The 57,671-nt window shown below is 62.6% G+C and carries 47 protein-coding genes and 1 pseudogene (2 of these 48 running past the window's edge); 19 read left to right on the plus strand and 29 right to left on the minus strand.

All coding sequences use genetic code 11. The features are described from left to right. The 7 genes from FA94_RS32180 to FA94_RS32210 form a co-directional block, all read right to left on the minus strand. Nucleotides 1-335 carry the beginning of a NupC/NupG family nucleoside CNT transporter gene (locus FA94_RS32180; RefSeq protein WP_035559252.1) on the minus strand. The gene continues 943 nt to the left of window position 1, outside the view, so 335 of the gene's 1,278 nt are visible here — the first part of the coding sequence; it begins with the start codon at nucleotides 333-335; its stop codon lies beyond the left edge, outside the window. 218 nt (nucleotides 336-553) lie between these two features. After that, nucleotides 554-1,741 (minus strand): thiolase family protein, encoded by a 1,188-nt coding sequence (locus tag FA94_RS32185; protein ID WP_035559256.1) that lies wholly within the window; start codon nucleotides 1,739-1,741, stop codon nucleotides 554-556. 52 nt (nucleotides 1,742-1,793) lie between these two features. Then, nucleotides 1,794-3,227 carry an efflux transporter outer membrane subunit gene (locus FA94_RS32190; RefSeq protein ID WP_035563711.1) on the minus strand — a complete coding sequence of 478 codons (1,434 nt, stop codon included), beginning with the start codon at nucleotides 3,225-3,227 and terminating at the stop codon, nucleotides 1,794-1,796. Between the two features lie 10 nt (nucleotides 3,228-3,237). Then, the gene (locus FA94_RS32195) at nucleotides 3,238-4,809 is read right to left on the minus strand and encodes a DHA2 family efflux MFS transporter permease subunit (RefSeq protein ID WP_035559261.1); all 1,572 of its coding nucleotides are present in this window, start codon (nucleotides 4,807-4,809) and stop codon (nucleotides 3,238-3,240) included. Between the two features lie 10 nt (nucleotides 4,810-4,819). Then, nucleotides 4,820-5,920 carry an HlyD family secretion protein gene (locus FA94_RS32200; protein WP_197070265.1) on the minus strand — a complete coding sequence of 367 codons (1,101 nt, stop codon included), beginning with the start codon at nucleotides 5,918-5,920 and terminating at the stop codon, nucleotides 4,820-4,822. Nucleotides 5,921-6,006: 86 nt separating this feature from the next. Beyond that, the gene (locus FA94_RS32205; protein WP_035559267.1) at nucleotides 6,007-6,429 is read right to left on the minus strand and encodes a MarR family winged helix-turn-helix transcriptional regulator; all 423 of its coding nucleotides are present in this window, start codon (nucleotides 6,427-6,429) and stop codon (nucleotides 6,007-6,009) included. Nucleotides 6,430-6,518: 89 nt separating this feature from the next. Further along, on the minus strand, nucleotides 6,519-6,941 hold the full coding sequence (locus FA94_RS32210; protein ID WP_035559271.1) for a MarR family winged helix-turn-helix transcriptional regulator: 423 nt from the start codon (nucleotides 6,939-6,941) through the stop codon (nucleotides 6,519-6,521). A 648-nt stretch (nucleotides 6,942-7,589) separates the two neighbouring features. On the opposite strand from FA94_RS32210, the gene FA94_RS32215 reads away from it, so the two are divergent. Further along, a complete protein-coding gene (locus FA94_RS32215; protein WP_081936268.1) occupies nucleotides 7,590-9,212 on the plus strand; it encodes a DUF2957 domain-containing protein in 1,623 nt (540 codons plus the stop codon). Nucleotides 9,213-9,308: 96 nt separating this feature from the next. Here the strand turns inward: FA94_RS32215 and hutG are convergent, their stop codons facing one another. From hutG to FA94_RS32255, 8 genes are all read right to left on the minus strand, one after another. Further along, nucleotides 9,309-10,277 carry a formimidoylglutamase gene (gene hutG / locus FA94_RS32220; RefSeq protein ID WP_035559274.1) on the minus strand — a complete coding sequence of 323 codons (969 nt, stop codon included), beginning with the start codon at nucleotides 10,275-10,277 and terminating at the stop codon, nucleotides 9,309-9,311. Further along, entirely contained in the window at nucleotides 10,274-11,059 is a 786-nt protein-coding gene (locus tag FA94_RS32225) for an amino acid ABC transporter ATP-binding protein (RefSeq protein ID WP_051980993.1), read from the minus strand. The genes hutG and FA94_RS32225 overlap by 4 nt, the downstream gene beginning before the upstream one ends. Beyond that, complete coding sequence (locus FA94_RS32230; RefSeq protein WP_035559277.1) at nucleotides 11,056-11,724, minus strand: amino acid ABC transporter permease; 669 nt, start codon at nucleotides 11,722-11,724, stop codon at nucleotides 11,056-11,058. Before FA94_RS32230 ends, FA94_RS32225 begins: the two co-directional genes overlap by 4 nt. Before the next feature lie 17 nt (nucleotides 11,725-11,741). Next, nucleotides 11,742-12,497, minus strand: a complete 756-nt coding sequence (locus FA94_RS32235; RefSeq protein WP_035559280.1) for a transporter substrate-binding domain-containing protein — start codon at nucleotides 12,495-12,497, stop codon at nucleotides 11,742-11,744. 82 nt (nucleotides 12,498-12,579) lie between these two features. Then, nucleotides 12,580-13,329: an IclR family transcriptional regulator gene (locus tag FA94_RS32240; protein ID WP_035563721.1), complete on the minus strand. Its 750-nt coding sequence runs from the start codon at nucleotides 13,327-13,329 to the stop codon at nucleotides 12,580-12,582. A 231-nt stretch (nucleotides 13,330-13,560) separates the two neighbouring features. Continuing rightward, complete coding sequence (locus FA94_RS32245; protein ID WP_035559283.1) at nucleotides 13,561-14,451, minus strand: transglutaminase family protein; 891 nt, start codon at nucleotides 14,449-14,451, stop codon at nucleotides 13,561-13,563. Then, a complete protein-coding gene (locus FA94_RS32250; protein ID WP_035559286.1) occupies nucleotides 14,448-17,147 on the minus strand; it encodes a circularly permuted type 2 ATP-grasp protein in 2,700 nt (899 codons plus the stop codon). Before FA94_RS32250 ends, FA94_RS32245 begins: the two co-directional genes overlap by 4 nt. A gap of 31 nt (nucleotides 17,148-17,178) precedes the next feature. Then, nucleotides 17,179-20,652 carry a transglutaminase family protein gene (locus FA94_RS32255; protein ID WP_035559289.1) on the minus strand — a complete coding sequence of 1,158 codons (3,474 nt, stop codon included), beginning with the start codon at nucleotides 20,650-20,652 and terminating at the stop codon, nucleotides 17,179-17,181. A 334-nt stretch (nucleotides 20,653-20,986) separates the two neighbouring features. Here FA94_RS32255 and FA94_RS32260 point away from each other — a divergent pair, with 334 nt between their 5' ends. Next, complete coding sequence (locus FA94_RS32260; protein WP_035559292.1) at nucleotides 20,987-22,252, plus strand: zinc-binding metallopeptidase family protein; 1,266 nt, start codon at nucleotides 20,987-20,989, stop codon at nucleotides 22,250-22,252. A gap of 8 nt (nucleotides 22,253-22,260) precedes the next feature. Here the strand turns inward: FA94_RS32260 and FA94_RS32265 are convergent, their stop codons facing one another. From FA94_RS32265 to FA94_RS32275, 3 genes are all read right to left on the minus strand, one after another. Then, complete coding sequence (locus tag FA94_RS32265; RefSeq protein ID WP_051980995.1) at nucleotides 22,261-23,547, minus strand: DUF3443 domain-containing protein; 1,287 nt, start codon at nucleotides 23,545-23,547, stop codon at nucleotides 22,261-22,263. An 11-nt stretch (nucleotides 23,548-23,558) separates the two neighbouring features. Beyond that, nucleotides 23,559-24,008 (minus strand): DUF2844 domain-containing protein, encoded by a 450-nt coding sequence (locus FA94_RS32270; protein WP_081936388.1) that lies wholly within the window; start codon nucleotides 24,006-24,008, stop codon nucleotides 23,559-23,561. 564 nt (nucleotides 24,009-24,572) lie between these two features. Beyond that, entirely contained in the window at nucleotides 24,573-24,998 is a 426-nt protein-coding gene (locus FA94_RS32275) for a phasin family protein (RefSeq protein ID WP_035559298.1), read from the minus strand. A 352-nt stretch (nucleotides 24,999-25,350) separates the two neighbouring features. Here FA94_RS32275 and FA94_RS32280 point away from each other — a divergent pair, with 352 nt between their 5' ends. Together FA94_RS32280 and FA94_RS32285 are read left to right on the plus strand one after the other, a co-directional pair. Further along, a complete protein-coding gene (locus tag FA94_RS32280) occupies nucleotides 25,351-25,779 on the plus strand; it encodes a hypothetical protein (protein ID WP_035559302.1) in 429 nt (142 codons plus the stop codon). A 503-nt stretch (nucleotides 25,780-26,282) separates the two neighbouring features. Continuing rightward, the gene (locus tag FA94_RS32285) at nucleotides 26,283-27,050 is read left to right on the plus strand and encodes a DUF4410 domain-containing protein (RefSeq protein ID WP_035559305.1); all 768 of its coding nucleotides are present in this window, start codon (nucleotides 26,283-26,285) and stop codon (nucleotides 27,048-27,050) included. 64 nt (nucleotides 27,051-27,114) lie between these two features. Here the strand turns inward: FA94_RS32285 and FA94_RS32290 are convergent, their stop codons facing one another. Next, on the minus strand, nucleotides 27,115-27,801 hold the full coding sequence (locus tag FA94_RS32290) for a dihydrofolate reductase family protein (RefSeq protein ID WP_035559308.1): 687 nt from the start codon (nucleotides 27,799-27,801) through the stop codon (nucleotides 27,115-27,117). Between the two features lie 80 nt (nucleotides 27,802-27,881). Then, nucleotides 27,882-28,493, minus strand: coding sequence for a DUF2878 domain-containing protein (locus FA94_RS32295; protein WP_231585080.1), 612 nt, complete (start codon nucleotides 28,491-28,493; stop codon nucleotides 27,882-27,884). A gap of 504 nt (nucleotides 28,494-28,997) precedes the next feature. On the opposite strand from FA94_RS32295, the pseudogene FA94_RS32305 reads away from it, so the two are divergent. The 4 genes and pseudogenes from FA94_RS32305 to FA94_RS32320 form a co-directional block, all read left to right on the plus strand. After that, a pseudogene (locus FA94_RS32305) lies at nucleotides 28,998-29,462 on the plus strand (GNAT family N-acetyltransferase); the annotation flags it as partial. A 413-nt stretch (nucleotides 29,463-29,875) separates the two neighbouring features. Continuing rightward, nucleotides 29,876-33,259: a hypothetical protein gene (locus FA94_RS38920; protein WP_156126751.1), complete on the plus strand. Its 3,384-nt coding sequence runs from the start codon at nucleotides 29,876-29,878 to the stop codon at nucleotides 33,257-33,259. Next, on the plus strand, nucleotides 33,240-33,698 hold the full coding sequence (locus tag FA94_RS32315) for a response regulator (protein ID WP_081936270.1): 459 nt from the start codon (nucleotides 33,240-33,242) through the stop codon (nucleotides 33,696-33,698). Before FA94_RS38920 ends, FA94_RS32315 begins: the two co-directional genes overlap by 20 nt. Next, nucleotides 33,695-34,903 (plus strand): phosphorylase family protein, encoded by a 1,209-nt coding sequence (locus tag FA94_RS32320; RefSeq protein WP_035559321.1) that lies wholly within the window; start codon nucleotides 33,695-33,697, stop codon nucleotides 34,901-34,903. The genes FA94_RS32315 and FA94_RS32320 overlap by 4 nt, the downstream gene beginning before the upstream one ends. Nucleotides 34,904-35,280: 377 nt before the next feature. Here the strand turns inward: FA94_RS32320 and FA94_RS32325 are convergent, their stop codons facing one another. Beyond that, nucleotides 35,281-36,531, minus strand: coding sequence for an arsenic transporter (locus FA94_RS32325; RefSeq protein ID WP_035559324.1), 1,251 nt, complete (start codon nucleotides 36,529-36,531; stop codon nucleotides 35,281-35,283). A gap of 34 nt (nucleotides 36,532-36,565) precedes the next feature. Next, entirely contained in the window at nucleotides 36,566-37,828 is a 1,263-nt protein-coding gene (locus FA94_RS32330) for an MFS transporter (RefSeq protein WP_035559327.1), read from the minus strand. A 343-nt stretch (nucleotides 37,829-38,171) separates the two neighbouring features. On the opposite strand from FA94_RS32330, the gene FA94_RS32335 reads away from it, so the two are divergent. The 5 genes from FA94_RS32335 to FA94_RS32355 all read left to right on the plus strand — a co-directional run bounded on the left by FA94_RS32335 (nucleotide 38,172) and on the right by FA94_RS32355 (nucleotide 44,139). Next, complete coding sequence (locus tag FA94_RS32335; protein ID WP_408303813.1) at nucleotides 38,172-39,596, plus strand: sensor histidine kinase; 1,425 nt, start codon at nucleotides 38,172-38,174, stop codon at nucleotides 39,594-39,596. Continuing rightward, on the plus strand, nucleotides 39,581-40,948 hold the full coding sequence (locus FA94_RS32340; protein WP_035559332.1) for a sigma-54-dependent transcriptional regulator: 1,368 nt from the start codon (nucleotides 39,581-39,583) through the stop codon (nucleotides 40,946-40,948). The genes FA94_RS32335 and FA94_RS32340 overlap by 16 nt, the downstream gene beginning before the upstream one ends. Nucleotides 40,949-41,114: 166 nt before the next feature. Continuing rightward, nucleotides 41,115-41,924 (plus strand): hypothetical protein, encoded by an 810-nt coding sequence (locus FA94_RS32345; RefSeq protein ID WP_035559336.1) that lies wholly within the window; start codon nucleotides 41,115-41,117, stop codon nucleotides 41,922-41,924. A gap of 22 nt (nucleotides 41,925-41,946) precedes the next feature. Beyond that, the gene (locus FA94_RS32350; protein WP_035559338.1) at nucleotides 41,947-42,528 is read left to right on the plus strand and encodes a hypothetical protein; all 582 of its coding nucleotides are present in this window, start codon (nucleotides 41,947-41,949) and stop codon (nucleotides 42,526-42,528) included. Between the two features lie 162 nt (nucleotides 42,529-42,690). Then, nucleotides 42,691-44,139: a sensor domain-containing diguanylate cyclase gene (locus FA94_RS32355; protein WP_051980999.1), complete on the plus strand. Its 1,449-nt coding sequence runs from the start codon at nucleotides 42,691-42,693 to the stop codon at nucleotides 44,137-44,139. 126 nt (nucleotides 44,140-44,265) lie between these two features. On the opposite strand, the gene FA94_RS32360 is transcribed toward FA94_RS32355, so the two are convergent. Further along, nucleotides 44,266-44,883 (minus strand): RNA polymerase sigma factor, encoded by a 618-nt coding sequence (locus tag FA94_RS32360; protein WP_081936271.1) that lies wholly within the window; start codon nucleotides 44,881-44,883, stop codon nucleotides 44,266-44,268. Between the two features lie 30 nt (nucleotides 44,884-44,913). Next, on the minus strand, nucleotides 44,914-45,978 hold the full coding sequence (locus FA94_RS32365; RefSeq protein WP_051981001.1) for a MerR family transcriptional regulator: 1,065 nt from the start codon (nucleotides 45,976-45,978) through the stop codon (nucleotides 44,914-44,916). Nucleotides 45,979-46,212: 234 nt separating this feature from the next. Between FA94_RS32365 and FA94_RS32370 the strand changes: the two genes are divergently transcribed. Beyond that, entirely contained in the window at nucleotides 46,213-47,220 is a 1,008-nt protein-coding gene (locus FA94_RS32370; protein WP_081936272.1) for an NAD(P)/FAD-dependent oxidoreductase, read from the plus strand. 266 nt (nucleotides 47,221-47,486) lie between these two features. On the opposite strand, the gene FA94_RS32375 is transcribed toward FA94_RS32370, so the two are convergent. Next, entirely contained in the window at nucleotides 47,487-48,584 is a 1,098-nt protein-coding gene (locus FA94_RS32375; RefSeq protein ID WP_035559341.1) for an NADH:flavin oxidoreductase/NADH oxidase, read from the minus strand. A gap of 89 nt (nucleotides 48,585-48,673) precedes the next feature. Here FA94_RS32375 and FA94_RS32380 point away from each other — a divergent pair, with 89 nt between their 5' ends. Further along, on the plus strand, nucleotides 48,674-49,021 hold the full coding sequence (locus tag FA94_RS32380; RefSeq protein ID WP_035559344.1) for an ArsR/SmtB family transcription factor: 348 nt from the start codon (nucleotides 48,674-48,676) through the stop codon (nucleotides 49,019-49,021). Between the two features lie 48 nt (nucleotides 49,022-49,069). Here the strand turns inward: FA94_RS32380 and FA94_RS32385 are convergent, their stop codons facing one another. Continuing rightward, the gene (locus tag FA94_RS32385) at nucleotides 49,070-49,501 is read right to left on the minus strand and encodes a response regulator (protein ID WP_197070266.1); all 432 of its coding nucleotides are present in this window, start codon (nucleotides 49,499-49,501) and stop codon (nucleotides 49,070-49,072) included. A 111-nt stretch (nucleotides 49,502-49,612) separates the two neighbouring features. On the opposite strand from FA94_RS32385, the gene FA94_RS32390 reads away from it, so the two are divergent. The 4 genes from FA94_RS32390 (at nucleotide 49,613) to FA94_RS32405 (ending at nucleotide 55,221) form a co-directional block, all read left to right on the plus strand. After that, on the plus strand, nucleotides 49,613-50,512 hold the full coding sequence (locus FA94_RS32390; RefSeq protein WP_035559347.1) for a LysR family transcriptional regulator: 900 nt from the start codon (nucleotides 49,613-49,615) through the stop codon (nucleotides 50,510-50,512). A gap of 115 nt (nucleotides 50,513-50,627) precedes the next feature. Next, complete coding sequence (locus FA94_RS32395; protein WP_231585081.1) at nucleotides 50,628-51,998, plus strand: MFS transporter; 1,371 nt, start codon at nucleotides 50,628-50,630, stop codon at nucleotides 51,996-51,998. A gap of 4 nt (nucleotides 51,999-52,002) precedes the next feature. Next, a complete protein-coding gene (locus FA94_RS32400; RefSeq protein ID WP_035559350.1) occupies nucleotides 52,003-52,725 on the plus strand; it encodes an aldolase in 723 nt (240 codons plus the stop codon). Between the two features lie 246 nt (nucleotides 52,726-52,971). Next, entirely contained in the window at nucleotides 52,972-55,221 is a 2,250-nt protein-coding gene (locus FA94_RS32405; protein WP_035559353.1) for a TonB-dependent receptor, read from the plus strand. 213 nt (nucleotides 55,222-55,434) lie between these two features. Here the strand turns inward: FA94_RS32405 and FA94_RS32410 are convergent, their stop codons facing one another. The 3 genes in view from FA94_RS32410 to FA94_RS32420 are tightly spaced (at most 57 nt apart) and all read right to left on the minus strand, a layout consistent with a single transcriptional unit that may run on beyond the window. Continuing rightward, nucleotides 55,435-57,096 (minus strand): PepSY-associated TM helix domain-containing protein, encoded by a 1,662-nt coding sequence (locus tag FA94_RS32410; protein WP_035559356.1) that lies wholly within the window; start codon nucleotides 57,094-57,096, stop codon nucleotides 55,435-55,437. Between the two features lie 57 nt (nucleotides 57,097-57,153). Continuing rightward, nucleotides 57,154-57,468, minus strand: a complete 315-nt coding sequence (locus FA94_RS32415; protein ID WP_051981003.1) for a hypothetical protein — start codon at nucleotides 57,466-57,468, stop codon at nucleotides 57,154-57,156. After that, on the minus strand, nucleotides 57,465-57,671 hold the 3' portion of the coding sequence (locus FA94_RS32420) for a hypothetical protein (RefSeq protein WP_035559359.1). The gene runs 72 nt beyond the window's last position; 207 of the gene's 279 nt are visible here — the last part of the coding sequence; its start codon lies off the right edge, out of view — the gene reads right to left on this strand; the stop codon is at nucleotides 57,465-57,467. The genes FA94_RS32415 and FA94_RS32420 overlap by 4 nt, the downstream gene beginning before the upstream one ends.

The following is a 57,671-nucleotide window of genomic DNA, read 5'->3' on the forward strand; positions in this document are numbered from 1 at the left end:
AATGCCGTGACGAAGATGATGGCCGGCAGCACGCGCACGGCGAACACGAAACCGCCGTCGCCGAAGACCTGGAACATCTTGGGCTGCACGAGGCCGCCGAACAGGAACTCGATGCCCGCGTTGCCGTAGGCCAGTACGTGATTGACACCGGTTGCGGCTGCGTCGAGGATCGATTTGCCGAATGGCACGAACAGAATGAAAGCGCCGATACCGATTTGCGTGAGCAGGGCGGCGACAACAGTGCGTAAGCGAATGGCGCGCCGGTTGGCGGAGAAGATATAGGCGATCAACAACAGGACGGCAATACCGAGGAGGTTTCGGACGATCAGGGCCATGTCTCGTGACGTTCTTGTGAAAGTGGCACAGATGCTAAACGAAACTGACGCTGGAGGAAAAAGATTCGGTTAGGGGTGGCGTTCGGGTACTGAAGGATTCAGCGCGGGGCATGCGCGGTGCATTTTTTGTGTGGAAGTGTGGGGTTGCTGCGGTGCGTTAACGTGCGATTGCCGTTAACGCGCCGCAACGATTTCTACTGCGGTTGTCGACCCACCGCTCAGAGCATTTCCAACGCCAACGCAATCCCCTGCCCGCCGCCGATACACAGCGTCACGATTCCGCGCTTGAGACCGTCGCGTCGCATCGAATGGATCAGTCGTGTCGTCAGCACCGCGCCGGTCGCGCCAATCGGATGACCGTGCGCGATCGCGCCGCCCTGCACGTTGATCAACTCATCCGCAATGCCGAGCCGGCGCGCGACCGCGATCGGCACGGCCGCGAATGCTTCGTTGATTTCAAAGCGCTCGACCTCATGCAGTTGCCAACCGGCGCGCGCCAGAGCCATCTGCACCGCCGGCACGGGACCGAGCCCGAACATGCCAGGCTCCACCGCCGCGACGCCGAACGCCACCAGACGCGCGGCCGGTTCGATCCCGCGCGCTTCGGCGAAACCGCGCTCGGCTACCAGCATCGCGGCCGCGCCGCTGTTCAGGCCAGGCGCGTTGCCTGCGGTGATCGTGCCGTCGGGACGAAAAGCGGGCCGCAGTTTGGCCAGCGTGTCCAGCGTGGTATCGGGGCGCGGTTGTTCGTCGCGCGTGAAGGGTTGCGGGCCTTTGCGGCCCGGCACTGGTACGGCGATCAGTTCGGCGTCGAAGTCGCCGCTCTCTTGCGCCTCGACGAATCGCTGTTGCGAACGTGCGGCCCAGCGGTCCTGGCTTTCACGTGTCATGTCGAATTGCGCGACGAGGTCTTCCGTATGCCAGCCCGAATGCTCGCCGGAGAACGCGTCGTTCAGGCCGTCGCGCAGCAGACTGTCGTGAACCTGCGCGTTGCCCATGCGGCTGCCCCAGCGCCCGCTGTCGAGCAGATACGGCGCGCGGTCCATGTTCTCCATGCCGCCCGCCACGGCGGCATCGCCGAAACCGAGCCAGATTTCCTGCGCCGCCGACACGATCGCCTGCGCGCCCGACCCGCATACGCGATTCACCGTCAGCGCCGGCACGGCCACCGGCACACCGCCGCCAATCGACGCCTGGCGCGCGGGATTCATCTTGTTGCCCGCCTGAATCACATTGCCCATCACCACCGACGCCAACGCCGCCGCATCGAGACCGCTGCGACGCAGCGTTTCGCGCACGGCTAGCGCGCCGAGTTCGGTGGCGGGCACTTCTTTCAGCGATCCGCCGAAGGCGCCTATTGGCGTTCTTACCGGATTGCAGATCACGACTTCTCGTGGGTTCGTCATTGCTTCTCTCCAGTTGGCTTACGTTTGCAGTTTGATTTGCCGTGGCTGCACATCAGTTATTCGCCGATACCGCCGTGACGGTTCCAGGCAGATCCCAGCCGCCACCCAGCGACCGGTACAACGCGACCGCTGCGAGCGCATGCTCGCGTTTGGCCTGATTCAACGATTCGTCGTCGCGCAGATACGCTTCCTGCGCGTCCAGCACGTCGAGGAAACTCGAGGCGCCGTTCTTGTACAACTCGGTCGACAAACGCAGCGCGTGGCCCGACGCATCGAGCGCGCCGCCAAGTCGTTGCACCTGCACCGATCCGCTCACCAGGTCGCTGCGGTTGTCCTCGATTTCCTTCAGCGCCTGCAGCATGGTCTGCTGCAAACCGAGCTGCGATTCGCGCATGCGGCTTTCGCTCGCGTCGATATTCGCGGTGATACGGCCCGCGTTGAAGATCGGACTGGTGGCGTTCAACGCCGCGCTGAACAGGTTGTCGGTCAGCGTCGGCAGGCCGAGATACGACGAGGCCAGCAAGCCGTCCGCGAGATTCAGCCGGAACTGCGGATAACGCTGCGCTCTCGACACGCCCACTTCCGCCGCGCGTTGTTCGACCGTCGCATACGCGGTGCGGACATCGGGCCGCTTCAACAACGCTTCCGACGGCAACGTCTGCGGCACGCTTTGCGCGGGCAACGGAATCTCGCGGGCGTTGGCGAGCAGCAAACCGTCGACACTTTCCGGCGTGCGCCCCGAATACACCGCGATCAGACTCAATTGATGCTGTACCGCCGACTGAATGCGCGGAATCTGCGCCTGCAGATCCTGCAATTGATTCTGCGCACGCGCGACGTCGAGTTGCGTCGAGAGTCCGAAATGCAAGCGCTCCTGCGTGAGCTTCAGCGCACGCGCACGAATCTGTTCGTTGTCGCTGAGAATCTGCAATTGCGATTGCGCCCAGCGCAGGTCGATATACGCGGCCGCCGTGTTCGCCGCGAGCGCGAGCCGCAGCTGGTTCAACGACGCCTCACGGCCCGACACTTGCGCCTGCGCCGCCAGCACGGCGAGCCGTTCGCCGCCGAACACGTCCGGCGTCCAGCTCGCCGACAAACCGAAACCGGCCTGACGCACGTAGCCGAGCGGCGGCGGCGTGTTCTGGCGTGAGTCGGAAGCGCCGGCATTGGCGTTCAACTCGGGCAGCAGCGCCGCGCGATCCTGCGTCGCCAGATCCTGTGCCTGCTTGACGCGTTCCACCGCGGCCTGCACGTCGAGATTGCCGGTCAACACCGACTCGACCAGTTGATGCATCACCGGGTCGCCGAATTGCGCCCACCACGTATCGGCGCTGACGCTGTCTTGCGGCGCGTCGACGTTCCATGCGGCCGGCGCCACGGTCTTGACCGTTTGCGGCAAATCCGCGTGTTCGGCCGGTGGGACCGCGCAGGCCGCGAGCGTCAACAACGCGGCGCTCGCGAGAACTTTGAGTACGATCGGTTTCATGTTGAGTTCCTCAATGAGCATCGGGCGGCGGCGCGGTGTTGCCGAACGGGCGCGAGAACAGCACGCTCAGCAAACCGACCACGAAACACAGCGACAACGCGAAAAACGTGTCGGAGAAAGTGAGTACCAGCGCTTCGCGCATCAGCAGTCCATGCAATGCGCCGAGCCCTGCGTTGGCGGCGTTCAGCGCGTCGCCGCCAACCGCCGCGAAATGCGCGGTCTGCTGCTGCAGAAGCGATTCGAGCACCGGGCGTCCGGCGTTCAGATGTTCGTCGAGCCGCTCGTAGTGCAGGTTCAAACGGTCGTTGAGCATCGTGCTGCTCACGGCAATGCCGATCGCGCCGCCGAGATTGCGCATCAGGTTGAACAGGCCGCTCGCGGAACGCAGCCTCGACATCGGCAACGAGCCCAGCGCCATCGTCACGATGGGTGGAATACAGAACTGCTGCCCGATGCCGCGCAACGCCTGCGGAATCAGCAACTCCTGCCAACCCCATTGATTGGTCAACGGCACATACAGATAACAGCCGAGGCCGAACAGCACGAGCCCCACCACCAGCAGGATTCGCATGTCGACAATGCGGGCGAGGATCGAATACGCGACCATCGCGACCAATTGAAAACAGCCGACCGACAGCAAGGCCACGCCGATCTGCAACGAGTCGAAACCGCGCACACGCGAGAGGAACACCGGCGTCAGAAAGACCGCGCAAAAAATCCCGATTCCGGTAATGAACGACAGCAAACTGCCTATGCCGAAGTTGCGGACCGCCAGCGCGCGCAAGTCGACAATCGGCTCTTTCGCGGTGAATGCATGCACGAGGAAAAGAAAGCCGCAGATCGCCGAGATCCACGCACAAAACACGATCACGTCGTCGCCGAACCAGTTCTTGCGCGGGCCTTCTTCCAGCACGTATTCGAGGCAGCCGAGAAAGCCGGACATCAGCAGAATGCCGAGGTAATCGCCCTTCTTCAGCAACGACAGATCGACGTTATCGAAGTGCACGTACTTCGGCACCATCACCGTGACGAGAACGCCGGGCACGAGGTTCAGATAGAACAGCCAGTGCCATGACCACTGCGAGGTGATCCAGCCGCCGATCACCGGACCGATGGTCGGCGCGAGCGTGGCGAGCGCGCTGATGGTGGTGGACGCAATCAACCGCTGCTTGCCGGGGAACAGCACGAACGCGGTGGTGAACACGGTCGGGATCATCGCGGCGCCGAGCGCGCCCTGCAAACCGCGGAACAGGATCATCGAGTTGATGTCCCATGCGAGACCGCACAGCATGCTGGTGATCGTGAAGCCGAGCGCGGAAAAGGCGAACACCCAGCGCGTGGAGAACACGCGGGTGAGCCAGCCGGACATCGGAATCACCAGAATTTCAGCGATCAGATACGAGGTCTGCACCCAGGAGAGTTCATCCTGGCTCGCGGACAAACCGCCGCCGATATCTTTGAGGGACGACGCCACGATCTGGATATCGAGCGTCGCCATGAAAAAGCCGATGCACATCAGCGTGAACGCGACGACTTTGGTGCGCGTCGGCAGATCGGCGGGGTTGGCGAGGACTTGGGTCATGATCGGTCTCTTAGCCGCGCGCCGGCGTGTCGCCAGCGTCGACGTGGACCTTCACCGTGGCCGAGAGGCCCGGGCGCAACACGCCTTGCATGTCTTTCGGCACCTCGAGACGCACCCGCACCGGCACACGCTGCACGATCTTCGTGAAGTTGCCAGTGGCGTTTTCGGCGGGCAGCACGCTGAAGGTCGCGCCGGTGGCGGGCGCCAGACTTTCCACCACGCCGTGAATCTGCCGGCTCGACGCGTCGAGATTCACGTCGACGCGGTCGCCGACCTGCATCTTCTTCAACTGATCTTCCTTGAAGTTGGCGTCGATCCACAGGCCGCTCGCGGGCACCACGGTCAGCAGCGAGCCGCCCGTGTTCGCCAGCAGTCCCACTCGCGCGGTGCGATTGCCGATATAACCGTCGATCGGCGAGCGAATCGTTGTGTACTCCACGTTCAGCGCCGCGACCCGCTGCGCCGCTTGCGCGGTGGCGATGCGCGCGTCGGCGTCGCCGATCTGCGCGTCGAGCACCGCAATCTGGCGCTGCGCCGCGATCAGCGCCGCGCCGCTGCGATCGACGGCAGCGTGCGCCTTGCTCAGATCGGCGTCCGCCCGCTCGACCACCTGGCTCGACACCGCGTCGTCCTTCACCAGTTCGCGATAACGCGTCTGGTCGGCGGCGCTGCGCGTCAGTTCGGCGCCGGAGGCGCGCACCTCGGCCGCCTGCTCGTTGATGGTGGCGAGTTGCAAGGATTTCTTCGCCTGCAACTCGGTCACCGCGGCCTGGGCGCTCTGCACTTCCGCGCTGGCCTGCGCGAGGCGGGCGTCGTAATCGCGTGCATCGAGCCGGATCAGCACCTGGTCCGCGTGCACGAACTGGTTGTCGCGCACCAGCACATCCGTGACGAAGCCGTTCACTTTCGGCGCCATCACGGTGACATCGCCGCCCACGTAGGCATCGTCAGTCGTTTCAACAAAGCGGCCGACGAAGAACCAGTACGACACCGCCAACGCGAGCACGACAAGCACCGTGATCACCGCGAGCAGCATCCAGGGAATACGCCGCGCCGGTGTGGCGGATTGAGCCGCGCTGGGTGGCGCGATAGTGGAAGGGGTTGTGGACATGATGTCAATATGTGCGTATGCACTCCTTGAGTTAAAAAAAACGGCGCTGTGCGTTGCGCCGACCTTGCGGTACTGCCCGTCCGACTTCAGAGCGGATCCTGCGTGATGGCGAACAACTCGCCGCGCAATGCGGCGGCCCGTTCTTCGCCGAATCGGTGTTCGAATTCGGCTTGCGCCGCGTACCAATGTTCGCGGCCTGCCTTCAGACGTTCTTCGCCGGCCGGCGTGAGCGCAATCGACAGCGCCCGGACGTCCGCGCCGAGCACGTCGCTCGATATCAGGCCGTTGCGGCGCAGCGGCTGGATCGTGCGAACCAGCGTCGTGCGCTGCATCCGCATGGCTTCGGCCAGTTGCTTCATCGACATCGGGCCGACGCGTTTCAACCGACCCATCAGCGAAAACTGCGTGATGGTCAGCCCCACGTTCGCCAGATGCCGGTCGTAAAGCTGCGAGACGTAACGGGCGGCCTGGCGGATCGCAAAGCAGTCGTCGTCGAGGAGGCCTTCCATCACTACGTTTCCTGAATCGTGAGTGCGTATGCACATTAATGGACGCATCAAATCTGCTGAAGCGAGTTCATGCGGCCTATCGGGTTACGTTAGCCGGTGATGCTGAACAACTCGGCGCGCAGCACTCTTGCGCGCGCATGCCCGAAGCGCTCTTCAAACTCGTCCTGCGCTGCGCGCCACGCCACCGACGCCTGGTCGAAGGTCGTTTCGCCCTTTGCCGTGAGACTGAACAGAAACGTGCGGCCGTCGTGCTCCGCCGCTTCCGCCACCACCAGGCCATCGCGCTGCAACGGCTTCATGGCGCGAACCAGCGTGGTGCGCTCCATCACCATGGCATCCGCCAGATCCGCCATGGGCAGATTCGGCTTGCGTGCGAGCTTGGCGAGGATCGTGAACTGCGCGGCCGTCAGCCCTACGCCGCCCAGATGGCGCTCGTAGATTTGCGTGACGTGCCGCGCCGCCTGGCGCAGCGCGAAGCAGTTGCATTCGTCGTAAGAGAGAGGGCGGTTCATGTCGATGAGTGTATGTGTGCATACGCACAGAGTCAAGATGAATTTTGTTTCGGGGCGCGGCGATGGGTGTCGGCAATCCGCATCAATGGGCAAAACCTCCATACATACGTCTGTTTGAATTGCCGCCGCAAGGCCCCACCGCACGGCGCGACGGTGAATCTTACGGGTTTGGATTAATGCCACTATATACAAGTCCGTAGCAGCGGCTTAATGTTCAGCCGCAACCAATTAAATCTAATAACAGGCCACGGAGACATTAATGCCATTCCACCCAGTCAGCGCGATTCCCACTATGCGACTTGCATGCGCCACTTCGATATACGGCATTAAATACGTTAGCGTCGCACTGAAATTCCCCTGTTTTACCTAGCCTACGGCGATCTGCCCTGCATGGCCGGATTCGCCTGTCTCGTGGCCTTCCGCGTCATTCGACGCGCTCCGCCCGTATGGCGAATAAGGCTCGCGCGATGCTCTCGATTTGCCGCGGCTATCCCGCCGCGCATTCGGGGCCATTTTATCGAGCGCATCCGGAACCATCGCCGGGCATGGCATTTCAGTTCGTGGACGGATAAAAACCCAGCGGCATCCGCGCGACTCATTTAATCGCGCGCATTAATAACGAACGACGCTTGACGAGGAGACAAAACAATGGCGTTCAAACTGTGGGCAGGCTCATCTGCTTCAATACCGACAGGCGCACTGACGGGCGCGTTCGCGCTATCCGTGCTGCTGGCCGCTTGCGGCGGGTCCGGCAAAACGGATGCGCCGGGCGCCGTCTCCGTGCCGCAATGTTCGGGCGCCTCCTGCGGGGCGCAAGGCCAGCCGCCCGGCACGCCGGTCGTCGCGGCCAAGCTGTGCCCCGATGCGCTCGACTATTCGACCACCTACACAGGTGGCTCGGGCAGCGGCGAGTACATCAAGATGCAATTCAATTCGGCGACGAAGAAGTATCAGATGACCTTCGTCGAATCCGCCGTGCCGATCTCGGTCGGCCAGGTCAACGTCACGCGCGCGGGCCTAACGATCACCGGCGACTACGACAATCCGACCGGCTCGTTCGCCCTGCCGACCGCCGAACAGAACCGCTGCGCGATCGTGCTGAAGAACGGCACGACCGCAGACGGCACCTACAGCGTCACCATCAATCCGCAGGATCCGCCGATGCTGTTCGTCGGCGAGGGCATTATCGGCGGCGGGATTCCGGGCGCGACGATCCAGTTCTCCGGCGTCACGTCGCTCGGTTTCCCGATCGGCGTCGTGCCGCAGCGCACGTTCGACTCGTATCCGTTCCTCGGTTTCAGCCAGACGATCACCGACTTCACCCAGGTGGCCGGTGCCTATAACGAAGTCGGGTTCCGCATGAGCCCCGAGGGCAACCCGGCCCAGGGCACGGACGGTCTGACAACGACCGGCTGGGCGCCGCAAGCCGTTCAGGCCAGCGAGACGCTCAACGCCGACGGCACCTGTACACCCGACTCATCGCCGAATTCGTGCGTCCTGACCGGCACGCCATGGACGGTGCGCACCAATGCCGACGGCTCGCCGGACAACGTTTTCGTCAGCCGCGCCAACGGTCTGGCTTATCCGGCGGCCGGCGTGGGCGTGCTGCAACTGCTGTTCGCGCCGAGTCTGGCGCACGGCATCATGATCGTCGGCAAGGTGAACAACCAGCTCGTGCCGGTGATGATTCGCGTCGGCTACGCCCATACGGATAACGACCCGCTCGGCATTCTGAACAACGCGCTCGACGATCAGCTCGGCATCTCGCTGCTGGCGCCCGCCACGAAGATTGCCCAAACGGCGTTGAAGGGCGGCTATATCGGCGCGAATAGCGCGTCGGCATGCGGTCTGGTGACCACCATCGGTCAAAGTCCGAACCCGATCTACGTCAACGGACAGCCGGTCTATGCCGCGTCGGGAACCTGCACCGACGGCAGCGCGTCGTTCAACCCGGGCGTGAATTACGGCGCGACCCTGTTCCAGAGTCCGTCGGCGGCGTTGTTGAATCCGTTCACGTCCGCGGCATCGAGCAACTTCTCGCTCGATTTCACGCAGACGCAACCGGGTATCGTCAACGTGACCGCGACCAAGCCGTTGATGTCCGGCAGCACCGCGCTCTACCAGGCGGGCGACACCGGCGTGATGGTCCAGGTCGGGCCGGTGTACGGTCTGCTGATGAACGGGATCAACCCGACGTTCACCACCAACGATCCCGCGAACAACATCGGCAAGGTGAATCCGTTCCTGTCGATCGGGGCGTTCGTGGAATAAGCGTGCGGTGAGTGGAATGTAAAAACGGCTCGCTGGATTACGCCAGCGAGCCGTTTTTTATGTGTGCCACGTCTGCGGCGTGGCGCCACGCTCAAACTACAGCAAGCGATACGCCAGGCGTGCGGCAACCCTCGCCGTCCGCTTGTCCTGATCGAGCGACGGGTTGTACTCCGCGATATCCGCCGCGCGCAGCTTGCCGGACGCCCGCACGCGCTGCACCATCGCTTCGACCACGGACAACGGCACACCCAGCGCGGCCGGCGCCGACACGCCGGGCGCGATACCCGCCGGCAACACGTCGAGGTCGATGGTCAGATAAACGTCGTCCGCCGCGTCGAGCAAGGTTTGGAGATCCTGCAGGCGCTGCGGCAGATGCACGTCCTGCATGTCGACGTCGAGCACGTAGCGCACGCCGAGTTGCTCCGCATGCGCGAACAGCGACGCGGTATTGCCCAGATCGCTAATGCCGAAGCAGACGTAGTTAAACGGCACGCCACGTTCGGCGCAGTCGTCGGCGATCTGGTCGAACGGCGTGCCGGAATTCGCCGGACGCTTCTGGCGCAGATCGAAATGCGCGTCGAAGTTGACGATCAGCAGCTTGCGCGACGCGTGAGAGGTAGCGCTTTCGACAGCCTCGCGCGCCTGATGCAAGCGCAATCCGCTATACGTGCCCCACGCGACTTCATGTCCACCGCCAAACACCAGCGGCCGGCCACCACGCGCCAGCACATCGCTGACCACCTGCGCCAATTCAACCTGCGCGCCTTCCAGGTCACCGTCGTCGCACACCACGTCACCCGCATCGGCGAGCGATGCCAGCGCCACCTTCGCCGGCAAACCCGCCAGCGCACGCCGTAATTCCTTCGGCGCGTGCGCTGCGCCCGTGCGGCCCTGATTGCGGCGCACGCCTTCGTCGGAACCGAAGCCGACAATCACCGGCATCTCGCGATCAACCTGCCGAGCGTCGCCGAACGGCACCACCTGGTTGAAAACGCGCCGCGTGTCGCCGGGCTCGCCGTCGTCGGAACGGCCGGCCCACACCTTGTCGTCGAATGGAACTCTCATGCGCGCGACAACACCGCCTGCAGGAAGGCCCGCGTACGCGGCTGCGAAGGCGCCGAGAAAATTTCCGCGGGCGGTCCCGCTTCGACGATCACGCCGCCGTCCATCACGACCACCACGTCGGCCACTTCCTTGGCAAAACCCATTTCATGCGTGACGACGACCATCGTCATGCCTTCGCTCGCGAGCAGTTTCATCACTTGCAGCACTTCGCCGACCAGTTCCGGATCGAGTGCCGAAGTCGGCTCGTCGAACAGCATCACACGCGGCTGCATGGCCAGCGCACGCGCAATCGCCACCCGTTGCTTCTGACCGCCCGACAGACTCGCCGGCATCACGTTCGCCTTCTGCGCGAGCCCGACTTTCTCCAGCAAAGCCATGGCGGCCGCTTCGGCTTCGGCCTTGCTCGCGCCGCGCAACATACGCGGCCCCACGGTAATGTTGTGCAGCACCGACAGATGCGGAAACAGATTGAACGACTGAAACACCATGCCGACTTCAGTGCGCAGCGCGTTCAGCGAGCGCTCCTTGAGCATCGCGCCCTGCTCGACCAGCCGATGCCCGCAGATATCGATCGTGCCGCCTTCGGCCTGTTCGAGGCCGTTGCAGCAGCGCAAGAATGTGCTCTTGCCCGAACCGCTCGGCCCGATCACCACGACAACCTGTTGCGGCTGAATATCGAAGTCGATGCCGTTGAGCACCGTATGCGAGCCGAACGATTTGGTCAGCCCACGAATGCTGACGATAGGCCCCGTCTCCTGAGCCACGGTATTCACGGTATTCATTGCACCATCCCTCCTGCGCGCAGACGGCGCTCGACGCGATGCAGCGCGTAGTTGGTCGCTTGCGTCAACACCAGATAAACCAGCGCGATCGCCAGATACACCTCGAGCGAGCGGTACGACACGCTGATGATCTTCTGGCCTTCATGCATCAGATCGTCGATCGTCAACAGCGACACCAGCGCCGAGTTCTTGATCAGCGCGATGAACTCGTTGCCGAGCGGCGGGATCATCCGCACGATGGCCTGCGGCAAAATGATCGCGCGCATGGCCTGTCCCGACGACATGCCGATCGAGCGCGCGGCTTCCATCTGCCCGCGATCCACCGACTGAATCGCGCCGCGCACGATCTCCGACACATAGGCCGCCGAATACAAGCCGAGGCCGAGCATGCCGCACACAAACGCCGGCAGCAGAATGCCGAATTGCGGCAAGCCGAAGAACAGCAGAAACAGTTGCACGAGCAACGGCGTGCCGCGGAAGAACGTCAGATACGCGGTGCAAAGCCCGTACACCACGCGCCGCTGCGGCGTGAGCCGGCCGATACCGATCAACAGGCCCAGCACGCAGCTCAACGCGAGCGAGGCGGCGGTGACTTCCACCGTCACCAGCGCGCCATGCATGATGTCCGGCAAGCCGGCAATCACCGGCGAAAAATCGAGTGCCATGTTATTTACTCAGCCGTTTATTGCGCGCTCGCGCCGAACCACTTCTTGACGATCGCCGCATAAGTGCCATCGGCCTTGATCTTCGCGAGCGCGGTGTTGAACGCGGTCTTCAGTTCCGGCTCGTCCTTGCGCACGGCAATGCCGTAGGCTTCGGTGGTCAGTTGCTTGTCGAGCACGCGGAAACCGCCGCGCGTCTTCGCGAACTGATACGCGGCCGGCTTGCCGGTCACGGCGGCGTCGGCACGGCCAATGCCCACGAGGTCGAACATTTCCTGATTCTTTTCGACTTCGACGCGATTGATCTGCGGATAGTTGTCGCGCAGGAAGTTCACCGACTTTGTGCCCACCTGAACCGACACTTTCTTGCCGTTCAGATCGGCCACGGATTTGACCGGCGAATCGTTTTTCACCAGCGCGACGAGGCCGCCCGCGTAGTACGAATCGGTGAAGTCGACCACTTTCGCGCGTTCGTCGGTGATATAGATGCCGGAAATCGCCGCGTCGAAGCGATGCGCGATCAGGCCGGGAATCAGCCCTTTAAAGTCGATGTCGGTCCATTGCACGCGCTTGCCCATGGCCTTGGCGAGCGCGTTCATGATGTCGACGTCGAAGCCGGTTCGCGCACCGTTCTCGGTGAATTCCATCGGCGGGAAGGTGGCGTCGGTGGCGACGTTCAGCACGTCCGCCGATTGTGCCGACGCGGCGCCGGAGAAGCCCGCAAAAGTCACGGCAACCGTGACACAGGCGAGGGACAGCAGTCGTTGCAGTTTCATGGGTAGGCTCCTTGTGGTCCATCAAGTTCTTCAGTTCGTTCGGAATCCGGATCGAGATGCAGCCGCGAACGGCATGAAGCGATCAATCGGTTTGCATGTGCTCGGAAATGGCGCGGGCCGTACGTAGCGTCCCGTCGATGAATTGGCTTTCGCGACCCGTGGCGCGCGTGGACGGCGCCATCAAGGTGATCGACGCGCTGCTACCGACGCCGCGTCCGCTGCGATGAAAGATCGGGGCGCTCACGCCCCACACGCCCGGATCGACTTCGCTGTCGCTGACGGCGTAGCCCTGGGCGCGAATCTGTTCGAGTTCGGCTTCGATCGCGGCGCGGCCGGCGGGGTCGTTGTCGAACGCGCTATCGAGTATTTCGTTGCGCGCTTTGTCGGCCATGAAGGCCAGCAGCGATTTCGCCGACGCGCCCGCTTTGAGCGGCACGGCGCGGCCTTTTTCGAACGAGCAGCGCAGCGAATGCTGACTGTCGACCATTTCGAGGCACATCACCTGATGTTTGACAGCGACCACCAGCCCGATGCTTTCCTGCGACGCGCGCGCCAGTTGCTGCATCTCGCTACGGCTCGCTTCCACGAGCAGCGAATTGACGTCGAAGCCAAGCGCGAGTTGCAGGCTGATCGGACCGGGCGCGTAATGCCCCGCGTTTTCCGCGACGAAACCCCAGCGCTTGAGCAGCGCGATTTGCCGATACAAGGTGCTTTGCGCAAGGCCGGTCACGGCCAGCAAATCTTTGACCGACATGGCTTTGCCATGACTGGCGAGCGCCGCCAGCACCAGCAAAACCCGTTCTGCACCTGTCACATTCTGTTCCGCGTTCACGTCGACACCACCCGCAATCAATCACGGAACCAGAATGCCAGAACGTTCTCGGATTTCAAAAATGGGATTCCCATTGAATGGGAATGAGGGGCAAGGGATTTCCCCGAGTGGGCGAAATTGAGCGTGCCGCGGCGAAATGCGCGGCACGTGGAGACGATTCGTCTGACAGAAAACGGCTTAAATGCAGTGGTAAAACGGGAAGCGCTCAAGCGAAAGCACTACAGCGGCACACTACAGTGCGAGCACCGTCACCCCCACTTCCACGCGATGCGCGCCGCCGCCGAGAATCATGCCGCGCAGCAATGACACGTCGCTGTAATCGCGGCCAATGGCGAGCGTCACGTGATCCATATCGGCCAGCACGTCGTTGGTCGGATCGAGGTCGATCCAGCCGCTGCCGGGACAATGCACCGACACCCACGCATGCGACGCATCCGCGCCGATCAAACGCGGCTGCCCCGGCGGCGGGTCGTTACGCAGATAGCCGCTCACGTAACGCGCCGGCAGACCCAGCGAACGCAAACAGCCGATCATCACCTGCGCGAAGTCCTGACACACGCCGCTCTTCAATTCGAACGCACGTTCGGCGGGCGTATCGAACATCGTCGCCGAGGGCTTGTAATCGAAGTCGTCGTGAATGCGATGCATCAGGTCGATCGCGCCTTCGGCGAGCGGCATACCGGGCGGAAAACTCGGCAACGCATACGCGCGCAACGACGGCCGCGGCACGATATTCGGCGACGCGAAACAGAACTCCACTTCAGGCCGGAACTGGCCGCCGACGCTAAACCGCAGCGCCCTCGCCACCTCGTCCCAGGCGGGCGTGGTGTCCGGGTCGAGATCGGTCCAGCGCGGTGTCAGCGCCACCGTGGTTTCGCTGACGAGTTGCAGGCGTTCGTGCGGCGCGTCGAGCGCGAAATACAGCACGTCGTTGCCGAACGCGTCGAGACGGCTGTTCAGATACGACGGTTCCGGTTCGATCTTTTCGCTGTGCGACACCACGCGCTGCCACGCGCACGCGATCGGCCGGATCGTCGCGAGATGCTGGGCGGTCTCCACGTACGTGGAATAGTGGTACGTGGTGCGATGCGAGACGGACAGCACGGTCGGTGCGCTCTTCATGACCACACCTGTGAGGCGACAGTGCTCGCGTGACTGAAGTAACGCGCGCTGATTTCATGGGCAGCGGCGCCGACAAAGCCGCCGATCTGATCGCACACCGCAATGAGGTCGCTATGCACGCCGTTTTCGTCGACGGTGCACAGCGCTTCGAGCGACGGCAACGACACGGCGGGCGGCATCAATTCCGCAAACGGACGATGCCGCACGCTGCCCGCCGCGACGGCGATCTCATCGAGCTTTTTACGCAGACGCGCGTAGACGCCGTAGATGCCGCGCGGATTGGTCGGCTCGCTGACCAGCAGATCGAGCAAGGCCGGCACTTCGAAACGGCCGGGATACAGCGAGCGATACGTCAGCGTGCTGTCGAACAGTTGCAGCAGCAGATCGAAGCCGGCGGGCGTGGCGAGCTGGCCTTTATCGGCGACCACGCGCAGGAACGAGGTCATTGCCGAGACACGTTCGATATGGCGGCCGACGAACAGCAAACGCCAGGCTTCGTCGCGCGTCATGCGGTCGCCTTGCGCGCCGCTGATGGCCGACAACTGCACCGACAGACGTTCGAGCGCGGTCATCAACGTGACGCGGTCGTAGCGATCGAGGCGTTCGGCGCGGCCGTTCGCGCTCATCGCGCCGCCGTTGCGACTGCCGTTGCTCTGGGTTTGCGATTCACCCGCGCTCTGCGACTGCGACTGCGATTGCATCGAGGTCTGCGCCTGCGCCGCCCCCGGCATCAACGTCTGCAAGGCATCGCGGAAGTCATTGCGCGCGGCGAGAATCGTGCGCCAGTGATCGTTGGACAGCCGCCCCCGCACTTCGCCATTCGAGCGCGCCTGGCGAGCCAGATTCTGGCCGATGCTCGCCACCCCGGTGCTCTCGCTCAGATTCGCGACCAGCGCGCGTTCGAACGCTTGCGGCGAATGCGGCGAAGCCATGTCGCCGGCCTGCACGAGCCCACAGTGCAGCGCGAGTTCGACCAGAGTCGGAAACATCGCGTCGGCGTCGTTGCCTTCCAGCGAGCCGAGAATCAGCCGCAACAGCCGCACGTTGTTTTCAACGCGCTCGCCATAGCGTCCGGCCCAGAACAGATTTTCCGCCGCGCGGCTCGACACGGTGCGATGCTTGCGCGCGAGATCGGCGGGTTGCATCGGCGAAGGCAACAGCGTGAAGGTCGAGGTCGGCTGGCTCGACAGCACCCACGTGTCGACGCTGCTGCCGCCGTACTGCATCGACACGGTCGTCTGGCGTTCGGCGGCCATGCGCGTGAAGCCGCCCGGCATCACATGCCAGCCGCCGTTGACGTCGGCGATCGCATAGACGCGCAGCACCGACGGACGGCGACCGATCGTGCCGTCCTCGTAACGCGGCGTGCTGGAAAACCGCTGCGCCTGCTGGATCGTGTAGGTGTCGGGCATCGCTTCGATACGCGCGCGCCACGAGGACAGTTTCTGCCTGCCCTGCTCGATGCCCGGCGGCGCATCGCGCGCGCCGACCGGCCACGTCGGCACGATAAACGCCTCGTCGAGCCGCGAGAAGGCGTGCTCGCGCGCCGCCTTCTCGCCGCACCACCAGGTCGGCACGCTCGGCAGCAGGAGGTCTTCGTCGAGCAGCACTTCGGCGATACCCGGCAGAAAACCGTGCAACGCCGGCGACTCGACAAAGCCCGAGCCCGGCACGTTCGAGACGATCACATTGCCCGCGCGCATCACCTGCAACAGACCCGGCACACCGATGCTCGAATCGGCGCGCAGTTCGACCGGATCGCAGAACGCGTCGTCGAGACGGCGCAGCACCACGTGCACCCGTTCGAGACCGCCGAGGGTTTTCAGATACAGCTTGTCGTCGCGCACGGTCAGGTCTTTACCCTCGACCAGCGTGACGCCGAGATATCGCGCCAGAAACACGTGCTCGAAATAGGTTTCGCTGAACGGTCCCGGCGTGAGCAACGCGATATGCGCCGACGTTTCGGCGCCTTCGCCGTCGTGCAGCATGGTCGCCTGTGCGGCCTGAACGAGCGTCGCGATCAGTTGCGAATAGGTCGGCGCGAGGCGGCTCACGCGCATCGTGCGGAACGGGTCAGCGAACAGCGTCGACACGATCAGCCGGTTTTCGAGCGCATAGCCGAGGCCGGACGGCGCCTCGGTGCGATGCGCCATCACGGTCCAGTCGCCGCCAGGCGTGCGCGCCAGATCGACCGCGACGACCTGCAGATATTGGCCGCCAGGCGGCGTATAGCCCTTCACCGAACGCAGATAACCCGGATGCCCGAACACCAGCGCGGGCGGCAATTGGCCACGCTCCAGCAGGGTCTGCGGCCCATAAATATCCGCGACGATCGCATTGAGCAGATGCGCGCGCTGCGTCACGCCCTGCTCGATATGCGTCCACTCTTCTTCGCTGATCAGGAACGGCAGCAGGTCGAGCGCCCAGGGCCGGGACTCGCCGTTATCCGCGTAGACGTTGTAGCTGATGTCGTTGTCGCGGATCTGCTGCGCGATCGACGCGCGATGATCGTCCAGCCGCGCGATGCCGTCTTCGCCGAGCCGCTGGAAGAACTGCCGCCACGGTTCGCGCAGGGCGCCCGAGGCGTCGCGTAACTCGTCCCAATGTCCCTCGTAAGCCGGCAGCAGGCGCAACAAGGACGAAGCGTCCGCGCGCGCCGCGGACGTCTCGAAGGGAAAAGTCGATTGAAAGGCCAAAGTCGTATCGTTTTAAGAGTGTGCTGCGTGGTTACCAGTAGCGCAGGTCCAGCGTGAACGGAAACTCCAGGCTGCGCTGCGGCATGTCGACCGTGAGCGGCCCCGGCGTGTGGCCCGACGCCAGATAGCGCGAGCGCCGCCGGCTTTCCGCCTCGTAAGCATTGACCGGGAAGGTCTCGTAGCTGCGCCCGCCCGGATGGGCCACATGATACTGGCAACCGCCCACCGAACGGCCGGTCCATGTGTCGACCAGATCGAAAGTAAGCGGCGCATCCACGCCGATGGTGGGATGCAGCGCCGACGGTTGCGACCACGCGCGAAAGCGCACGCCGGCCACATACTCGCTGACGCGGCCGGTTGGCTGCAACGGCACCGGCACGCCGTTCACGGTCAGCACATGACGGTTGTCGTTCAGCCCCAGCGCGCGCACTTCGAGCCGCTCCACCGACGAATCCACATAGCGTACCGTGCCGCCCGGCGAGCCTTCTTCGCCCATCACGTGCCACGGTTCGAGCGCATTGCGAATGGTCAGCGAGACGCCATTCACCGTGGTCGCGCCGACCAGCGGGAAGCGAAATTCGAAGTGCGGGTCGAACCAGCTACTGTCGAACGCGAAGCCCGCCTCGTTCAGTTCGCCGATCACGTCGTCGAAATCCATCTTGGCGAAGGTGCCGAGCAGGAAGCGATCGTGCAGTTCGGTCCCCCACCGCGTGAGCCGCTGCGTGTACGGCGTGTGCCAGAAACGCGCCACCAGCGCGCGCAGCAACAACTGCTGCACCAGGCTCATGCGCGCGTGCGGCGGCATTTCGAAACCCCGCAATTCGAGCAGACCGAGGCGGCCGGTCGGGCCGTCCGGCGAATACAGCTTGTCGATGCAGAACTCGGCGCGGTGCGTGTTGCCGGTCACGTCGATCAGGATATTGCGCAGCGAACGGTCGATCATCCACGCCGGCAGATTGGCGCTCTCGCGCCCGCCGAGCAGATCGATCTGCCGTTGCAATTCGCGGAACGCGACTTCGAGTTCATAGACCTGATCGTTGCGCGCTTCGTCGATCCGCGGCGCCTGGCTGGTCGGTCCGATGAACAGCCCGGAGAACAGATACGACAGCGACGGATGGTTGTGCCAGTACGCAATCAGACTCGCGAGCAGATCGGGACGCCGCAGGAACGGACTGTCGGCGGGCGTCGCGCCGCCGAGGACGAAGTGATTGCCGCCGCCGGTGCCGGTGTGGCGGCCGTCGGTCATGAACTTCTCGCTGCTGAGATAGCTCTCGGCGGCGGACTGATACAGATACTCGGTGTGGTCGACCAGTTGATCCCAGTTCGACGCCGGATGAATGTTCACCTCGATCACGCCGGGGTCCGGCGTGACCTGCAGGACCTTCAGACGCGCGTCGCGCGGCGGCGGATAGCCTTCGAGCACGACCTTCATTTGCAGCTCGGCGGCGGTCGCTTCGATCGCGGCCAGCAGGTCGAGATAATCGTCGAGCTCGGTGAGCGGCGGCATGAACACATGCAGCAAGGTGCGGCCGCTGCCGAACGCGTCGGTCTCGGCTTTCGGACCTGCGGCCCGTTTCGGGTCACGCGCTTCGACGCAAATCGCCGTGCGCAACGTTTCTTTCGACGACACGCCGCGCGCCGGCGGCTGTTCGCCACCGGTCTGCGGCGCGAACGCCAGCACGCCGCTGCCTGGCATGCCGCTCAGCAAATCCGCTGCCGACGACGACAACGCCGCCACCCGCCGCGCTTCAGCAGGGCTCAGGGTGCGCTGCTCGCCGTCGTACTGCATCCGCAACTGCGTGGCCGAACGCAACGGCACGGGCGGTGCGAACGGATCGTGCGCGTGCTGGTACGGGTAGTCGGTCTTCGACACCCACGGCAAGGCGTCGAGCGGCAGGCGGTAGCCCATCGGCGAATCGCCGGGAATCAGGAACATGCGCTCGTCGCGGAAGAACCAGCGGCCGCTGACCCACTTCGGCGCTTCATGCGGCACGTCGCGTTCGCGGCCGAGCGGCAACACGAAGCCGGTCGCGCCGCTCAGACCCGCGTCAAACACGCGGCGCAGGCGCACGCGCTCGAGTTCGTCGTCGAGGCGCGCATCGAGTGGATCGACGTTGACCGGCAGACGGCGTTCGCGCCACAGGTAGTACCAGACGTCTTCGAAACCGGGTTGGATGCAATCCGTGTCGAGGTCGAGCCGGGTCGCGAGATGCGCGAGGAAGCGTTGCGCGTCGGCGGCGGTGTAGTTGCCGGGCTCGCGTTCGTCGCCGAACAGCGACGGATCCTGCCAGCACGGCTCGCCATCGGCGCGCCAGTAAAGCGACATGGCCCAGCGCGGCAGTTGTTCGCCCGGATACCACTTGCCCTGGCCGATATGCAGGAAGCCGTTCGCGCCGTAACGCGCGCGCAGCTTCTCCATCAGCGCGACGGCGTAGCCACGTTTGGTGGGTCCGAGCGCGTCGGTGTTCCATTCGTCGGCGTCGCGGTCGCGCACCGACACGAAGGTCGGCTCGCCGCCCATGGTCAGGCGTACGTCCATCTCCTCGAGTTGACGGTCGACCTCGGCGCCCATGGTCAGCACGTCGGCCCACACCTCTTCGCTGTACGGCTTGGTGACGCGCGGCGTTTCCAGCACCCGCTCGATCGACATGGTGTGCTCGAACTCGACCTCGGACTCGTCGACCGCGCCGGAGATCGGCGCCGCGCTGCCCGGTTCCGGCGTGCAGGCGACCGGAATGTGCCCTTCGCCGGCCAGCAGGCCGGAGGTCGGGTCGAGGCCGATCCAGCCCGCGCCGGGCAGGTACACCTCGCACCATGCGTGCAGGTCGGTGAAGTCGACCTCGGCGCCGCTTGGGCCGTCGATCGATTTAATGTCCGGCGCGAGTTGCAGCAGATAGCCGGACACGAAACGCGCCGCCAGCCCCAGTTGCCGCAAGGTCTCGACCAGCAGCCAGCCCGAATCGCGGCACGAGCCCGCGGCGCTCGTGAGCGTCTCCTCGGGCGTTTGCACGCCGGGCTCCATCCGGATCAGGTAGCGGATTTCGTGTTGCAACCGTTGATTCAGCGCGACGAGGAAGTCGGCGGTGACGGCCGGCGTGCGGTCGATACTCGCGACGAACTCGGCGAAACGCGGCGTCATCGGCCGTTTGACGCGATAGGGCGCGAGTTCCAGCGCGAGGCCGGGGTCGTAGTCGAACGGGAATTGCTCGGCCGACGGTTCGAGAAAGAAGTCGAACGGGTTGTAGACGGCCATTTCGGCGATCAGATCCACGGTCACCTTGAACTCGCGGGTCTTCTCCGGAAAGACGAGGCGCGCCTGATAGTTGGCGAACGCGTCCTGCTGCCAGTTGATGAAGTGGTCGGCCGGCTCGATCCGCATGGAATACGCGAGGATCGGGGTACGGCAATGCGGCGCAGGCCTGAGACGCACGACCTGGGGCGACAGCGCAACCAGCCTGTCGTAGCGGTAATGTGTGACATGATGCAACGCGACGCGTATGGACACACCGGACTCCTGGACGAAGGATGGCAGCCCGCCAAAAAGCAAGCTTCATGCCGTTTATGGAACAAGCGCGAAAATCCGCGTAAATAGCCTGCAACCCCCGGAACACCGCCTGCTGCGAAGTGTGCCGCGTCTGTCGAGCGTCCGGTCGCTCGATTAGCGCGCCTTTCTACCGCCTTCTGCAACGCCGCGCACCAAAGCGGCGCAACGCCGATGCACGATCATGCACGTAATGTGCGTTAAACCAGTGACGTCTGGCAATTGCGGCATAAAGATTGCGGCGAGTCGTCGCTCGTGATCCGCCCGTGATCCGCTCTCCACTTCTCAGGCTCCATCGATGAAAACGTTCCACTGCAATCACTGCTCGCATCTCGTCTTTTATGAAAACGTGCGTTGCGAACGGTGCGAGTCGTTGCTCGGCTATGTACCCGAGGTCGCGGAAATCAGCGCCTTCGAAGACGCCGGCGAAGGACGCTGGCGCAGTCTGCATCCGGATCTGCAAGGCGCGCTGTTCCGCCAGTGCCACAACTACGCAGTCGAAAACGTCTGCAACTGGATGATTCCCGCCGACTCGCCCGACACGCTGTGCCGCGCCTGCCAGTTGACGCGGACCATTCCGAACCTGAGCGCGCCGGACAACCGGCTCTACTGGTATCGGCTGGAAATGGCCAAGCGGCGCCTGCTGTACACGCTGGCGGCGCTCGGTCTGGATGTGAAGTCGCGGCAGATGGACCCGGAGCATGGCCTCGCGTTCGAATTCCTCGAAGACGGCGGCGACGGCGAGCAGGTCATGACCGGCCACGACAACGGACTGATCACGCTGAATATCGCCGAAGCGGACGACGCGTATCGCGAGAAAGTGCGCAGCGCGATGGGCGAGCCGTACCGGACGCTGCTCGGGCACTTCCGCCATGAGACCGGTCATTACTATTTCAGCCAGCTGGTGCAGAACAACCCGCGCTGGCTCGAACCGTTCCGCAAGCTGTTCGGCGACGAGAGCGTCGACTATGGCGAAGCGCTGACGGCCTACTATCGCGACGGCGCGCCGGCCGACTGGCAGGCGTCGCATATCAGCGCGTACGCGACGATGCATCCGTGGGAAGACTGGGCGGAAACGTGGGCGCATTACATGCTGATCGTCGACGTGCTGGATACGTCGACGTCATACGGCGTCGCGCTGCTGCCCGACGATCCGAGCGAGCCGACGCTGACCGACCGCACGCCGGTGGAGGACACGAGTTTCGAGAATCTGATGAAGCGCTGGTTTCCGCTCACCTACGCGCTGAACAGCCTGAACCGCAGTCTGGGGATGGCGGACGGCTATCCGTTCACGCTCGCCGCGCCCGTGGTGGACAAGCTGCGCTTCGTGCATCGCGTGATCGCGGAGGCGGGCGATAAGTCGCGGCCGAGGGAAGCGGCGGCGCCGGCGGGTCAGGGGCAAGGAGCGGTGGCGGTGGGCGCTACGGCTGCGATAGCGCCTGTCATAGCGCCTGCGGCGGCTCCCGTCCCCGTAGCGCCGCAGCCGCCGCCCGTTCCGCCATCGCAGCCTGCGGGTGTCGCCCCCGCGCCCACAGCAACGGGCCAAAACGCCAAGCCCCGGTAACTTAATACTCAATACGCGACGTAAGGCCCCGTCCCGCCGGGCGTCGCCTGTTGCTCGACGGCCGCGTACACATTGCGGCCGTAGAAGAACGGCAGACCCCAATCGAAAATCGTCGACGTGACGAACGCCGGACCCGCCAGCAAAGGCAGCGCCAAACTGCCGCTATAGGTCTGCGCGATCGCCGTCGCATTGCCGACGCTGAAGTTCACCGCGCTCGTCACGCCGTTCACGCCTTCGATCATCGCGCTCAGTTGCTCCGTCGACGCCGGACAGTAATACGAGCTGTTCGGGCTCGCGCACACCGGCATCGCGCTGCTCGCGAAGAACAGGCCGGTCGAGCCGCTGTCCAGAATACTTTGCGAATACGTGGCGCCGCCCTGCACCGTCGTGAACGTGCCGTTCGACGGACTGACGCCGATCACCTGCGCGCCGCCCAACGTGTTGTTGGTCTGCGTGCCGATGCCGAACACCAGTTGCCCCGTCACCGACGCCGCGCCGCCGGAGACCGTCGGCAGGCTCAGCATCGAACCGTTGTTGTCGGTGGCGAAATAGGGAATCGGGTTGGCCACCTGATACTGCTCGGCCAGCGGAATCGACGTGCACGATGCGCCGCTGCACCCGTAGTACGTACCGTCCACGGCCTGCTGCACGCAGTTCGCGCCGCAGTCGTGCTTGAACACGCCGATGCCGAGAATCCCGTTGGCCTGCAGCGTGGCCGGCGTGTTGCGCGACGAGCCGAAGTTCGCGCAAGCGGCCGGCAGCGACGCGTAGTTCGGATCGATCACCTGGATCGGCAGCGACGCGGCTTTCTCGCCGGCAATCTGCAGATCGGCGAGCCGCACCGAGCCCCACGTGTAGCCGTCGAAGAACTGCATGCATTCGGCGATCTGGTGACCCGCGCTGTCCTGTTGCTGCGGCAGCGGCACCGAAGCCGGCAATTGCGACGCGAAGATGCGCACGCCCCACGAGCCGGTGTCGACCAGCACGTGATCGATGGTCTGGCATTGAGTGGTGCCGGGCGTGCAGATCGTGAGGCTGACGAACGGCATGTTCGGCACGCTGCTCACGCCGGAGTCGACCGTCACGCGCACCGCGTTCGCGGCCACCGCCTGCGACGGAGGCGCCGATAACGCCGTGGTCGAACTGCTTGAACCGGCCGAAGCGCTGGAACCGCCGCCGCCACCGCCGCCGCACGCGGCGACGAGCAGCGCGAGCAACGTCGCGCCCAACAGGGTGATCGCCGTCGAGGAACGCGACGAAGAACGTGAAGCAAACAACGAAGACAGATGACGCATGATTCGCTCCGTCATTGAATGACGCCGACATCGACGCCCGCGGGCACCGCTTGCGGCAAGTACGCATGGCCGGCGAATGCGCGCAGATGGCCGCCGGAGTAGACCACCAGATCGCTGTTGGACACCGCCAGCGGCGTGCCGCGACGCGTTGCGGTCGCGGCGACGTAGGTGTCGAACGACGTGCCGAGCATCGACTTCAGATCCGGCAGCGTGGGGCCTTGCCACGCGACGCCGAACACGACGCCGTTGGAGGCCACGTATTCGCGAACCTGGGTGCCGGACGGCATCGTGATCAGGTGTACCGAATACGCGCTTTGCGTAGTGGCCGACCGGGCGACGGCATGCAGACGCATCTGATCGTTGTCGATCGTGCTGACGTTCTGGCCTAGCGTGGCGTGTGCGGCGAACGACAGCGCGCAGCTTGCCCCGAGCATTGCGCGAGCAATGCGGGTAGAGAGCATCGGTTTCAAGAGAATGTCCTTCGAGGTGAAACGCTCATGACGACCTTGGCCGGGTCAGTCAGGAACGGGAATCCAGGGGCGCACTCCTGATCGGCGGTGCCGGTTTTGCATTCACACCGGTTGGCTTGCGTGAATGCGTCAACGGAGTGGCGGCGCGAAACTTTAGCGAGCGCGGCATGACGTTGCAATCGTTTGCGAAGCGATTTAAACCGGCGCGCGGCGCGCTGCCGTTCAGGCCTGTTTGATCGTCGGGAAGGGTGTCCCCCACGGACGGTGCTTACGCGTAAGTTTTCACGTCATAACGCGTTTAAAGCGAACACGCGCATGAAATAACGGGGACGTAGCAAAAAAACATCCATGCGCGTTGCATCGCCTGCGCGATGTAAGCGCATGCTGAATAAACCGCCCCGAAAAACCGTTTTCCTCTGACGATAAGCGCCGCTTCAAACGCTTTCGTGTGACGAGATCGAACCGCGACGAAGGGAGTTGCCGAGGCGAAAAAAAACCGCAAATGACACGGAGGTCATTTGCGGTATCGGCCGGGATTCGAAATCCCGGCGCCGGTTATTTCTTCTGCTGCTGAAGGAGCGACTTCAGCTCCTGCACATTTTCTTCGACGCGTTTTGCGATCACCGCATACGACTCGGCTTGCGTCTGATACGCGGCTTGCGCGAGTTGCTGCATGTCGGCGAGCGACTTGTGCAGACTTTGCTGGATCAGCTCGGCGGCCTTCGACGAAGGCGCGGCGCCGCCGCTCGACAACTGCCCCGTCAGCGACTGCATTTCGCTCAACGTGGTGCGCAACATATCCGCCTGTTTCTGCGCGAGCGACTGCATGCCCTGGAAGGCCGTCTGATTTGCCTGAACGAGCGCTTCCATGTCCTTGCGTCGCGCTTCCATGATGGCGGGTACGTCGAAGCCGGGGAGCTTGAACTGCTCCAGCATTTTGGTGAAATCGCCAAACGGATTGGCGGCGTCAGGTCGGTCCATGCGAAATCCTCCTTAACGGTTGAGTACGCGCCGGCGGTGCGTCGCCGTGTTATGTGCCATGACGCATGCACCAGCGGCGTGGCGTGCGCCGCGCGTCCCGCAAAGGCTTACTGCTTCTGGGGTCGGACGGCACATCGGGTCAATCATGCGCCATCCGGCCATATTGCGCCAGCAGGCCGAGCCCTGGAGTGCGTGCCGGCGCTTCAGGGCGCCGACCGTTCCCCTCGTTTCGCAGGCAAGGTTCAGTAAGTTACAGCGCGGCTTCAGTAACCCTACGAAACGGCGTGTCGACTATCGTTGCTCATGGGTCGGCGCACGGTTGCGTCGACCCTCATTCAATGGGAGCGATACCATGAAAAAAAGCCTTATCGGCGCGGCGCTGGCCGCCATCCTGAGCCTGACCGCGACGGCCGCATTCACGCAGGAAGCGCCGCCTGCATCGATGCACGACCACGACCATGGCGGCGGCCCGCAACGCGGCGACGGACCGCCGCCGCATGGTCCGATGGGACCGCGCGGCGCGGGCTTCGCGGTGATCAACGATCTGGAACAACTGCGCCGTCTCTATGCGATGAACGGTCACGAAGGTGAGATCGTCGCGGTGTATCACGACGTGTTGAGCAAGACGCAGGACCCGATGCTGCGTCACTACGTGTACGACTCGCTGGCGCGCGAGCAGTTGAAGCCCGCCAATCCGGATCAGGCCATTGCTACCTTGCGCACCAGTCTGTCGGAAGATCTTGCCGCCGCGAGCAAGGCGCCGGCCGGTCCGGAAAGATGACAATGCAACGACTTTTCCGTGACCTCGAACTGGAAGCGTTACCGCCAACGCACAACGCGAAGCTGTTCGACCGGATGCGTTAGCTGCCCCACATTGCCGCTTCACTGCCTACTTTTCATCTTCCGTCAGGTGATTAGGATGGAGGCTCCGAAACGCTAGAGCCTGGTGAAGAATGCGCTACCCGCTCAACATGGCCGTTGCCGCCGCCCTACTCGTCTTCGTTCTTTGCTGCATCGTCAGGCTCGCGTTGAACTGACGTCCGAATCACGCGGAACTCCCTACGTTTCGCGCCATGACATGGCGCGAAATAATTGTCGAATGGAGTTGCAACAGCGCCTCGCCCATACTTCGTTTCGCTGCCGGTGCGTAAGAAACGAACGCATGAGATCAAGGTGCTTAACGTGCGAGTGCGTCTCGCCGGTGATCAACGATCCTACGGTTGCCCGATCGCCGAACGAGACGCCCGAACATAGCGGCACCCGCGTGCCGACGACAGGACGACCATGTTGCTTTCACTGAATTTCCTCAAGAACCAGACCACCCGTCTGGCCTGCATCGCGATGGTGTGCGGCAGCGCGCTGCTGAGCGGTTGCGCCAGCGGCCACATCGACAATGCAAGCGCGGCCACCGCGCAACCGCAAGTGCGGCCGGACAACATTTATGTCTACACGTTCGACACCGATTCCGATCAGGTGAAACTCGACGGCGGCATGCTGCAGAAATTGAAGACGCAGATGGACGGATCATCGGCGGCGGAAAAACAGGCTGCCGATGCGCTCGCCGTCCGTGAACAGGTGGCCGACGAAATCGTGCATCAACTGCAATCGATGGGCTTGCGTGCGATCCGCTCGGACATTCCCGCGCCCGCCGATCAGAACGTGCTGCTCGTGCAAGGCAGCTTCGATACGATCGACTCGGGCAATCGCCGTCGCCGCATTCTGATCGGCCTCGGCGCGGGCAAAAGCCAGGTGAGCAGTTCGGTGCAGATTCTGTATAAACCGGCGGGCGGCGAAGCCCGTCTCGTGCAAAGCTTCAGCGCTTCGGGCGACAGCGGCAAAGCGCCCGGCATGGTAGCAACTGGTGGTGTAGGCGCGGCGGCCGGCAGCATCGCGACGTCGGCGGCGGTGGGCGGCGGCTTGCACGCGGTGTCGGAAACGAAGAAGACCGGTGTGTCGGCGGATGCGAAACGCCTCGGCGACGCGGTCGCGAAACAGATCGCGCAGATCGGGGTGAGCGGCGGCTGGTTGTCGACGCAACAGGCGAAGGGCTAAGCGGTCTGGAAGGTGGCGAAGCGCGGCGCAGGGAGCGGAACAACGCTCACTGCGCCGCGCTTTTTTATACCTTCACCGACTTCGTGTAGCGCAGCCAGACCGCATCGTGCTGCGTTTTCTCGACTGATGTCAGTGTCAGATACGCGGGCGCTTGCCACTTGTCCATGGCCACTTCGAATGACGACGGATGCTCGCTGCGGCCATCCACCAACGGCAGGATCAGCACGCTCACTTCGTCCACGAGGCCCGCGTTCACGAACGCGCCGCTCACATGCGAGCCGCCCTCCACGATCAGCTTCTTCACGCCGAGTTCGTGCGCGAGCGTCTGCACCACTTTGCCGAGATCGAGCTCATGCTCGCCGCCGAATACGTACGACACACCGATCGATTGCAGGTACGCGAGATAGTCGTCGCTCGCCTGGCTGGTCAACACTTCGACCACGTGCGATTTCAACGCCGTATTGCTCTTCCAGGCCACACGTCCTTGCGGGTCGATGGAGATCGCGTACTGAGCGGCATTGCGCTCGACGATATGATCCGTGCGCGGCACCGTGCCTTTCGCAAGACCCTTCGGATAATCGTCGCCGTGCGAAATTTCTTGCATGGTCACGCGGCCGCAGATCCAGCCGTCGGCTTCGAAGGTGGCCGCCGTGTCTTCGTACAGATCCGACGCGAAGTCGAGATGCCAGCCGTCGGTGAGACTGCGGCCATCGAGCGAGGACATCATGTGAGCGACGATATAAGGTTTCATGCGCAAAGCCTCCGTGTAAGGTCGATTCAATCGATAGACCTTTAGCAAGGGGCGTTCCGCGATGGCGTGTTTTTGCTGACTTAGCTGGAGTGCTGCGGATGCGTTTTCGCTTTCGTTTTCGCTTCGCGGTGCACGCCGTCCCAGCGTTTCGCGAGTTGCAGCAGTGCGGGCAGCAAGACGGCCCAGCCGAGCGCGAGTGCGATCCATGCTGCGAGCGGCCGATTGAAATGCACCGCGCCCAACGCGGCGCCGGCACGAAACGACAGCGGTCCGGCGAGCGCGCCGAGCACAGCGGCCAGCACCGGCCGCGCGCGCAACCACGCGAACACCACATTGAACTGAATCGCGAACAGCGCCCACAGCGCGCTCATCCAGTACGGCGCGCAACCGGTTATCACCGTGCCGCTCGGATAGACCAGCAGGCCTGCGTAGACCAGCACGCTCTCCCAGATCATGCCGACGCACACTGTTGCCGCGAGCAAGCGGGCTTCGCGCCGGGGCTCGAATACACGCGTCAGATGCCAGACGACAGCGCACGCCGCGAAGAACATGCCGAGCCAGCCAGCGCCACGCGCGGCGCTCAGCACGCAGACGAACCAGCCGGCCTGGCAGACTACGAAGTAGAGTCCGGCTGCCGTGCCGCTGCTGCCGCGCGCGAGGAGGCTGGCGAGGGATGTTTTCATCGATTGCATGCGATGGGTCCGTTGAGGGTGATGGTCTCGCCGTGCCGGCGCTGCGAGAGGGCACGCGTGGATGCCGTTGTGCGGCTCTCTTGTGATTACGCGTGAAACGCCACGATGGATGCGCGGCGCTGGGACATCGACTCAGGACGTGGGATGACTGGTGCAAGCTCTGTCAGACGAGGATTGCCACCTCCACCATTGCCGTAGTGAATCTGTCGCAGACCAAGTCTCCCCTCCAAATGCATCAGCAGACCGCCGCACAGTCCGAGCTAGCTGCGCACATCCGGCAACAATCGGCCATTTTCGGCCGTTCGACGCAGACCTTGAAATCCGCGACAATCACGGCGACGTTCCCGCTCCGCATCTTGGCGCTCGCCTGTCGCGGCACGCCGGATAGAAATGACTGCGACGAATGCCTAGCGAATGCAGGTTCATCGCTGATCGACTCGCGTCGGGACTTCGCAACCTTTTTCGAATAGAACGCCCTATGATTATCCGGCCTGCAGATGCGCGGACCTTGATTCGCTTCTCAGACTTCGCAACCACTACATTTCTAACTCGTACGCGACCTTTGACGAGGAGCTGATGCCGAAGGAAGCGGTGAGCGCGTGGATGGGCTCGTTTAACCGCTCAGGCCCGCACAGGCTATTCGTAGCTACCGAATCGGGGCGATTGCTTGGATTCGCAGGAAGCCAGCAATATCGTAATCACCCAGCCTTCAAAAAAACGATCGAAACGAGCATCTATGTTGACCCCAAAGCGGTAGGTCGTGGCGTGGGGTCGGTGTTGTATGAAAGTCTTTTTGAAGAAATCTCGGCAGAGGACCTGCATTGCGCCGTCGTTGGCATCGCCCTACCAAACGAAGCCTCAGTGCGGCTTCATCGGAAAGCAGGGTTCACCGAAGTTGGGACGTTTGCTGAGTACGCTTTCAAGAACGGACGCTACGTGAGTTCGGTCTGGATGCAGCGCGCGCTCTGAAGAGTTCTCACGGCCGCTCAACGTGGTACGCATCGCCGATATGTCCGAGCAAGCAGACCGGCATAGCTATCTCAGCGTCCGCTATCGAGAAAGCTGGAGGTCCGTTGAGGGCCGGTGACTGTCCGCCGCGTCGGGCAAGAGTCGGCCATGAGCGGCCAATCGACTATCACGCCTAGATCGCCGACAATGCTGCGCAGAGGGGCAACCGGAACGTCACTTTCGGCAGTCGAGTAGGCCGACCCACTCCGGCTCGCCGTGACTAGCTAGACATACAGAAAGCATCACGCACTTGAGTGTCGGGGGAGCAATTGAGTAGAGCACCAGTAATTCGCCAAAGCCGTAAGAACCCTATTCAGAAGCTATACGCGTATGCGTCTGACGGAAACAACGGACCCAAACGAGCCTATGCAGCATTGTCATCACTACCTTTCGAGGCGATGTGCAGTGCGGCGCGTGATTTGCGCCGAACACTGCCCGTAAACAACCCCGTATTCGGCAAGATTCACGCAGAAGATTATGCCGATCTGTGCGATTGGTCGAACATCTATTATTCCGAAAGCCCTCGCGAGGATATCTATTTAGCAGCGGCAGAAGTTCGTGCGTTTTCTGATATATTAAATGAATTTATTCCGCTTGAAGAGGAGTTTGACGGGCTAGTCTTGAGTGGCGAATTTGATGCCGCACTCTCTTTGTTAAAAAGGATTGAGTTGCGGTTTGGGTTTTCGTTATGGTCGCTCTCCAATCGATTTTCTTTACTCGAACTCGTATCAGGCGTGGATGCACAAAAGGCATTCGCCAGTGAAATAAGAAAGCGCGAGGATGTAGCGAGCGCATTGCGCACATTTGCATATTTTTTCAGTCTCAAAGCCGAACGCGCTGTCTCCCCGGCCCGCTACCATGCTGCAGTCAGCAAGTCCTTTACCGCGGAGGGGCAGGACAGCTACTCAAGCGTATCATATTTTAATTTTCACACTGGATTCTACTTGGGTAGTGAGATAACCAATCTCGTCGCCGTATTGGTTTACGAGAGAGGATCTCCACTAATCGATAGATATCTGACCTTCGTTCGCGCAGCACAGCTCGCGGCCGCAAGCTCAACCCATCAAAAGCTAACCCCTCACTTCGAACAAGCCACAAGAGCGCTCTGCGAGAGAATCCGAGACGATCGCTTAGAAGCTTTATTAATGAAGCTGAATCGGGCAAAGAGTTTAGGGAAAAATTTTTTAGGAGAAAAGAGCGAATCAATTCGGCGCTATTTGTCCATAATGGATGATTACACCAAAGGTCATTATGAGTCTGTCCGAAATAGGATCGATGCACTACCCTATTGCGAGAAGACGTCATTTACGGAGCTATATTGCAGGTGCGCGGCGCGATTCGGCGGATCCACCGATGCGACACGTGGCTTTAGTTTAATTCGACAACATCTAATCGAGCTGTTGATCAAAGGCCCGCGGACCTACCGCGCATTTGATCAGCTAATTAAATCGGTACATATGTTCGGATACAGTAGATGGGCGATTGAAATATTTGCACTCGCCTGCCATGAAACTACAGCGACCGGCAGAAAATATCGCGAAGGAACATTCGACCTCGGGCTTCTTAATGGCCCGGCCGCTAGCCCGCGTCTTCATCTTGCCCTCTTTGGAGCACGAGCATCGGATCGTCTCGTTGCAAGATGTTTGACATATAAATTCCTAGCTTTTAAACCCAATGGCCATCCCTCCCTTACGGCCGATGAGGAAATTTTGATTCCTCGTGTGCGCGCTATTCGCTACCAAGCCAGTGCGATAAAGCAGAGCGGTGATCTCGATGGAGCGATTCGAGAGCTTAATGCTTTGACGCACTCTGCCGAAAAGATAGATCTGATCGATGCTCTCTCAATCACCACTTCGCTTTTGACGTTTAATCTAGAGAAAGGGGATGTGACGGAGGCGGCACGTGTTGCGGCGGAAGCTCTTTGCACCCGGCCTCAACTATCGGCTCGGATCCAGCTTGGAGAGGTGATCTATCTACACAATGAGTTATTATCTGAAGGAAGTCTGGTTGGCTGCGATATTTATACGACGACATGTTTCGGGTTATTTAACGAATATTACAGCACCGCTGCAGAAAGTGATATTCCGATTCGGTGCGAACAATTCTTGATGAGCATGGGTGTAGATCGTCCAAGTGCCATGCGATCGCGGTTGCCGGGTGTGTCTCCGGAAGTCATCGCCTTTTTCCTATACGCGATGTGTAAGCCAGAGATAATTGATTCGCACGTTGCATATGAAACACCATCTGAAGTTCTCGATGAACGAGTGGCAATTTTGCAGTGGTTGATTGAGCTAGATGAAGCGCGACGATCCGTTTACGCCGATGAAATCGCTCAAATAACACAAAAGCAGCTTATCCGGAAAGGGGTGCAGGCGATCGAAAAAAGCCGGATTCAAGTCGACGTAGAAGGTATTCGTAATTCTGTCGACAAGGATTTTAGCGAGCTTTACACACGCTTTATGACATTGCCCAAAGACATAACACCTTATTCCGACGTCGTTATCCGGTTAGCCAGGGATCTCGAGCATGGGGGCGTCGTTCTTGTCTTGCCGCGCAATGAGAGATACAGTGCGTTACTTCAACTTGTGCATCTAGTGCGCGAGCGCTTCGTCTCAAGCAATGAGCACGGCCTAGATGTTTACCTGAGTGTCGGGATTCGCCACGGTACGCTTTCCGGACAATTACGTAGTGTGCTGGAGAAGTGGCACTTAACATCGCAAAAGGGGAAATCCGGTGACTATGATTCCAACGAATATTGGACGAAGTCCTTCGCCGACGACAGGGTAAATTCGAACGATATAGAACGCATGGATGAAGCTCTTCGGACGTTGTCCAAATCAGGTGATGACCTGATTGCAAAGTTGCGCGACAAATGGGTGCAGATTCGTACCGAAGATAAAAATCACGAGGGCTTCTTTAATTTTACTGTTACAAATCAAGAGGTTCTCGACATAGGGCGCGCCATTGATGCGTCGAAGAGTTCTGGGAACGCGCTTGACGTACTGTTCGAGTTTTTGTGGAAGAAAACCGATTCGAGTCTATCTAATCTTCGGAGCATTCTTAAATCTGAGTTTAAATATGAATTTTCAAGCGTAATTGACACATGCCTGAACGAGATTGGATCTGTTCATGAAGCGCCGAGCTCGCAGCGTCTTAGAACTGCGCTATTGCGCGCTCGCACCGACGTACAAAGTGAAATCGATGACATTGCGGAGTGGTTCACACGAAATTCAGAAGTCGATGTTTCTGATTATCAGTTTGATTTCGCAGTCGACGTCGCTCAAGAGATGGTCCGTCGCTGCTATCCGCAGCACACATTGCAACTGTCGCGTACCTCTGAGACGCCAATGACACTCCCCGGTTCCACACTCAAGGGTGTCGTGGAAATTTTCTTCATAGCTCTTGATAACATGCTAAAGCACTGTGGAAAATCGGAGGGAGAAGTGTTCGCAAAAATCGGTCGACGGCAGACGAAAAATTCAATGGATATCGAATTGAGCAGCACTGTAACAGACCCAGTAAATGTCATCGAAGAAAATCAAAAATTGCAACATCGCCTTCAATTAGTGTTAGCAGACGAAACCACCGATACGGTCCGCAGAGAGGGTGGGTCAGGATTCTTTAAGATCGCAAAAATAGTTAGAATTGATTTTGGTAGCACTTTGAGATTGTGGTTTGGATACAATGATCCAGCGGAATTCTCTTTAAAAATCGGCGTCACAGGTGGGAGCCCATTCGATGAACATTTTAGTGGTTGAGGATGACGATAATAAGCGGCATCAATTGGTAACGTTTCTGATCGAAACCTACCGCGACTCAAAATGTGTCGAGGCAAAATCGTATCAGAGCGGACTCAAAGCGATTATTCAGCAGCGTTACGATGTTGTATTTTTAGATATGACGATGCCTACATTCGATCGCGCTCCCGCAGATGGCGGCGGCAGAATTCGCCCGTTTGCAGGCAGAGACATATTCGCGCAAATCGCAAGCCGTCGAATTTCGCAGCGTATTATTGTGTTCACAATGTTTGAAGTGCTCGGAGAGCGTGAAAATCAAGTGACTGCACTTGAACTTGACAGACAATTGCGAAGCACTTACGACAAAAACTACATTGGCCTAGTCTACTATAATGCGGCATCGAGCGAGTGGAAGGGGCGGGTAAAAGAACTGATTAGTGGAATGAGGGGAATAGAATGAAACTAAATGTCCTACTGGTTGAAGACGACGACGATAAAGCTAAGGCCGTCGAAAGCATAGTAATGAGTGCAGGTCATACGGTTAATCGAGCTGAGGATCTTGTTTCCGCGAAGCGTCTACTTGTTCAAACCCATTTCGACGCTGCTATCTTGGACATCCAGATACCTATCAGAAAGGGTGAAGAGCCCGATGCCGCGGGTGGTGGAAGACTCATTCGCGAAATCGAATTGAATGGCCTGTTGCATCGCCCTCGATACATTGTTGGGTTGTCTCAATATCTGGACGCTGATGAAAAATGCGGGCAAGCGTTATCTGAGAACGCCTTTGGTTTCATCCACTATGACGGAGCGTCAAATGTTTGGAAGGAACGGCTGCGTCGATTCCTCGAACACGTAGCTTCTGCAACCACGGTACAGCACGTGACAGGTCAGGAAAGAATTGACCTGGCTGTTGTATGCGCCCTTTACGAGCCCGAGTTGGAAGCGATTTTGGATCTTCCTTGGAACTTGAGCGAGATAGACTCGACGGACGATTGCATCGTTTTTTTTCGCGGAGTGGTGCATGCGAAAAGCGGTCAAAGATCTGTGGTGGCCGCAGCCTGCATGGAGCCGGGAATGTCAGCGGCAGCTGCACTAACTGCCGCGACAGTCGCCCGGTTTAAACCACGTTACGTCGCAATGACCGGAATTACGGGGGGTATTCGGGGTAGCTGTAATCTTGGTGATGTGGTTGCCGCCGAGTCGGTCTGGGACTATACGAACGGAAAGCATGCAGTGGTCGATGGCAAACCAGCCTTTCGTCCGGCACCGCGAGTGATCGACACAGATCCAATTTTAATATCTCAATTAGGAAGACTCTCTCGCACTACCGGCCTCGCGGAAAGTATCAAAGCTGGTTTTCGAGGCACTCAACCTGAGCATCCGTTAGCTCTAAAAGTGGGGCCCATGTTCACCGGCACTGCTGTAGTCGCTGATAAGGACGTTTCCCAGTCGTTAGAAGCGATCAATCGAAAGGTGGTAGCCGTTGAAATGGAGGGCTATGGTGTAGCCTGCGCTGCCAAGTACATCGGCCAGAATCGGCCAGATGTTTTCATCTTAAAAGCTGTATCGGACTTTGCAGATGAGCACAAAGACGATGATTGGCACAATTACGCCTCATACACGTCAGCCAGGATGTTGCACGAATGGGCGGTGAGATTTTTGTGATCTGAGTTACACCGATATCGTTTGGACATACCGCTAACGCGTTATCGGCACAGCTGGGGTCAACTGTTGCGACGGTCACCATGTTCAGGCCTGTTGAGATACGTTGGCGGCCCTGTATTCTTATACGAACATCACTTCGTTGAAATCGCACCGGAGGCTACAGTTAGTCGAAGCCCCCGCTCGGCGAGCGCGAACGTCGGTTTAGAGAAATCCTGAACGTCTGTTACGGGTCGTGAGTTGCCGCTCGCGGCCTTGTGAGGTTTAGGCGATGTGTCCCGATGGCATGAGGCCCTTTGCGGCGATGAGTCGTCGTTCGCAGTCTTGAGCCGAACGGCCGCTGTCCATTGATTAAGTGGTGTTTGCTGGTGATGCACGATCTAACCCACGACTATCCGCGTGAACAAGGTCAAGGCAAGCGTCGGTAGCATCACCACTGCGCCGACCTTCAGAAACGTCATAAAACCCACGTCTTCTCCCTCGCGGCGAATTGCGTTCAGCCAAAGGATTGTCGCGAGCGAACCGGTGATCGACAGATTTGGACCCAGGTCGACACCGATAAGCAGTGCGTCAGTGACGAGCCTCGAACCATGAGCCTGCATGACAGTTGAGCTTGCGATCAAACCTGCTGGCAAGTTGTTCATCAGGTTGCTCGCGATAGCAATGATGCCTCCCGCGGACGCCGCAGTCGCCAGTTCGCTATGTAGCGCCGCGTGTTGCAGCAATGCTGCCAGCGCGGCAATTACGCCGGTGTGATCCAGCATCTCGACCAGCACGAACAAAGCTGCCACTAGCGGCAACACGCTCCACGATATTTCGAAGATCATCGGCAGCGGGGACTTGCGTTCCCGAATCAGCACGATCATGGCGGTCAGTGCGCCGAGCGTCGCGGTCGGCCACCCGAGCGGAATATCGAACGCGGAAACGGTCAGTAAAACCGCAGCGGTTACCGCAATACCAGCAAGCGCAACGCGCCCGCTCGCTGACAACTTCGACGATTCCAGATCAGCCTCACATTGGCCTGAAAGCGCTTCTCGTTGAGTCCAGCGTAACAGCGCATAGGTGAGGCCGATCGACAGCAGCGAAGGCACGGCGAAGCGCGTCAACCAGGCACCCAGGGCCGGCGTGTGATTGCCGTACAGCACGAGATTGGCCGGGTTCGAGATTGGCAACACAAAACTGGCCGCATTCGCGACGAACGCACAGATGAACAGCAACGGCAGCGGAGGCGTCCTGGCCTTCTTTGCGGCGGCAAACACGGCGGGTGTCAACACCACGGCGGTGGCATCGTTGGAGAGGAACGCGGTGATCACCACGCCGACCAGGTACACCAGCAGGAAGAGCCTGCGAGGCGAGCCTTTGGCATGATTGACCGCTAACACTGCGACCCAGTCGAACAGGCCCTCGCGGCGCGCAACTTCCGAGAGCAGCATCATGCCGATCAGGAAGAGGTAGACGTCGCTCCCCCTGTTGACCGCCCGAATCGCGAGATCCACGGGTAACAGGTGGAGAGACACCAACAGCCCGGCACCGGCGACCGCCCATACGGCCTCCGGCCATTTGAAGGGGCGTACGATCACGCCGGTGGTGGCCGCCGCCGCAATACCCCACGAAAGAAAGAGTGAATTCACCGATAAGATTTCCGTAGATCAATAAGCGCCGTCGTTAGGAGGCAGACGGCGTCGAGTCCATTCCATGGCCATCCAGGCCCCCACGCGTGCTGCATGCGCGTCGGAGCCCTGCGCCGCAACAAAGCCACAGCGCCAGCGAGGCAGTCGAAATCGCACCGAGCGCGATGAAGGCCGCGGGATAACCAAAGTGATGAGCAAGCAGACCGCCGAGCATCGGACTCAACGCGGCGCCCGCTGCCTGCACCGTCATCACGACGCCTTGTCCGGCGTTGACGCGGCCGGTGCCGCTCAGCAGGCGCACGACCAACGCCGGCACCGCGACGCTTTGCAGGCCGGCGCCTATACCGTCGAGCGCCTGCACAGGCCACACCCCCCACGCGTGGATTACCGAGGCGGCGATCAGTCCGCGCACCGGCAGCGCCAGGAACGTGAGCAGAATGACCCACCAGTAGCCATGCCACCGGATCAGCCGGCTAGCGAGCATCGCCGCAATCAACATCACCGCCTGGGCGATCACGACGGTCTCAGCGGTGAACGCGCTCGGGTCGGCCTGGTGCGCTGCGACGATCGCGAGGCCATAGAGCGGCAGCATCGCGGCGTTGCCCAGGTGAAACATCGCGAGCGCCGCCGCGAGTACTAGCAGTGGACGGCACTGCACCAGAATCCGGAAGCCGCTGACTTCGCCATCGGTCGAAGCGCCGTGCGATTCGTGCGATTCGTGCGGCGCCAGGCCTCTGGCCACCTGATGGTCGATGCTGTCGCTGCGAATCATCATGACCGCCGCGATCGACAGCAGGCCGAACACCGCGCTCAACGCGAACACCGCGCCGAAACCGTAGCGCCACCCCAACCAGCCTGATAGCGCCGCGGCCACGACATTGCCCGCATGATTCGCCACCTGGTTACGCCCGAACTGCCGGTCGAAGCCGCTTTGCCGCGCGACGCCCAGCGTGATGCCGGCCATCGCCGGCCCGATAGCGGCGCCCGTGATCGCGGTGGCGACCTGTGAGGCCGCGACCATCCAGTAGCCGTGAGAGACCAGCAACAATCCTGACGCCAGCACAGTCATCACGCCCGCGACCACGATCAAGGCACGCTTGTGACGGGTGCCATCGACCAGCGCGCCGGCCGGCGATGTCGCCAGCATTCCTGCGACGCCGCCGATACTCATCACCGTGCCGATCGTGTCCGTGCCCCATCCGCGCGCTTGCAAAAACACACCGAGAAACGGACCGATGCCGGCCTGAACGTCGGCCATGAAGAAGTTCAGTGCTTCGAGTGCGCGACGGGTTTTCACGGTGCCTCACGATCACGACGGTTGAGCCAGGAGCAGGAGCCTTATGCAACCCCTATGCCATCCGCGCGTGCCGCATCGGACGGAGCCGGCACGCACCCGCGCATTCGCAGGTGTCGGTTTGCTGGACACTCGCTGTCCAGCAAACCGACAGCAGTCAATGACGCCAGGTGCACGAGCATCCGCGATCGCGACACCTGCAGGGATCGCCCATTACCTGGCCCGTGGCGGGCCGGGTTTTTGCTATGCTTAAAGCCCCCTCGTTCCTTGCACATCCATGCCCGCAACCCGATTGCGCCTCTCGTTCGCTAACCAGCTCGTGGTTTTCTGGCTATTGGTAGCGGTCATGTGTGCACTCCTGATCGGGCTCGTCTGGTTTATGGCCCAAGGCAATCTGGAGCGGCAAATCAGCGTCGCACGTGAACAGACGCTGACCGGTTGCAAGGCGGTCGCGTCGCGCTACGACCTCTCGGTCGAACGGATCGCCGATGCGCAGAGCGCGCCGAACACGGATCTGATGCACGCGATTCTCGACGTCGTGCTCGCACAGATGCCGGGCGTCGAAGGCGGTTTCTGGCGTTCGACGGACAGCACGCGTGGCGTTTTCGACGCGTACGCGTTTCCGACCTACGAGGGCAGTGGCATCAAGCGGGATATTCCCGAGGCCGAGACGCCGTTGATTCTGCGCACCCTTCGCGCGGCGGCCGGCGGTCACGCGGCGTCTGACTTTGTCGAAGGACAGCAGGACGCCGTGATCGTCTCGGCCTGTCCGGTGCCCAGGCGTGCCGGGTTGCTTGCCTGGACGCTTACGCGCGTGCGGCCAGCGCTCGGTCAATACGGCAAGACACTCGTCACCGGGCTTGCGGTGCTGCTCGCCGTGATCGTCGCGATCGCGATTGCTTTGGGAACACGGCTGCGCCGCTGGCGCGCCAATCTTGCCTGGGTCGAGAAAAGCCTGAGCAAATCAACGGACCCGAATGCGCCTTTCACGCCGATCGAGCCCACCGGCGAGCCTGACCTTGACAAGATCGTCGTCGCATTCAACACGTACGGTGCACGCACCACGGCACTGCAGCAGCAAGCGGGCGAACTCGATAAAAAGCTCGCGGGCGCCGAGCGGTTTGCCGCACTCGGCCGGCTGGCAGCGCAAATCGCTCACGAAATCCGCAATCCGATCGGCGCGATGCGGCTCAAAGCGGAAAACGCGCTGGCCGGCGACGCACAGCGCAAGCACCGCGCGCTGGCGTCGATCCTCGAACAGATTCAGAGGGTGGAGGTGCAGTTGTCCGGTTTGCTTGCACTCACGCAGCCCATCCGTATTGACAGGCAACCGGTCGCCCTGCATGAATGGCTGATGGCGCGCGTCGAATTGCATCTCGACGCGGCATCGCGGGCCGGCGTCATGCTCGGCCTTGCGCAGGACGCCGACATGCCCGACGAGGCGTGTTTCGATGCCGCCCAGCTGGCCCGAGCTATCGACAATCTGATACTCAACGCGCTGCGGCATACACCCACCGGTGGCCACGTCACGTTGCGTGCGACGCAGCGTGCGGCTACCTTAAGCATCGAAGTTGCCGACGATGGGCCGGGCGTGCCGCCCGCCGAGCGCGAGCGCATTTTCGAGCCATTCGTAACCAGCGACGCCGCCGGCTCGGGGCTCGGTCTCGCCGTCGTGCGCGAGATCGCGGTGGCGCATGGCGGTCACGCCTTCTATGCCGGGCGCGAGCACGGCGCCTGTTTCGTGATCGAGATGCCATGCCACACATCCTGATCGTCGACGACGACGACGCCTTCCGCGAAAGCCTGGCTGAAACGCTCGGCGATCTCGGCCACGACACGACGCAGGCGGGTTGTGGTCACGACGCGCTCAGCCTGCTCGAGAGCGGCACGCGGATCGATTGCATGTTTCTCGACTTCAGGATGCCGGACCTGAGCGGCATCGAGGTGCTCGAACGGGTGCGCGCGATGCCCGCGCGTGCGGCGCTGCCCGTGGTCGTGCTGACCGCATTCGCCACCAGCGACAACACCATCCACGCCATGCGCCTGGGCGCCTTCGAGCATCTGACGAAGCCGGTCGGGCGCGATACGATCGCGACGCTGCTCGCGAAGATCGTCGCGTCGAACGGTGACCTGTCGGGCGCGGCACCCGCAGCGTCTGGTGAAGAGCCCGGCGACGCGAACACGCCGCGGCTGCTCGGCAACAGCGAAGCCTTACGCGATGCGCAGAAGCAGATCGGTCGCGCAGCGGCCACCGATTCGACCGTGTTGATCACCGGCGAAACCGGCACCGGCAAGGAAGTCGCCGCCCGCGTACTGCACGACGCCTCGCGACGCAGGCACGGACCCTTCGTCGCAATCAACTGCGCCGCGATCCCAGCCGAACTGCTGGAAAGCGAACTATTCGGCCACGTGAAAGGCGCGTACACCGGCGCGGCGACGCAGAGGACCGGACGGATCGCCGAGGCGGACGGCGGCACGCTATTTCTCGACGAGATCGGCGATCTGCCGCTGCCCATGCAGGCCAAATTGCTACGCGTGATTCAGGAACGCACGCTCACGCCGGTCGGCAGCAATGCGAACGTACCGATCGACGTGCGGATCGTGGCCGCGACGCACCGCGACCTCGTGGCGGAGGTCACCGCTCGCACGTTCCGGGAAGACCTGTTCTATCGCCTCAACGTGATTCCGATTCATTTGCCGCCACTGCGCGAGCGACCCGCCGACATACTGCCGCTCGCCACCCATTTTCTCGCGACTGCGGCGAGCCTCGGCGGCCCGGCGCGAAGCTTGAGCGGTGACGCGGAGCGCCGTCTTCTCGTCCACGCATGGCCGGGCAACGTGCGCGAGTTGAAGAACGCGATTGAACGCGTCGCGGCGCTCGCACGCGGCCCGCTCGTCACGGACGACGATCTTGCCTTTCTGAGCGCGCCGCGCGCGTCGGCCAGCGAGATTCCCTCCGCGCTGCTCGATCTGCCTTTGCCGCAGGCCATGGAATGGCTGGAGCGTGCAGCGATAGAGCGCGCATTGCAGCAGACGGCCGGCAATCGCGCGGAAGCTGCGCGCCGGCTCGGCATCAGTCGCCAGTCGCTTTATACGAAAATGGCGGCGTATAAGCTCGATTAGCTTTGCTCAGATGGTCCGCGTGGATGTCCAGCTATCGGACACCCCATGTCCAGCAGACGGACATCCTCCCGCGGCGCAGCGGGCGAAAGGCCTGCTGTAGCAGGCATCGCACAATGGCATAGGGCTTGCAAAGACTCCCGTACGACATTCCAGTCGAAGGAGTCCGATGATGAACCGGTTCAATCTGATTGCGCAGGCGACGCTTGCGCTCGCCGTGATGGCGACTGCGGCTTGCGCCGCGCAAACAGCGCCGTTACCGCAAAACAGCGCAATAACGCCGCCGATGGCGCCAATGCCGCCTGGCGCCGGCGGGTCTATTCCAGACCTGTCGAACGGTGCGCCGCCGATGCCTGCTCCGCCAGGTGCCGGCGCGCCGACGCCACCGCCGCAAGCGCGTGATAACGGACCGCTCGACGGCGCGCCCGCCAACGCGAGCGGCGTCGTCCGGCGTTTTCTGATCAATCCCGATGGCGAGGTCGACGGCATGCTGCTCGCCGACAATACCCTGGTGCGTTTCCCGCCGCACGTGGGTAGCCAGGTGGCCAGCACGATGTCGCCGGGGGACACCGTCAACGTGAGCGGCTTCGCGCAACAGCCGGACGGCACATTGCGCGCGAGCCTGATCTCCGATACGAAAAGCGGTCGCAGTGTTGCCGATCAGCCGCCGCCGGCCAATGCGCAGCGTCTGCCAGGTTCGCTGGCCGGTATCGGGCTGGTCAAGCTCAGCGCAGTGGGGCGCGTGCTGCGCGTGACGACGGCTCCTCGTGGCGAATCCGACGGCGTGCTGCTTGCCGACGGCACGGTGATCAAACTGACTCCGCCCGCTGCCCTGCAGTTTGCCAATCTGCTGCGTCCAGGAACGACCATCGCCGCACAAGGCTACGGCACCCGCAACCGGTATGGCGAGGCGCTGCAGGCCACCGCATTCGGTACACCGGGCAACCTGACCACCCTTTACGGCAACTTGCCCCAGTAACTCATTCAAAGGAGTGCACCCCATGCATTGGATCGATCCCGCTTGCCTGCCCGAAACCCTCGGCAAGGTCTCGCAATTCCTGCTCAATCCGCACGGCGAACTCGACGGCCTCATCCTCGAACGCAGCGGCCGCCCGCCGCAGCAAGTGCATTTTCCGCCGCATCTGTCGAAACGTGTCGCGAGACATGTCGCGATCGGCGACAGCGTGCGGGTCCGCGGCGTCAAACCTCGCTCAGCCGACCTCGTCGTGGCGATTTCACTGACCATGAAGAACGCGGTCGAGATCGTCGACGACGGTCCGCCGCATCATCATGACGCGAAGGAACATACGCCTCAGATGAAGACGCGACCGGCAGACGTGCAAGGCGAAGTCGTATTGCCGCTGTTCGGTCCGAAGGGAGAATTACGCGGCGCGTTGCTGGATGACGGCACGTCGCTCCGGATGCCGCCGCATGCCGCCGCTGAACTTGCGGCCTATCTCGCGCCGGGGGTTCATGTGCAGGCGTGGGGTGACGGCATCAAAAATCGGCTCGGTCGCACGGTGAACGTTCATGAAATCGCTGAACTCGTCGACGACGTGTCCGGACCGGGCATTGAGAAATGACAGTTCGCCGGTCGTAAAAGACCGGCTCGCCCGTTATCGGTCGGGCAAAGCCCTACATTTATTTCCGGCGATGCCGTTATCGGAGCTAGTGGCAATTTTCCAGCTTCGACCGGCTCGCCGCAATCGCCTGATCATCGTGGATGCCTTCGTCGAAAGGCTCCGATGATCGTCGGCGTCCTGGGCACTTTGATGGCACTGGCGGTCACAGCGATCAGCCTCGCCACGCTTCAGGCCGCGAGGAACGAGGCACTGGAACATGCACACGACACGTCTGGAAACGTTACCTCCGTTCTCGTCAGCAACATCGAGCGGACCTTTGAAACGTTCAACAATGCCCTTCTGACATTAATTGCAGCCTGGCAGAATCCTGCTGTGCAAAGCATGAACTCCGCAGTACGACATAAAATTTTCTTTAACAGCACCCCAGCCGAGTACTTGACGGGTGCTGGCGTTACAGACAGCAAAGGACGGCTAATCGACGGCTGCTGCGGTACGTCCCATCGATGGAATTTTAGCGACCGGGACTATTTTGTGGTTCAGCGCGAGTCGGCACACGCGGGGCTCTATCTGTCATCGCCTTACCGTGCACGGTCGAGAAGCGGAGTCGAAGCCATTGCGTTGTCCAGACGGATCAACCAGCCGGACGGCTCATTCGGCGGTGTTGTCATGGTCGCGATCGATCTTGCCTATTTCCGCCAGCTCCTTTCAACGCTTGATGTAGGCCCTCACGGTATCACTGCGGTTGTCCGTACCGATGGCACGGTAATCGCAAGAAATCCCCCGCTCAGCACGGCTCAGACCATCACATCGGCGACTTTTTTCTCGCGTATGGCGAACCATGATTCCGGTTTCTATGCCGCGCGATCCTCTCTCGACGGAACAGTTCGTTTATATACATTTCAGCGCATTCCCGGCACGCCCCTTATTGCCGTTGTCGCACCTGCGGAAACAGATATATTGGCCGGTTCCAGACGCATGACCTGGATGGTCGGCGTATCCACGGCAAGCATAGGCATTGCGTTCTGCGTCGTGGTATGGCTGCTTGCGTTCGCGCTTGGGGAGCATGTGAAAACACAGGTCCTGCTGACTGAGCTTACCCAGACAGACCCGCTGACGGGTATCAACAATCGCCGTGCCCTGGATGAGTTTCTCGAAAACGAGTGGGAAAGGCTTCGTCGCAACGATAGCTGTCTGTCGGTGCTTTTCATCGATGCCGATCATTTCAAGCAATACAACGATAGTTACGGCCACGCACAAGGCGACCTCGCATTAAAGCATCTCGCTGCGTGTATGAGACAGCATGCGATTCGCCGTGGTGACCTTACCGCGCGGTACGGCGGCGAAGAATTCGTCGTCGTGTTGCCCGACACCGATGAACCTGGAGCGGCGCAGGTCGCTGAAGCGATACGCCATGAGGTCGAAAACGGGTCGATCGATAATTCCGGAACGCTAGCGCGGTTTACGGTGAGCATTGGCTGCGCTACTGGCCGTCGCGCGCATCCTCGATCGCTTGCGGAGTTGACGAATAACGCGGATTCCGCGCTGTATGCGGCCAAACGCGGCGGCAGAAACGCCGTTGTCTCTGCAGGGGATCAACTGCAAAACAGATAGCAGCACCGCCTCAGCGCGATCGCTGGCAGCAGTTTGGGAAACCGGAAAACTTGCGGCTGGTTTCATGGCTTGGCTAGTGAGCCGTGATGGATTCGTCGCTCGACGCGTACGACAGAAGCGGACACGTCAATAAAACCCACCCCGAGCCCGCGCATGACGCGGATCGGCCATACCCCGCAGCGACTCCAGCCCACGGCTGATCCAGCTTTTAACCGTACCGATCGGCGCGTCCAGCGTATGAGCGATTTCCGATTGCGATTGCCCACGAAAATAAGCGAGCGCGATCGCCTGCCGCTGCCCGGGCGTCAAGCGGCCGAGATAAACCGACAGCCGTTCGGCATCCAGCGCAACCTGCTGCGATAAATCGCCGTCGCCGCTTGCATTGCGTTCGTCGAGTTCCTCGACGTACACGCCCGCATACGGATTGCGCCGCAGGTAATCGAGCGCCTGGTTCTTCACGATGGTCGACATCCACGTCGACGGCGACGCCTTGTCCGGATCGTATGAACCGGCGAAGCGCCAGATCTTGATGAAGCCGTCCTGCACCACTTCTTCCGCGGATTCGCTGGTGCGTGTCACGCGCACCGCCAGCCCGAACAGCGACGGCGCCGACAGCCGGTACAGCGCCTCGAACGCGACCGCGTCGCGCTTGGCGATGCGTTTGAGGAGCGCCGCGAGATACACGCTCCGGTCGTCCAATGCGGGCGCGCAGAGGCTCACGTCCGTCGAAGCATGCTGTGTCATTCCCCCTCCTTCGGAACGGTGCGTGCCGGTTTACTCTGTGGCGGCTTGCGGCAGCGGCGATTGCTGCGGCGACGGCGACTGCGCCTGCGCTTGCAACGCCGGCGCGGCGAACCAGCCCTCCTCCCGCGCGACGCGTTCGAGCGCGGCCTCGATCATCGCGCACGCCCGGTTGCTGACGTCGCCGAGATAACGGTGCAACGCGGCGTCCTGCGCCGAGCGGGACGAGCAGGTGTCGCTGTAGCGTTCGAACGCCGACAGCTTCATGACCAGTTCCGCCAGATGACGCGGGCACTCGCAGGCAATCGTCGACGAGCGCGCCGCGATCGCCTCCAGTTCGGGATCGTCGTAGCGACGCCGCACGCGCGACCAGACGGCGTCGTCGCCGGTGCGCTCCTGAATCCGCACGCGCTCGCAGAGGTCGCCCAGCATCTGGCGGAATTCCGTTCTGCCGTCGGCCTCGCGATACAGGCGCACGCCCGCCACGCGCAATAGTTCGGCCGCTGGCCCGGTGCCGAAACCGTAGACCACCGCCATCGCTTTAGCCTGATGCGCGTCGCCGAGCGCAATGATTTGCGCCGCGATGTCTTCCTGAAGCGAGTCAACGTTGACGAGCAATGCGTCGATCGACTCGCTTTTACCCGCGCTCTGAGCGGCGGCGTCGGCAAGGTCGGCGAACGTGCTCAGTGTGTTCACGCCATAACGCCGCACATCCACGCCAGAACCTTGCAGGCGCTGCGCGAGATTGCCCCCCACCAGCCCAAGCTTGATATCGACGGTGTCGGCGACGCTAAAGTCCGGCGGGCCGTCGCCTTCGCGTGCGTTGCGGGAGGCCAGAAACTGCAACTGCTCGCGATCGAGCCGCGCAATTGCGCCAATCGCGTGGCCCCGGCTCACCAGCATCTTGATCAAAGTGAGGCGCCGAACGTCGTCTTCGGTGTAGAGCCGCTGTCCGGACGCGGTCTTGGCCGGACCGATCACGCCGTAACGGCGCTCCCAGATCCGCAGCGTCGTGACCGGCATTTTGGCCAGGCGCGCCGCTTCGCCGCTCTTGTACCCCTGTTGAATCGGAGATTGCTCGTCATGCGTAGTCACCATGAAACTCCATATGGGTCATCTTCGTTTCAAGCATAGGCCAAATTGCGCTACACCGACACGACTTATTGACTCAATTCCTCCATTTGAAACGCCTTTTTTGATGCGCTATGCTTTTTTCGTCAATCCCATGCTCCGCCTCGAATCACCGCGCCGCGCCCGCCGCTCCTGGTCCCGGGCGCGCGCCGTCGCCGTCCGCCGACGCCGGATCGTCCACTCAGCCACGCAGGCCGCATCGTGAACATTTCTGATTCCCGCCCGCATATCGCGGTTGTCGGCGCCGGCATCGCCGGCTTGTCATGCGCCACGACGCTGCGCGCCGCCGGCTGCCGGCTGCGTCTGTTCGACCGCAGCCGCGGCCCGGCCGGGCGCATGAGCGCGCGACGCGACGGCGACTGGCAGTGCGACCACGGCGCGCAATACTTCACCGCCCGCGACCGCGCGTTTCGCGCCGAAGTCGCGCGCTGGCAAAAGGCCGGCGCGGCGGCGGCGTGGCCCGCGCGCCTCGCCGTGCTGGACGCGCCGAACTCAACCGCGCACACCACGCAGATCGAGCGCTTCGTCGGCACGCCGCGCATGAGCGCGCCAGCGCGGCTGCTGGCCGAGACGCTGCCGCTCACCACCGATTGCACCATCGAGAAAGTGCTGTGCGAGCCGCGCGGCTGGCGCTTGTGGTCGGCCGAGCACGGCGTGATCGACGACCGTTTCGACGCCGTCGTGCTGGCGATGCCAGCGCCGCAAGTCGCGCCGCTGCTGCATGCACCCGCGCCCGAGCTCGCCGTGATGGCCAGCAGCACAGTGATGCGCGCGTGCTGGGCGTTGATGCTGCGTTTCGACGCGCCGCTGCCGCTGGCCTTCGACGCCGCTTTCGTCAATCACGGCCCGCTGCGCTGGATGGCGCGCGACAGCAGCAAGCCCGGCCGCGGCGGTCCGGAAACGTGGCTGCTACATGCGCGAGCGGAGTGGAGCGAGGCGCATCTCGACACGCCGCCGGAGCAGGTCGCGGCGGCCATGCTGGCGGCGTTCGAACAATGCGGCGGACGCAAGCCCGTCGCATGGACCGCGCACCGCTGGTCTCACGCGGACGTGGCGCCCGACGGCGATCCAGCGCCGGGTTACGTGTGGCGCGAGGTGGATGGCTTGGGGTTATGCGGCGACTGGCTCAACGGCGGACGCGTCGAAGGCGCGTGGTTGAGCGGGCGGGCGCTCGGGCATGAAATGCTGAGGGCGCTGCAATCGGTTTAACGGTGGGAGAGTGAAGCGGGTTTGTTGGCGCAGGCAGGCGGTGCTTTACGCGCAGCCGTTGCTTCTAGCGACCGGCATGCACAAAACGCCGCAAGAAACGCCGTCCGACGCCGCACGTTCGCGTCAAAGTCCGGCGGGAGAAAATGAAAAAACGAAAACGCGCCGTTCGCCCGCGCGATCCAATCGCAGGCAAACGGCGGGCGCAGCAACGGACAGCCAGCAGCGAACATCGCCGCCGTCCGTCAGCCCAAGACTCAACCCACGATTCAGGCCACCTTGTAACGCTCAAGCCAATGCGCGTAAGGCGCCGGCAACGTCCACGACGGACGCTCGATCCCCAGCTTCTTCGCCGCGTGATACGGCCAATGCGGATCGGCCAGGTGCGCGCGGCCGACCATCACCAGATCGAGCTGCCCGTTCTCGACCGAGCGGTTCGCCAGTTCCGGCGTATCGATGCCCCATGCCGACGACACCGGAATATCCGCTTCACGTCGAACACGTTCGGCGATCGGCGCGAGGAAGGCCGGCGCCCACGGAATCGCCGCCGTCGGCGTCGAAAAACCGACGCTCACGCTCAGCATGTCCAGCCCTTCGCGCTTGAAGTTTTTCGCCAGTTCGATCGATTCCACGAGGGTTTCCTCGTCGCGGCCGTCGTACTCGATCACGCCGAAACGCGCCGTCAACGGCAGATGTTCCGGCCACACCTTGCGCACCGCCGCCAGCGTTTCGAGCATGAAGCGGCTGCGGTTGTCGAGGCTGCCGCCGTACGCGTCGTCGCGCTGATTGGAGTGCGTCGAGAAGAAGCTCTGGCCGAGATAGCCGTGCGCGAAGTGCAGTTCGAGCCATTCGAAGCCCGCGTCGAGCGCGCGTTTCGCGGCGGCAACGAAGTCTTCACGAACCCGCGCGATGTCGTCGAGCGTCATGGCTTTCGGCACTTTCGGCAAACCGCCGCCGAATGCAATCGCCGACGGCGCAAGGGTTTGCCAGCCGCGCGGGTCGTTTTCAGCGATATGGTCGTCGCCTTCCCACGGACGGTTGGCGCTGGCTTTGCGGCCGGCATGCGCGATCTGGATGCCCGGCACCGCGCCGGACGCCTTGATCGACGCGACCACCCGCGCGAACGCCTGCGCCTGCTCGTCGTTCCAGATGCCCGCGCAGCCCGGCGTGATGCGGCCTTCCGGCGACACCGCCGTCGCTTCGACGATCACCAGCCCCGCGCCGCCGCGCGCCAGACCGGCGAGGTGCACGCGGTGCCAGTCGTTGATCAGACCGTCTTCGGCGGTGTACTGGCACATCGGCGGAATGGCGATACGGTTGCGCAAGGACACGCCCTTGAGCTTGTACGGCTGGAACAATGCGGACATTCGGTTCAACTCCTTCTGGGATAAGCTTGTACGGTAGTTCGATAAACATCGAATAACGAAGTATCTCAGAAACGTTTATGATCTGCAGGATGCGTACTTATAACCATCCTGCCGCTGAGGACTTCACGCTCGGGCGGCTCTTCCATGCGTTGAGCGATCCGGTGCGGCTCGAGATCGTGCGACGGCTGGCGTCGGTCGACGAGGCCACCTGCGGCGATCTCGACGGCGGCCGGCCGAAGTCGACCGTGTCCCATCATTTCCGGATCCTGCGTGAGTCGGGGCTCGTGCGCACGCGCGTGGCGGGCACCGTGCATCAGAATTCGCTGCGGCGCGCGGATCTGGACACCCGTTTCCCCGGTTTGATGGAGGCGGTGCTCAGACAGCTCGTCGCGGAGGATTTCGCGGCGAACGAGCCGGTGCTGAGCGAGCCGGCCTGAACGGCAGGCCGGAAACCAGCGGAATCGGCGGACGAGGCGTAGGCGGAACTACTCGCGCCAGAGCTTGCGCATCAGCGCGAGCAACGCGGTCGGCGCCGTGCCTTTTTGACAATAGCCGTCAAAATTGTGGCGCGCTTTACCGGTTTCCTTCACGTGATCCTCGTCGAGCGACGTGAACGCGACGATGCCGAGACTGTGTGTCGGCAGATAGCTGCGCAGCGCGCTCGCGGTCTCGTAACCGTCGCGCTCCGGCATCATGATGTCGAGCACCACGACGTCCGGCACCCAGTCCTTCACACAGCGCAGCGCTTCCGCGCAACCGTTGGCGGAGCGGGCTTCCACGCCTTCGTAGGAGAGATAGGTGGCGAGCGCTTCGGCCGCGCCGGCGTTGTCGTCGACAACCAGCACGCGCGGCATTTCGTGTAAGACCCGGATCTCGCGGGCGCTCCACCTTTGACAGGTCGATGGGGTTCGGGACATGGCTAACCGCTTGCGAAAAAAACACTTACCGCCAGCAAGCTGCGTACCATACCCGCTGTCGTCGTCCCTGCCCCCGTTCAAACCGGCCGCCGCTGCCATGCTCTCGCTCTCATGAAACCGCTCGCCAACCGGGACCATCAACTGCGCCTGTTCGTCGCCGTCGCAAAGGCGAATTCGTTGCGCGAAGCCGCCGAGATTCTCGGGCTCACGCAACCCGCGCTGAGCAAACAGATTCGCGCGCTCGAAGCGGCGCTGAACGAGACGCTGTTTCTGCGCCACGGCCGCGGCATGCAGTTGACGCCCGCCGGCGAAGCGCTGTTTCTGAAACTCGAACCGCTGTTCAACTCGCTCGACGCCACCTTCGCGCACGCCGGTCATCCCGGCGAACAGCGCGGCACGCTGCGCATTGCGACCGTGCAAACGCTGGTGGCCTGGTTCATCCCCGAGTTGAGCCGTCAATTGCTCGCGCTCTACCCTGACCTGCTGCTGACGATTCATTGCGACAGCTCGGCCAACGTGGTCGAAAGCGTGGAGCGCGGCAAAGCGGATCTCGGCTTTGTCTACGAGACCGCCGTGGACGGTCCCGAACTGGTCGCCGAACCGCTGTTCGAAGAACGGCTGGCGCTTTATATCCGCGCTGACCACACGGCCGACGCCGACGCGCTGGCTAATCTCGGCGGCTTGCCGCTGATTCTGCCGCCGCGCCCGTTCGCGCTGCGCCGCATGGTCGAGCGGGCGCTGGGGTATAGCGTGCAGCCGTATATCGAATGCGATTCGCTCGAATTGTGTCTGCGCCTCGTGTCGATCGGCGACGGCGTGACCGTGCTGCCCGACAGCCTGCCGCGCGATATGGTCGAGGATCGCGGCCTGCGCCGCGTACCGTTGAACGCCATTTCGCCACGTCGGCTGGTTGCGCTGTCGCGCCGCGCACGCGGCGCGTCGCGCAGCTTCGACAGCGCGCTCGAGATCGCTTTGCGCGCCGGCGCCCAAAGCGCGATAACTCCCGGTTAATCCAGAGTTATTTCTGGGCACATAGCTCACGTCCTGCAAGGGACCAATACTGGCTTCAGTCCGGCAGCCTCGCGCCGATCACCGGAGTCAGTCCCCCTCTTGCATGGAACCCACCGTGAACGATCCTCTTTCCGCGCTCGACGGCCTCGCCGCCGCGAGGCCGCGCCGCGCGCTGCCGCCCCGTTACAAGGCCGTCTTGTCAGCCACCGCCGGTTCGATCATCGAAGGCTTCGACTTCATCGCATACGGCACCGCGGCGGCGCTGGTGTTCAACCGGCAGTTCTTTCCCAATCTCGATCCCACCAGCGCGACGCTGGCGTCGTTCGGCGCGTTCGCCACGGGTCTTTTCGCGCGGCCGCTCGGCGCGGTGCTGTTCGGCCATTTCGGCGACCGCCTCGGCCGCAAGTCGATGCTGACGCTGTCGCTCTTCCTGATGGGCTTTTCCACCATCGCGATCGGCCTGATCCCGAACTATGCGCAGATCGGCGCGTGGTCCGCCGTTCTGCTGGTCGCGTTGCGGATCCTGCAAGGCGTGGCGCTCGGCGGCGAAATGGGCGGCGCGGTGCTGATGGCGGTCGAACATGCGCCCGCGAGCCGCGCGGGTCTGTTCGGCAGCCTGCCGCAGATCGGACCGCCGATCGGCCTGCTGCTGTCGACGCTCGCCTTCAGTCTGTTGACCCGGCTGCCCGAGCCGGCCTTCCAAAGCTGGGGCTGGCGCGTGCCGTTTCTCGCTAGCGTCGTGCTGGTGCTGCTCGGCGCGTTCGTCCGGCGCAGCGTGGGCGAAACGCCGGCGTTCGAAAAAGCCGCGCGCGCCCGCCCACCCGCCGACGTGCCGCTCTGGCAACTGCTGACGCGGCATAAGAAAGCGTTGCTGCTGGCGATCGGCGCGAAGCTGCCCGAAGTCACCCTTTACTACGTGCTCACGGTGTTTCTGGTGTCCTATGCATCGACCCGGCTGGGGTTCAGCCGCAACGCCGTGTTGCAGGCGGTCATGCTCGGCGCAGCGATTCAGATCGTGACCTTGCCGCTGATCGGCTACTTCGCGGATCGTGTCGGCGTGCGACGGTTTTACCTCGGCGGCGCGGTGGTCATGGCGTTGTGCGTCGTGCCGCTGCTGCGGTGGATCGATAGCGGCAGTCTCGTCGCGTTGCAGGTAGCCGTGGCCATTGCGCTCGGCCTGAACTATCCGCTGCTGTTCGGTCCGCAGTCGGCACTGTTCGCCGCGCAGTTTCCCGTCGCGGTGCGCTTTTCCGGCATTTCCATCGGCATTCAGTTTGCTGCAGCCATCGGCGGCGGGCTGGCGCCGATCGTGGCGACCGCGCTCGTTTCACGCTTCCATAGTCTGCAGCCGATCGCGTTTTACGTCGGCGCGCTCGCGGCCGTAGCTGCGCTGTGCACACGTCTGATGAAAAACGTGCCTTCGGCGCAAACGCCAACGCAAACTCAAACACCGATGCCGATGTCGCTTAACTCGCAAGGAGAATGAACTCATGAAACAGCGCGCAACCGTCACGGGCATCGGCGCGGTCAATGCCGACGACCCGCTCGGCACACTTGCCGACGCCTGCCGCATCCTGTCGGCGAAAGGCCATATGGCGAGCCTCGCCGGACAGATCACCTGGCGCGACGCGACGCATCGCGGCTACTGGACGCCCGCGCTCGGCACGAACTTCGCGGACGCGTCGGCGGCGTCCCTCGTGCTCGTCGACGATGAACTCAACGTGCTGGAAGGCGCCGGCCGGCCGAATCCGGCGGTCCGGTTTCACGCGTGGGTGTATCGGCATCGTCCCGACGTGCACGCGATCGTCCACACGCATCCGCGCCACATCAGCGCGCTGTCGATGCTCGGCGTGCCGCTGCCCGTCGCGCACATGGACGCCTGCATGTTCCACGACGACTGCGGCTTCCTCGAAGACTGGCCCGGCGTGCCGATCGACGACGAAGAAGGCCGCATCATCACCGCGGCGCTAGGGGCGCGGCGCTCCGCACTGCTCGTCAATCATGGCTACATCTGCGCGTGCGCGTCGGTCGAGGAAAGCGTGTACATGGCGGTGTCGATGGAAAACGCCGCCGAACTGGCGCTGCTGGCCATGGCGGCCGGCACGATCAAACCGGTGCGCGCCGATCTCGCTCAGGCGGCGCATGACTTTCTGCTGCAGCCTTCGATCGTGAACGCGACCTTCGCGTATTGGCTAGAGCAGGCTGGAAGATAAATCGCAAGCCACGCCGGCGCGGGCGTGGCGTGGCGTGGGCATGGCGCCAAATTGATACGAAATTGTTTCTTTCAAATGAAAATGATTCGCATTTGAATTATAATTCGCCGGAACAAAAGTTCCGCGCATGGACAGATGATCTGCTAATTGCATATTGATTGCCCGCCGGGACGCCAGAAAAATGCCGCCCGGATTCCAAACGCGCCCCGGGACGGAAGATCGACGACCACGCCCATTCCTTCATCCATGTCCGTTTCACGCTCGAACACGCCGCAGGTCGCGCCTGCTAAAACCGCGCTTCACCGCGCCGCCATTCTCACCGCCATCGCCGTCGCGTTCAGTGTGCCGGCTGTCGCTTCGGCCCAATCGGCCCAATCGGCCGAAGCGACACAAACGCCTCAAGCACCGCAATCGCCCCAGGCAACCGGCAAGGACGCCGCGCCCGGCAGTACCCTGCCCGCCGTCAAGGTCCAGGCGGCCAAAGAAGCGCTGCCCGGCGATCTCGCGCCGACTTTCGGCGGCGGCCAAGTGGCGCGCGGCGCCGACTTCGGCGTGCTCGGCCAGCAGAAGAATCTCGACATGCCGTTCAGCATGACGACCTACACGTCGAAACTGATCGAAGACCAGCAAGCCCGCACCGTCGGCGACGTGCTCGCCAACGATCCCGCCGTGCGCGTCGCCAACGGTTTCGGCAACTTCTCGCAGGTCTACATCATTCGCGGCTTCCAGTTACAGGGCGACGACGTCTCGCTCAACGGCCTCTACGGCATCACGCCGCGTCAGCTGGTGGCGACCGATGCGCTCGAACGCGTCGACCTGTTCAAAGGCGCGAACGCGTTTCTGGGCGGCGCCTCGCCGAACGGCTCGGCGGTCGGCGGCGGCCTGAACCTGCAACTGAAACGCGCCGACGACAAACCGCTGACCCGCGTCACACTCGAAACCAGCGGCTCGGGCGAGTTCGGCGCGCACGTCGACGTGGGCCGCCGCTTCGGCAGCCAGGACCAGTTCGGCATTCGCGTGAACCAGGCGAACCGCGACGGCGAAACCTCGATTGACGGCGAACACCGGCGCGACAACACCACGGCGGTCTCGCTCGACTGGCGCGGCGACAAGGTGCGCTTGTACGGCGATTTTCTGTATCAGCGCCAGCGCGTCAACGACGGCCGTCCGACGGTCAACGTCAGCGGCAATTTCGTCCCGGAGCCGCCGTCGGCAACCTACAACTACGCGCAGACCTGGAGCAGCAGTTCGCTCGAGGACACGGTCGGCATCCTGCGCGCGGAATACGACTTCCTGCCCGGCTGGACCGCCTATGTGGCCGGCGGCGCGCGCCATACCGACGAACACGGCGACTACGCGTCGCCGACCGTCGGCAACACCGGCACGACCTCGTTCCGCCTCGGCGTGCCGCATCAGGAAGATGCCACGTCCGCGGAAGCCGGCGTGCGCGGCCGCTTCAACACCGGCCCGGTTTCGCACTTCGTGACGGCGGGCGCGTCGATCGTGCGCGTCGACTCGCAGTCGGCCTTCACGTTCAGCGGTTCGTTCAACACCGACCTGTACAACACGCCGCAACTGCCGTCGCCGGTCACGATCGGTTCGGGCGGCAATCTGGCCGATCCGCAAACCACGGCGCTCTCGTTGATGCGCAGCGTCGCGGTGTCGGACACGCTGGGCTTCCTGAACGATCGCGTGCTGTTCACGATCGGCGCGCGGCATCAGGCGCTGCACTCGAACGCGTTCGACTACACCGGCAAGCAGACCGAGGCCTATAACGATTCGATCACGACGCCGCTGTTCGGCCTCGTCATCAAGGCGACGCAGAACCTGTCGTTCTTCGCGAACCGCAGCGAAGCATTGACGGTGGGTTCGCAAGCGCCGACCAACGCGCTGAACTTCGGCGCGTTGCTGCCGCCCGAGCGCTCGAAACAGTACGAAGTCGGCACGAAGTACGACAACGGCAACTACGGCGCGTCGCTGGCCGCGTTCCAGATCGAGAAGCCGTCGACCTTCACGAACGGCGCGGGCTTCTTCGTTGCGGACGGCACCGAGCGGCATCGCGGCATTGAGGCGTCGGTGTTCGGCGAGCCGTACAAGGGCGTGCGCGTGATCGCCGGCGCGACTTACATCAACGCGCAGCAACTCGACACGGCCGGCGGCGCGACCGACGGCAAGCGGCCGATCGGCGTGCCGAGCTTCATGTTCAACCTGGGCGCGGAATACGATGTGCCGGTGGTCAACGGCTTGACGCTGACCGCACGCTGGACGCATACCGGCCCGCAGTATCTGAACACGACGAATACGCTGTCGATTCCGACGTGGGACACGTTTGACCTCGGCGCGCGCTACGCCGCCGTGGTGTTCGGCAAGCCGACCACGTTCCGCGCCAGCGTGCTGAACGTCGCGAACAAGTCGTACTGGTCGTCGACGACGGGCGGTTATCTGACACAGGGCGCGCCGCGCACGTTCCTGCTGTCGATGACGACCGACTTCTAAGTGTTGCCGGACCCGAGTCGCGGTTGACGCGATGTCGGTAAGCGATAAAAAACGCCGCCGGGCTGATGGCCCGGCGGCGTTTTTCTATGTGGCGGGTGATGCGTGCAGTGCTCTTGATCGGGTCGCGATAGCGATAGCGATAGCGATAGCGATAGCGCTAGCGCTAGCGCCCAGCGTTACGGACAACAACATACCGTTGCCGAACGTCGCCGGTTAGCGTCCGTGTTGTTGCTCTGTGTCGACCGGCGAAACGGTCTCATCCGTCTCACCCGCCACAGCCGCCTGTCCCGAGCGCAGCGACCACACGCTATCCACGCGCGCCGACCCGACACGCGCACGCGCCTTGCGCCACATCCACGCGAAACACAGGGCGCCAAGCGCCGCGCCGATATCGACACCGAGCGGACTCAGGTCCGTGGAGAACCACAAACCGCTCGACGGCACCATCCAACCGATCAGACTCGCCACCGGAATCGCCGCCGTGGACAACGTCGCCAACGCCAGCAATTCCACCGACCCGCGCGCCGCGCCACGCAACATCGCCCAGACGATCGCCGCGATAAACGCCGTGTAGTAGATGCCGATATGCCACGCCGACAGATTGCTCACGTGGCCAGCGAGCAGCTTACCGGCAGCGAGCGTCGCCGAAATGCCGCAGATGCAGCCGAGCGTCACGCCGACCGTCAACGACGCCATCAAGAAGGTCGAGCGCCGCTGCGTGACCGCGACGCCGTCGCGCCGCATCGCCTTGCGGCGGCTTTCGATCCACAACAGATTGCCCGAGTAAAACAGGAACGCGCCCGCGAGCCCGAGCACGAAATACCCCCAGCGCACCGGCGCGCCGCCGTAGCTACCGAAATGCAGCGCATAGAACGCGCTCGTCGAGGCCGACCAGTGATTGCCGTTGCCCTCGCCCGGGAGAAACTGCGCGTTGAGAAACGCGCCGCTGAACGGGTCCATCAACGCGAAACCGCCGTAACGCGCCAGATAACCGGCAGCGTCGCCCGCGACGAACACCGTCGCGCCGGCTGCTCCCGCGCCGCGATAACGCAACGCCGTCGGCACGAAATGCGGGGCACGTTCGTGGACTTTCGCGAGCAACTGGGCGGGCGGCAGCATCGCGGGCACGGACGTGCCTTGCGATCCAGCGGGTCCCTTCGCGAAGAACGGGTTTTGCGCGGTCATCATCGGCTTGAGCGAGCCTTCGTAGATCAGCTTGTCCTGCACGTCGAAGATGGTGTCGCCCAGGCCGAACGCGACCGCCGACAACGCCATCACCAGATGAAACGGCAAGCTCAGAATGCCGACCACGTTGTGCGCGTCCAGCCACATCCGCTTCAGATTCTTGCCGATGCGCAACGCGAACAGATCCTTCACCAGCGTCGGCAGCAACACGATCACACCGGACACCAGCGCGAGCCCGTACAGCAGCGACACCACGCCCATCACTCCTACGCCGACATCGTAGCCACCCGGTACGCCGCCCGTCATATGCAACGCGTCGATAAGCCGCGCCGCGTCGGAAGGCCGGCTTTGCGTCGCGTGCAAACCGCCCTGCCCGTCGAGCCACGCCTGCCAGCGCTGCCCCGGTGCGGCTTGCCAGGAAAGCCGCACGCGGTCCGCGTCGACGAGCGTCAGCGTGAACATCTTGCGCGCCGCCGGATACGCGCTGAGCGTGCGGTCGATCAGCGCATCTGCGCGATCGAGCGGCACCGTCGGCGTGGCGACGACCGCGGGCGGCGTCGTCCAGTCGCTCAGCGAATCCTTGAACATGGTGATCGCGCCCGCGTAGAACGCGATGAAAAGCAGCAGACCGGCGACGATGCCGGTCCACGTATGAACGGTCTTATAGACGCGAAGAATATCGCTGCGCATGCTGAACGGAAGATGAAACGAGCGGCGCGCCGCTCGCGGAATAAACAGCCGACGCGCTCAGACCGGCAAGCGCTGACAGAGCAGAACCAGCGCGAACGCGGCCACATTCGCCACGACGATCCAGGCGGCCGCGCGTACGGCGCCACGAAACAGAAACGTTGCGGACGCAACCGCCATCCAGACTGGCGGCACGAGCCACATCGCGACATGGAATTTGCTGGCCGCCGTGAGCCCGCCCGGCGACAGACGCGCGAGCAACGCGCTCGCCGCAATCGCAAGACCGAAACCGCCCAGCGCGCCAATCACGAATTTCAGCAGCAGTCCATGCTCGATCGAACCGGCCGCTTGCCGGTGAGTGGCAGCGCGCGTCATCGCGCGGCGCGCCTGAAGCGCGTACGTTCGATCAACGCGCCGACGAACGGATAAACGGTCAGGCTCGCCATCAGCGTCGTGACGACCACCGACAGCGACGTCACCGGTTGCAGAGCACTCGCCGCGCACCCAACCGAAAGCGCGACGCAAACCGCCGCCGCGCAGCGCGCCGGAAGTGCAGGCAACGGCGCGCGCAACCAGCG

Source organism: Burkholderia sp. 9120, from assembly GCF_000745015.1.
Taxonomy (GTDB): domain Bacteria; phylum Pseudomonadota; class Gammaproteobacteria; order Burkholderiales; family Burkholderiaceae; genus Paraburkholderia.

What these genes read in the sequence shown, in the direction of transcription:
- FA94_RS32265 (WP_051980995.1), bottom strand. Translation starts at nt 23,547, where the DNA reads ATGCGTCATCTGTCTTCGTTGTTTGCTTCACGTTCTTCGTCGCGTTCC.
- FA94_RS32190 (WP_035563711.1), bottom strand. Translation starts at nt 3,227, where the DNA reads ATGAAACCGATCGTACTCAAAGTTCTCGCGAGCGCCGCGTTGTTGACG.
- FA94_RS32320 (WP_035559321.1), top strand. Translation starts at nt 33,695, where the DNA reads ATGAAACTAAATGTCCTACTGGTTGAAGACGACGACGATAAAGCTAAG.
- FA94_RS32260 (WP_035559292.1), top strand. Translation starts at nt 20,987, where the DNA reads ATGAAAACGTTCCACTGCAATCACTGCTCGCATCTCGTCTTTTATGAA.
- FA94_RS32295 (WP_231585080.1), bottom strand. Translation starts at nt 28,493, where the DNA reads ATGCAATCGATGAAAACATCCCTCGCCAGCCTCCTCGCGCGCGGCAGC.
- FA94_RS32205 (WP_035559267.1), bottom strand. Translation starts at nt 6,429, where the DNA reads ATGGAAGGCCTCCTCGACGACGACTGCTTTGCGATCCGCCAGGCCGCC.
- FA94_RS32390 (WP_035559347.1), top strand. Translation starts at nt 49,613, where the DNA reads ATGAAACCGCTCGCCAACCGGGACCATCAACTGCGCCTGTTCGTCGCC.
- FA94_RS32410 (WP_035559356.1), bottom strand. Translation starts at nt 57,096, where the DNA reads ATGCGCAGCGATATTCTTCGCGTCTATAAGACCGTTCATACGTGGACC.
- FA94_RS32380 (WP_035559344.1), top strand. Translation starts at nt 48,674, where the DNA reads ATGCGTACTTATAACCATCCTGCCGCTGAGGACTTCACGCTCGGGCGG.
- FA94_RS32225 (WP_051980993.1), bottom strand. Translation starts at nt 11,059, where the DNA reads ATGAATACCGTGAATACCGTGGCTCAGGAGACGGGGCCTATCGTCAGC.
- FA94_RS32350 (WP_035559338.1), top strand. Translation starts at nt 41,947, where the DNA reads ATGCATTGGATCGATCCCGCTTGCCTGCCCGAAACCCTCGGCAAGGTC.
- FA94_RS32245 (WP_035559283.1), bottom strand. Translation starts at nt 14,451, where the DNA reads ATGAAGAGCGCACCGACCGTGCTGTCCGTCTCGCATCGCACCACGTAC.
- FA94_RS32230 (WP_035559277.1), bottom strand. Translation starts at nt 11,724, where the DNA reads ATGGCACTCGATTTTTCGCCGGTGATTGCCGGCTTGCCGGACATCATG.
- FA94_RS32360 (WP_081936271.1), bottom strand. Translation starts at nt 44,883, where the DNA reads ATGACACAGCATGCTTCGACGGACGTGAGCCTCTGCGCGCCCGCATTG.
- FA94_RS32345 (WP_035559336.1), top strand. Translation starts at nt 41,115, where the DNA reads ATGATGAACCGGTTCAATCTGATTGCGCAGGCGACGCTTGCGCTCGCC.
- FA94_RS32400 (WP_035559350.1), top strand. Translation starts at nt 52,003, where the DNA reads ATGAAACAGCGCGCAACCGTCACGGGCATCGGCGCGGTCAATGCCGAC.
- FA94_RS32195 (WP_035559261.1), bottom strand. Translation starts at nt 4,809, where the DNA reads ATGACCCAAGTCCTCGCCAACCCCGCCGATCTGCCGACGCGCACCAAA.
- FA94_RS32215 (WP_081936268.1), top strand. Translation starts at nt 7,590, where the DNA reads ATGGCGTTCAAACTGTGGGCAGGCTCATCTGCTTCAATACCGACAGGC.
- FA94_RS32315 (WP_081936270.1), top strand. Translation starts at nt 33,240, where the DNA reads ATGAACATTTTAGTGGTTGAGGATGACGATAATAAGCGGCATCAATTG.
- FA94_RS32365 (WP_051981001.1), bottom strand. Translation starts at nt 45,978, where the DNA reads ATGGTGACTACGCATGACGAGCAATCTCCGATTCAACAGGGGTACAAG.
- hutG (WP_035559274.1), bottom strand. Translation starts at nt 10,277, where the DNA reads ATGAGAGTTCCATTCGACGACAAGGTGTGGGCCGGCCGTTCCGACGAC.
- FA94_RS32200 (WP_197070265.1), bottom strand. Translation starts at nt 5,920, where the DNA reads ATGTCCACAACCCCTTCCACTATCGCGCCACCCAGCGCGGCTCAATCC.
- FA94_RS32235 (WP_035559280.1), bottom strand. Translation starts at nt 12,497, where the DNA reads ATGAAACTGCAACGACTGCTGTCCCTCGCCTGTGTCACGGTTGCCGTG.
- FA94_RS32280 (WP_035559302.1), top strand. Translation starts at nt 25,351, where the DNA reads ATGAAAAAAAGCCTTATCGGCGCGGCGCTGGCCGCCATCCTGAGCCTG.
- FA94_RS32185 (WP_035559256.1), bottom strand. Translation starts at nt 1,741, where the DNA reads ATGACGAACCCACGAGAAGTCGTGATCTGCAATCCGGTAAGAACGCCA.
- FA94_RS32415 (WP_051981003.1), bottom strand. Translation starts at nt 57,468, where the DNA reads ATGACGCGCGCTGCCACTCACCGGCAAGCGGCCGGTTCGATCGAGCAT.
- FA94_RS32335 (WP_408303813.1), top strand. Translation starts at nt 38,172, where the DNA reads ATGTGTGCACTCCTGATCGGGCTCGTCTGGTTTATGGCCCAAGGCAAT.
- FA94_RS32375 (WP_035559341.1), bottom strand. Translation starts at nt 48,584, where the DNA reads ATGTCCGCATTGTTCCAGCCGTACAAGCTCAAGGGCGTGTCCTTGCGC.
- FA94_RS32270 (WP_081936388.1), bottom strand. Translation starts at nt 24,008, where the DNA reads ATGCTCTCTACCCGCATTGCTCGCGCAATGCTCGGGGCAAGCTGCGCG.
- FA94_RS32275 (WP_035559298.1), bottom strand. Translation starts at nt 24,998, where the DNA reads ATGGACCGACCTGACGCCGCCAATCCGTTTGGCGATTTCACCAAAATG.
- FA94_RS32285 (WP_035559305.1), top strand. Translation starts at nt 26,283, where the DNA reads ATGTTGCTTTCACTGAATTTCCTCAAGAACCAGACCACCCGTCTGGCC.
- FA94_RS32385 (WP_197070266.1), bottom strand. Translation starts at nt 49,501, where the DNA reads ATGTCCCGAACCCCATCGACCTGTCAAAGGTGGAGCGCCCGCGAGATC.
- FA94_RS32210 (WP_035559271.1), bottom strand. Translation starts at nt 6,941, where the DNA reads ATGAACCGCCCTCTCTCTTACGACGAATGCAACTGCTTCGCGCTGCGC.
- FA94_RS32340 (WP_035559332.1), top strand. Translation starts at nt 39,581, where the DNA reads ATGCCACACATCCTGATCGTCGACGACGACGACGCCTTCCGCGAAAGC.
- FA94_RS32355 (WP_051980999.1), top strand. Translation starts at nt 42,691, where the DNA reads ATGATCGTCGGCGTCCTGGGCACTTTGATGGCACTGGCGGTCACAGCG.
- FA94_RS32405 (WP_035559353.1), top strand. Translation starts at nt 52,972, where the DNA reads ATGTCCGTTTCACGCTCGAACACGCCGCAGGTCGCGCCTGCTAAAACC.
- FA94_RS32290 (WP_035559308.1), bottom strand. Translation starts at nt 27,801, where the DNA reads ATGAAACCTTATATCGTCGCTCACATGATGTCCTCGCTCGATGGCCGC.